General features: G+C 72.3%; 47 protein-coding genes and 2 pseudogenes (1 of these 49 running past the window's edge). 30 read left to right on the top strand and 19 right to left on the bottom strand.

Annotation, left to right across the window (positions count from 1 at the left end; translation table 11 throughout):
• The coding region (locus tag ABT232_RS24700) for an aminotransferase class III-fold pyridoxal phosphate-dependent enzyme (protein ID WP_351843455.1) at window positions 1-618 on the top strand (618 nt) is incomplete at its 5' end.
• A gap of 220 nt (window positions 619-838) precedes the next feature.
• Here the strand turns inward: ABT232_RS24700 and ABT232_RS24705 are convergent.
• A complete protein-coding gene (locus tag ABT232_RS24705) occupies window positions 839-2320 on the bottom strand; it encodes an MFS transporter (RefSeq protein ID WP_351843456.1) in 1482 nt (493 codons plus the stop codon).
• A 254-nt stretch (window positions 2321-2574) separates the two neighbouring features.
• Here ABT232_RS24705 and ABT232_RS24710 point away from each other — a divergent pair, with 254 nt between their 5' ends.
• The 3 genes from ABT232_RS24710 to ABT232_RS24720 all read left to right on the top strand — a co-directional run bounded on the left by ABT232_RS24710 (window position 2575) and on the right by ABT232_RS24720 (window position 7141).
• The gene (locus ABT232_RS24710) at window positions 2575-3198 is read left to right on the top strand and encodes a TetR/AcrR family transcriptional regulator (RefSeq protein ID WP_351843458.1); all 624 of its coding nucleotides are present in this window, start codon (window positions 2575-2577) and stop codon (window positions 3196-3198) included.
• Window positions 3199-3470: 272 nt separating this feature from the next.
• Window positions 3471-5768 carry a family 78 glycoside hydrolase catalytic domain gene (locus ABT232_RS24715; protein ID WP_351843459.1) on the top strand — a complete coding sequence of 766 codons (2298 nt, stop codon included), beginning with the start codon at window positions 3471-3473 and terminating at the stop codon, window positions 5766-5768.
• Between the two features lie 119 nt (window positions 5769-5887).
• A complete protein-coding gene (locus ABT232_RS24720; RefSeq protein ID WP_351843461.1) occupies window positions 5888-7141 on the top strand; it encodes a family 1 glycosylhydrolase in 1254 nt (417 codons plus the stop codon).
• Between the two features lie 87 nt (window positions 7142-7228).
• Here the strand turns inward: ABT232_RS24720 and ABT232_RS24725 are convergent, their stop codons facing one another.
• Window positions 7229-7996: a GNAT family N-acetyltransferase gene (locus ABT232_RS24725; protein ID WP_450871748.1), complete on the bottom strand. Its 768-nt coding sequence runs from the start codon at window positions 7994-7996 to the stop codon at window positions 7229-7231.
• A gap of 136 nt (window positions 7997-8132) precedes the next feature.
• Entirely contained in the window at window positions 8133-8810 is a 678-nt protein-coding gene (locus ABT232_RS24730; protein WP_351843465.1) for a macro domain-containing protein, read from the bottom strand.
• 134 nt (window positions 8811-8944) lie between these two features.
• On the opposite strand from ABT232_RS24730, the gene ABT232_RS24735 reads away from it, so the two are divergent.
• On the top strand, window positions 8945-10564 hold the full coding sequence (locus tag ABT232_RS24735; protein WP_351843467.1) for an ADP-ribosyltransferase domain-containing protein: 1620 nt from the start codon (window positions 8945-8947) through the stop codon (window positions 10562-10564).
• Window positions 10565-10748: 184 nt separating this feature from the next.
• On the top strand, window positions 10749-11399 hold the full coding sequence (locus ABT232_RS24740; protein ID WP_351843469.1) for a DUF4360 domain-containing protein: 651 nt from the start codon (window positions 10749-10751) through the stop codon (window positions 11397-11399).
• A 99-nt stretch (window positions 11400-11498) separates the two neighbouring features.
• Here the strand turns inward: ABT232_RS24740 and ABT232_RS24745 are convergent, their stop codons facing one another.
• Entirely contained in the window at window positions 11499-11639 is a 141-nt protein-coding gene (locus ABT232_RS24745) for a hypothetical protein (protein ID WP_351843471.1), read from the bottom strand.
• Window positions 11640-11869: 230 nt separating this feature from the next.
• Here ABT232_RS24745 and ABT232_RS24750 point away from each other — a divergent pair, with 230 nt between their 5' ends.
• From ABT232_RS24750 to ABT232_RS24795, 10 genes are all read left to right on the top strand, one after another.
• Window positions 11870-12679, top strand: coding sequence for an alpha/beta fold hydrolase (locus ABT232_RS24750; protein ID WP_351843473.1), 810 nt, complete (start codon window positions 11870-11872; stop codon window positions 12677-12679).
• The gene (locus tag ABT232_RS24755; RefSeq protein WP_351843656.1) at window positions 12679-13953 is read left to right on the top strand and encodes a PP2C family protein-serine/threonine phosphatase; all 1275 of its coding nucleotides are present in this window, start codon (window positions 12679-12681) and stop codon (window positions 13951-13953) included. Before ABT232_RS24750 ends, ABT232_RS24755 begins: the two co-directional genes overlap by 1 nt.
• Window positions 13950-14309, top strand: a complete 360-nt coding sequence (locus tag ABT232_RS24760) for an STAS domain-containing protein (protein ID WP_351843475.1) — start codon at window positions 13950-13952, stop codon at window positions 14307-14309. Before ABT232_RS24755 ends, ABT232_RS24760 begins: the two co-directional genes overlap by 4 nt.
• Window positions 14310-14397: 88 nt before the next feature.
• On the top strand, window positions 14398-15552 hold the full coding sequence (locus ABT232_RS24765) for an aromatic acid exporter family protein (RefSeq protein ID WP_351843477.1): 1155 nt from the start codon (window positions 14398-14400) through the stop codon (window positions 15550-15552).
• Window positions 15553-15701: 149 nt separating this feature from the next.
• On the top strand, window positions 15702-15929 hold the full coding sequence (locus ABT232_RS24770; protein ID WP_351843479.1) for a DUF5133 domain-containing protein: 228 nt from the start codon (window positions 15702-15704) through the stop codon (window positions 15927-15929).
• Between the two features lie 220 nt (window positions 15930-16149).
• Window positions 16150-16953 carry an alpha/beta fold hydrolase gene (locus tag ABT232_RS24775; RefSeq protein WP_351843481.1) on the top strand — a complete coding sequence of 268 codons (804 nt, stop codon included), beginning with the start codon at window positions 16150-16152 and terminating at the stop codon, window positions 16951-16953.
• Complete coding sequence (locus ABT232_RS24780; RefSeq protein ID WP_351843482.1) at window positions 16953-18239, top strand: PP2C family protein-serine/threonine phosphatase; 1287 nt, start codon at window positions 16953-16955, stop codon at window positions 18237-18239. Before ABT232_RS24775 ends, ABT232_RS24780 begins: the two co-directional genes overlap by 1 nt.
• Window positions 18236-18574 (top strand): STAS domain-containing protein, encoded by a 339-nt coding sequence (locus tag ABT232_RS24785; RefSeq protein WP_351843483.1) that lies wholly within the window; start codon window positions 18236-18238, stop codon window positions 18572-18574. Before ABT232_RS24780 ends, ABT232_RS24785 begins: the two co-directional genes overlap by 4 nt.
• Window positions 18575-18736: 162 nt before the next feature.
• Window positions 18737-19942, top strand: a complete 1206-nt coding sequence (locus ABT232_RS24790) for an outer membrane protein assembly factor BamB family protein (protein ID WP_351843485.1) — start codon at window positions 18737-18739, stop codon at window positions 19940-19942.
• A gap of 169 nt (window positions 19943-20111) precedes the next feature.
• Window positions 20112-21752, top strand: coding sequence for a phosphodiester glycosidase family protein (locus tag ABT232_RS24795; RefSeq protein WP_351843487.1), 1641 nt, complete (start codon window positions 20112-20114; stop codon window positions 21750-21752).
• 15 nt (window positions 21753-21767) lie between these two features.
• On the opposite strand, the gene ABT232_RS24800 is transcribed toward ABT232_RS24795, so the two are convergent.
• Entirely contained in the window at window positions 21768-22430 is a 663-nt protein-coding gene (locus ABT232_RS24800; RefSeq protein ID WP_351843489.1) for a TetR/AcrR family transcriptional regulator, read from the bottom strand.
• A 72-nt stretch (window positions 22431-22502) separates the two neighbouring features.
• The gene (locus ABT232_RS24805) at window positions 22503-23243 is read right to left on the bottom strand and encodes an SDR family oxidoreductase (protein ID WP_351843492.1); all 741 of its coding nucleotides are present in this window, start codon (window positions 23241-23243) and stop codon (window positions 22503-22505) included.
• A 188-nt stretch (window positions 23244-23431) separates the two neighbouring features.
• On the opposite strand from ABT232_RS24805, the gene ABT232_RS24810 reads away from it, so the two are divergent.
• The 3 genes from ABT232_RS24810 (at window position 23432) to ABT232_RS24820 (ending at window position 27509) form a co-directional block, all read left to right on the top strand.
• A complete protein-coding gene (locus ABT232_RS24810; protein WP_351843494.1) occupies window positions 23432-24277 on the top strand; it encodes an RNA polymerase sigma factor SigF in 846 nt (281 codons plus the stop codon).
• A 120-nt stretch (window positions 24278-24397) separates the two neighbouring features.
• Window positions 24398-26254 (top strand): protein kinase domain-containing protein, encoded by a 1857-nt coding sequence (locus ABT232_RS24815; protein WP_351843496.1) that lies wholly within the window; start codon window positions 24398-24400, stop codon window positions 26252-26254.
• Window positions 26255-26318: 64 nt separating this feature from the next.
• A complete protein-coding gene (locus ABT232_RS24820; RefSeq protein ID WP_351843498.1) occupies window positions 26319-27509 on the top strand; it encodes a DNA topoisomerase subunit B in 1191 nt (396 codons plus the stop codon).
• Between the two features lie 109 nt (window positions 27510-27618).
• Here ABT232_RS24820 and ABT232_RS24825 read toward each other — a convergent pair whose 3' ends face one another.
• Window positions 27619-28308 (bottom strand): esterase/lipase family protein, encoded by a 690-nt coding sequence (locus ABT232_RS24825; protein WP_351843500.1) that lies wholly within the window; start codon window positions 28306-28308, stop codon window positions 27619-27621.
• 423 nt (window positions 28309-28731) lie between these two features.
• On the opposite strand from ABT232_RS24825, the gene ABT232_RS24830 reads away from it, so the two are divergent.
• Both ABT232_RS24830 and ABT232_RS24835 read left to right on the top strand, forming a co-directional pair.
• The gene (locus ABT232_RS24830; RefSeq protein ID WP_351843502.1) at window positions 28732-31023 is read left to right on the top strand and encodes a FlgD immunoglobulin-like domain containing protein; all 2292 of its coding nucleotides are present in this window, start codon (window positions 28732-28734) and stop codon (window positions 31021-31023) included.
• A 239-nt stretch (window positions 31024-31262) separates the two neighbouring features.
• Window positions 31263-32915 (top strand): sigma-70 family RNA polymerase sigma factor, encoded by a 1653-nt coding sequence (locus ABT232_RS24835; protein WP_351843504.1) that lies wholly within the window; start codon window positions 31263-31265, stop codon window positions 32913-32915.
• Window positions 32916-33005: 90 nt separating this feature from the next.
• On the opposite strand, the gene ABT232_RS24840 is transcribed toward ABT232_RS24835, so the two are convergent.
• Window positions 33006-34193 (bottom strand): S1 family peptidase, encoded by a 1188-nt coding sequence (locus ABT232_RS24840; protein ID WP_351843507.1) that lies wholly within the window; start codon window positions 34191-34193, stop codon window positions 33006-33008.
• Window positions 34194-34372: 179 nt separating this feature from the next.
• Complete coding sequence (locus ABT232_RS24845) at window positions 34373-35080, bottom strand: TetR/AcrR family transcriptional regulator (protein ID WP_351843509.1); 708 nt, start codon at window positions 35078-35080, stop codon at window positions 34373-34375.
• Between the two features lie 121 nt (window positions 35081-35201).
• Between ABT232_RS24845 and ABT232_RS24850 the strand changes: the two genes are divergently transcribed.
• Window positions 35202-36425, top strand: coding sequence for a saccharopine dehydrogenase family protein (locus ABT232_RS24850; RefSeq protein WP_351843511.1), 1224 nt, complete (start codon window positions 35202-35204; stop codon window positions 36423-36425).
• Between the two features lie 3 nt (window positions 36426-36428).
• Here the strand turns inward: ABT232_RS24850 and ABT232_RS24855 are convergent.
• A pseudogene (locus tag ABT232_RS24855) lies at window positions 36429-38213 on the bottom strand (flavin-containing monooxygenase); the annotation flags it as partial.
• A 130-nt stretch (window positions 38214-38343) separates the two neighbouring features.
• On the opposite strand from ABT232_RS24855, the gene ABT232_RS24860 reads away from it, so the two are divergent.
• Window positions 38344-39375, top strand: coding sequence for an SMP-30/gluconolactonase/LRE family protein (locus tag ABT232_RS24860; RefSeq protein WP_351843514.1), 1032 nt, complete (start codon window positions 38344-38346; stop codon window positions 39373-39375).
• Window positions 39376-39387: 12 nt separating this feature from the next.
• On the opposite strand, the gene ABT232_RS24865 is transcribed toward ABT232_RS24860, so the two are convergent.
• Both ABT232_RS24865 and ABT232_RS24870 read right to left on the bottom strand, forming a co-directional pair.
• The gene (locus tag ABT232_RS24865) at window positions 39388-39978 is read right to left on the bottom strand and encodes a TetR/AcrR family transcriptional regulator (RefSeq protein ID WP_351843517.1); all 591 of its coding nucleotides are present in this window, start codon (window positions 39976-39978) and stop codon (window positions 39388-39390) included.
• A 63-nt stretch (window positions 39979-40041) separates the two neighbouring features.
• Window positions 40042-41580 (bottom strand): serine/threonine-protein kinase, encoded by a 1539-nt coding sequence (locus tag ABT232_RS24870; RefSeq protein ID WP_351843519.1) that lies wholly within the window; start codon window positions 41578-41580, stop codon window positions 40042-40044.
• Between the two features lie 80 nt (window positions 41581-41660).
• Here ABT232_RS24870 and ABT232_RS24875 point away from each other — a divergent pair.
• Together ABT232_RS24875 and efeU are read left to right on the top strand one after the other, a co-directional pair.
• Window positions 41661-41951, top strand: a pseudogene (locus ABT232_RS24875) (deferrochelatase/peroxidase EfeB); the annotation flags it as partial.
• Window positions 41952-41992: 41 nt separating this feature from the next.
• A complete protein-coding gene (gene efeU, locus ABT232_RS24880) occupies window positions 41993-42835 on the top strand; it encodes an iron uptake transporter permease EfeU (protein WP_351843522.1) in 843 nt (280 codons plus the stop codon).
• A gap of 99 nt (window positions 42836-42934) precedes the next feature.
• Here the strand turns inward: efeU and ABT232_RS24885 are convergent, their stop codons facing one another.
• The gene (locus ABT232_RS24885) at window positions 42935-43882 is read right to left on the bottom strand and encodes a M56 family metallopeptidase (protein ID WP_351843524.1); all 948 of its coding nucleotides are present in this window, start codon (window positions 43880-43882) and stop codon (window positions 42935-42937) included.
• Window positions 43879-44265 (bottom strand): BlaI/MecI/CopY family transcriptional regulator, encoded by a 387-nt coding sequence (locus tag ABT232_RS24890; RefSeq protein ID WP_351843526.1) that lies wholly within the window; start codon window positions 44263-44265, stop codon window positions 43879-43881. The genes ABT232_RS24885 and ABT232_RS24890 overlap by 4 nt, the downstream gene beginning before the upstream one ends.
• 211 nt (window positions 44266-44476) lie before the next feature.
• Between ABT232_RS24890 and ABT232_RS24895 the strand changes: the two genes are divergently transcribed.
• On the top strand, window positions 44477-46468 hold the full coding sequence (locus ABT232_RS24895; RefSeq protein ID WP_351843529.1) for a SpoIIE family protein phosphatase: 1992 nt from the start codon (window positions 44477-44479) through the stop codon (window positions 46466-46468).
• Window positions 46469-46670: 202 nt separating this feature from the next.
• Window positions 46671-47414, top strand: coding sequence for an esterase/lipase family protein (locus ABT232_RS24900; protein WP_351843532.1), 744 nt, complete (start codon window positions 46671-46673; stop codon window positions 47412-47414).
• Here the strand turns inward: ABT232_RS24900 and ABT232_RS24905 are convergent.
• Together ABT232_RS24905 and ligA are read right to left on the bottom strand one after the other, a co-directional pair.
• A complete protein-coding gene (locus ABT232_RS24905; protein ID WP_351843534.1) occupies window positions 47387-48079 on the bottom strand; it encodes a maltokinase N-terminal cap-like domain-containing protein in 693 nt (230 codons plus the stop codon). The genes ABT232_RS24900 and ABT232_RS24905 overlap by 28 nt on opposite strands.
• A gap of 93 nt (window positions 48080-48172) precedes the next feature.
• Window positions 48173-50314, bottom strand: coding sequence for an NAD-dependent DNA ligase LigA (gene ligA / locus ABT232_RS24910; protein WP_450871743.1), 2142 nt, complete (start codon window positions 50312-50314; stop codon window positions 48173-48175).
• An 802-nt stretch (window positions 50315-51116) separates the two neighbouring features.
• Here ligA and ABT232_RS24915 point away from each other — a divergent pair.
• Together ABT232_RS24915 and ABT232_RS24920 are read left to right on the top strand one after the other, a co-directional pair.
• Window positions 51117-53594 carry a glycoside hydrolase family 3 protein gene (locus ABT232_RS24915; protein ID WP_351843538.1) on the top strand — a complete coding sequence of 826 codons (2478 nt, stop codon included), beginning with the start codon at window positions 51117-51119 and terminating at the stop codon, window positions 53592-53594.
• Window positions 53595-53725: 131 nt separating this feature from the next.
• Window positions 53726-55018, top strand: coding sequence for an ABC transporter substrate-binding protein (locus ABT232_RS24920; protein WP_351843540.1), 1293 nt, complete (start codon window positions 53726-53728; stop codon window positions 55016-55018).
• Window positions 55019-55107: 89 nt separating this feature from the next.
• Here the strand turns inward: ABT232_RS24920 and ABT232_RS24925 are convergent, their stop codons facing one another.
• Both ABT232_RS24925 and ABT232_RS24930 read right to left on the bottom strand, forming a co-directional pair.
• Entirely contained in the window at window positions 55108-55665 is a 558-nt protein-coding gene (locus ABT232_RS24925) for a TetR/AcrR family transcriptional regulator (RefSeq protein WP_351843542.1), read from the bottom strand.
• A 14-nt stretch (window positions 55666-55679) separates the two neighbouring features.
• Complete coding sequence (locus tag ABT232_RS24930; RefSeq protein ID WP_351843544.1) at window positions 55680-56264, bottom strand: sugar O-acetyltransferase; 585 nt, start codon at window positions 56262-56264, stop codon at window positions 55680-55682.
• A gap of 234 nt (window positions 56265-56498) precedes the next feature.
• On the opposite strand from ABT232_RS24930, the gene ABT232_RS24935 reads away from it, so the two are divergent.
• Window positions 56499-56777, top strand: coding sequence for a DUF6355 family natural product biosynthesis protein (locus ABT232_RS24935; protein WP_351843546.1), 279 nt, complete (start codon window positions 56499-56501; stop codon window positions 56775-56777).
• Between the two features lie 55 nt (window positions 56778-56832).
• Here the strand turns inward: ABT232_RS24935 and ABT232_RS24940 are convergent, their stop codons facing one another.
• Window positions 56833-57671, bottom strand: partial view of an MASE1 domain-containing protein gene (locus tag ABT232_RS24940; RefSeq protein WP_351843548.1) — the 3' portion only. 253 nt of this gene lie beyond the right edge of the window; 839 of the gene's 1092 nt are visible here — the last part of the coding sequence; its start codon lies off the right edge, out of view; it ends in the stop codon at window positions 56833-56835.

Consider the following 57671-nt stretch of genomic DNA (forward strand, 5'->3'; position numbering starts at 1 on the left):
GTCGCCCGCCCGCAGTGGCTGCGCGCGCTGGCCGAGCTGTGCGAGCGGCAGGACATGCTGCTGATCGTCGACGACATCCAGATGGGCTGCGGCCGTACCGGCGCGTTCTTCTCCTTCGAGGAGGCCGGCATCACGCCGGACATCGTCACCGTCTCCAAGTCGATCAGCGGTTACGGCCTGCCGATGTCGCTGTGCCTGTTCAAGCCGGAGCTGGACGTGTGGGAGCCGGGCGAGCACAACGGCACCTTCCGCGGCAACAACCCGGCGTTCGTCACCGCCACCGCCGCCCTGGAGATGTACTGGTCCGACGACGAGCTGACGCGGCAGACGCTGCGGCGCGGCGAGCAGGTCGAGCAGGCGCTGCTGTCGCTGTGCGACGAGCATTCCGGCTCCGGCGCCCGGTACCGCGGCCGGGGTCTGGTGTGGGGCCTGGAGTTCGCCGATCCCTCGCTCGCCGCCGCCGTGTGCGCCCGTGCCTTCGAGCTGGGGCTGCTGCTGGAGACGTCCGGCCCGGAGGGCGAGGTCGTCAAGCTGCTGCCCCCGCTGACCGTCACCGCGGACGAGCTCGACGAGGGACTGCGCACGCTGAGCCGGGTCGTGCAGGACGTGACGCGCTGAGAGCCACCGAGCCGAGAGCGAGCTGGGAGTCACCGAGCCGAGAACCACCGAGCCGAGAGCGAGCCGGGAGCCACCGAGCTGAGAGCCACCGAGCCGAGAGCGAGCTGGGAGTCACCGAGCCGAGAGTCACCGAGCCCGGAATCGCCGCGCCGAGAGGCGGCGTGTCGCCGCATGCGTCCGGGGCCGCCCGTCCGTCGGGCGGCCCCGGTGCGCGGGGGGGTCAGGCGGGTGAGGCCTCGGGCTCCGGGTCCTGCTCGGCCGGGTCCTGAAGCGGCGGGATGAACAGGGAGAGCAGCAGGGCCAGCAGGGTGACGACGGCACCGAGCCAGAAGATCCAGGAGTATCCGGTGTCGAGGTAGAAGGCGGTGCCGTCGACGATCGTGCTGTCCGCGGAGAGGACGGCGTAGGCGCCGGCTGTGAAGATCGCGCCGAAGAGGCTGATGAGCATGTTGAGCATGCCGCTGCCCAGCCCCTGCTCGTCCCGCGAGACCACGCCGACCACGAGCGTCGGCGCTCCGGCGACGACGACACCGGCGCCCACGTTGGCGACGCACGAGGTGAGAATGAGCTCGAGTTCGTTGCTGTGGAAGAAGCCGACGAGGGTGTAGCCGACGGCCATCACCGCCAGGCCGGCGCACCAGATCCGGCGGGCGTCGAAGCGCCGCAGGTGCCGGCTGACGAGGAGGCCGGTGCCGAACATGACGAGGTTCCAGCTGACGCTGACGACGGCGTTGTGGTGGGCCGTCCAGCCCAGGCCGGCCGAGACGCCGGGGATGGCGGGGTAGAGGGCGAGCAGGATGGCGAGACCGGGCAGGGTGAAGGCGACGGTCTGGGCGAGGCCGCCCGCCGTCAGCGCGAGGGCCACCGGGCGGCGGCGCAGGACCCGCAGGTTCAGGATCGGGTGGGCGCTGGAGCGCTCCACGAACACGAAGGCGATCAGTGCGACGGCACCCGCGACGAGCCAGCCGAGGGTCCGGGCGTCGGACCAGCCCCAGCTCTGCCCCTGGCCGACTGCGTAGACCACGGCCGTCAGACCGCCGCCGAGGACGAGGCCGCCCAGCCAGTCGAAGCCGGAGTCGAATGCGTGCCGCGGGGTCTCCGGGACCAGCAGCGCGACCAGGGCGAAGGCGACGGCGGTGGCGATGGCTAGGAACCACAGGGCACCGCGGTAGCCCCAGTTGTCCACGAGCCAGCCGGCCAGGAACGGGGTGACGAGCGCCACCAGGCCGACGCTGCTGCCCATGATGCCGCTGGCCTGCTTGACCAGCCGGGCCGGGAAGACGTCCCGCACCGCGGCGAACGAGAGCGCGCCGAAGGGCCCGTAGAAGCCGGCGATCGCCCGGCCCGCCAGGACGAGCCAGAAGTTGCCGGCCAGTGCGGCCAGCGCCTCGCCGAGCGCGCCGAGGGCCATCATGGTGAGCATGACGCGCTTCTTGCCGTACAAGTCACCCAGCTTGATGGCGAAGGGCGTGAGCAGGGTGGAGACCAGGGTCAGCGTCAGCCCGAACCACACCACCTGGGTGGTGTGGAAGGCCTGGGCGACGCCCGCCGTGGCGGTGGCGCCGAGGATGCCGCCCGCGGCCAGCAACTGGGTCGGCCAGGCGAGTGCGATCAACAGCAGGACCAGGCGGGGCGTCCACCGTCCGTCCGCGTGGGCGCGGGTGACGAGGTCGACTGAGGGGCTTGATGACGTCGGCGTCATGCCAGCCCTCCTTTCACGGAGGTGCCGAGAGAAGTGCGAACGCGGGGGGTGGCGGTGGCACGCGGAGGAGAAGGGGCCCGACACGTCGTTCGGGTGGACGTGGCGGCCGTGGGAATCCGTCATCGCGTGACGTCGATGATGACCCCAACACCTAGTAGTCGCTAGGTGTTGGCCGAGTGACCCACGTCACATATCGTTCGCACGGGAGGTCGCCGGTCGGAATCGCTCCGCGACCCACCGGTAATGTTGCCGCCATGGCGACACCCAGGGGGCCGCGCGGCCACTACACGGCCGGCCGGGCGCGACGCACGCAGATCCTCGAAGTGGCCCTGCTGCGCTTCGGCCAGGACGGCTACCGCAAGACCTCCCTCGCCCGCATCGCGCGCGACGCCGAGATCACCGACGCCGGACTCCTGCACTACTTCCGCGACAAGCAGCAGCTGCTCATCGCCGTCGTGGAGTACTGGCACGAGCGCATGGACGTGCGGTGGGAGCGGGTCTCGGACTCGGTGCGGGACGCCTTCCGCTGCCATCTGGAGGACACGGCCGAGACGCTCACCATGCCCGGCATGATCGAGCTGGCGGTCGTCCTCACCGCCGAGGCCACCGCGCCCGACCATCCCGCCCACGGCCACTTCTCCACCTGGCAGGAGAAGGGCGTCAGGGAGCTCGCGGACCGGCTGCGGGCCGGTGGTCGCAACGGTGAACTGCGGCCCGACCTGGATCACGAGGCCATCGCCCGCGAGTGCGCGGCCATGGACGCCGGTCTCCGGCAGCAGTGGCTGGCCGGCGGACGGAACTTCGATCTCATAGCCGTGATGCGCGGCCACCTCGACCGCCTGATGCGGGCCATCTCCGCCGACGGCAAGGGGCTGTAGCGGCTCCTCGGGGTCTCCCCGTTCCTCGGAGGCCCCTCGGGGTCTCCTCGTTCCTCGGGCGCAAGGTGCTGCTCTCGGGTTCACGCCAGCCGCTGACTTGTCATGCGCACGTCAATGCGCCCGTGCGGACCGGTGGGGAGATGGGGGGGTGCGCCAGGGTGTCGCCGACGTATCACCCGTGTGTCGCAGATCACGCACACGAACACCTAGTATTCACTAGGTGTTGGCCGCATGATCGAGCCTGCTCACCTCCGGCGCTGAGAAAGGCCGCCATGCACCACCACTGGACCGCACGCGTCATCACGCCCCGTCCCTCTGCCGCCGCGCCCACCGACGAGGCCCGCCCGGCCGCACTGCTGCGCGGTGAGTTCACCGCGCGGGCAGCCGTGCGGTCGGCCCGTCTGCTGGTCACGGCACTCGGCGTCTACGAGCTGGAACTCAACGGCACCCCGGTGGGCGACCACGTCCTGGCCCCCGGCTGGACCAGCTACCGCCACCGGCACCGCTACCAGTCCTTCGACGTCACCGGCCTGGTGCGCGAAGGCCGCAACGCCTGGGGCGCCCACCTCGCCGACGGCTGGTACCGGGGCCAGCTCGGATTCAACGGAGGCACCCGGGACATCTACGGCGAGCACACCGGACTCCTCGCCGAACTGCGCATTGAGTACGCCGACGGCTCCGCCGACACCGTCACCACCGACGACGGCTGGCGCTGGAGCCCCGGGCCGGTCCTGGCCGCCGGCCTGTACGAGGGCGAGACGCACGACGCCCGTCAGGAGCAGGCGGGCTTCAGCGAGGCCGGCTTCGACGACTCGGCGTGGCTGCCGGTCGACATCCTCGACTTCGACACCGCCGTCCTCTTCCCGGCCGACAGCCCGCCGGTTCGCCGTACCGACCGCATCGCCCCGGTCGCGGTGACCACCTCACCCACCGGCCGCACGATCCTCGACTTCGGGCAGAACCTCGTCGGGCGGCTGCGCATCCGCGTCCGCGGCGAGGCGGGCCGCACCATCACCCTCCGCCACGCCGAGGTCCTCCAGGACGGCGACCTCTGCACGCGTCCGCTGCGCCACGCCACCGCCACCGACCGCTACGTCCTGCGCGGCGACCCGGCGGGGGAGGAGTGGGAACCCCGCTTCACCTTCCACGGCTTCCGCTACGCCGAGGTCGACGGCTGGCCCGGTGAGCTCGACACCGCCGACGTCCTCGCCGTCGTCCTCCACAGCGACCTGCGCCGCACCGGCCGGTTCTCCTGCTCGGACGACTCCCTCAACCGTCTGCACGAGAACATCGTGTGGGGCATGCGCGGGAACTTCGTCGACGTACCCACCGACTGCCCGCAGCGCGACGAGCGCCTCGGCTGGACCGGCGACGTCCAGGTCTTCGCCCCGACCGCCGCCTTCCTCTACGACGTCCGCGACTTCCTGCGCTCCTGGCTGCGCGACCTCGCCGCCGACCAGTCGGCCGACGAACGGCGCGTGCCGCCGGTGTTCAGCCCCGACATCCCGGTGATCACCCCCGTGCCCATCCCGCCCGGCAACCCGCCGATGGCCGGCTGGTGCGACGCGGCCGTCATCGTCCCCTGGGTGCTGTACGAGCGCTACGGCGACACCGAGGTCCTGCGCGACCAGTACCCCTCCATGCGGGCCTGGGTCGACGCCGTCGAGAGGATCGCCGGGCCCGCCCGGATCTGGGGCGAGGGATTCCAGTTCGGTGACTGGCTGGACCCGACCGCTCCGGCCGACGACCCCGGCCGCGCGATGACGTCGTCCGAGCTGGTCGCCACCGCGTACTTCGCGCACTCCACGCGGCTGCTGGCCCGGACCGCCGAGGTGCTGGGCGACCAGGACGGCGCCGCCCACCACCACGCCCTTGCCGACGCGGTCCGCGACGCCTTCCGCGCCCGCTTCCACACCGGCGGCGGACACCTGACGGAAGAGACCCAGACCGCCTACGCCCTCGCCCTTCGCTTCCGGCTGCTGGAGGACGACGCCGAACGCGCCGCGGCCGGCCGCCGACTGGCGGACCTGGTGGCCGAGGGCGGGCACCGCATCGGCACCGGCTTCCTCGGTACTCCGCTGGTGTGCGACGCGCTGACCGACACCGGTCACGCGGACACCGCCTACCGGCTGCTGACCCAGCGGTCCTGCCCCTCGTGGCTCTACCAGGTCGACATGGGCGCCACCACCGTCTGGGAACGCTGGGACAGCATGCTCCCGGACGGCAGCGTCAACCCCGGCGAGATGACCTCCTTCAACCACTACGCGCTCGGCGCGGTCGCCGACTGGATGCACCGCACCGTCGCCGGCCTGGCACCCGCCGAGCCCGGCTACCGGCGGCTGCTGATCCGCCCCCGGCCGGGAGGCGGGCTCAAGTGGGCCCGGGCCGAGCACGACACCCCCTTCGGCCGCACCGAGACGGGATGGCGTCGTGAGGGCGGCACGCTCCATGTCGACGTCCGCGTGCCGCCCCAGGTCACCGCGCTGGTCGATCTGCCGGGTGTCACACCCACCGAGGTCGGCCCCGGCCGACACGCCTTCCGGATCCCGTTTCCCGCCCGCGAGCTGTGACCGGCGAGCTGTGATCAGCGAACTGTGAGCACCGGGCTGTGACCAGCCGACCGTGAGCAGCGAACCGTGATGAGCGATCGGTGACCGCGCCGACAGCGCCGACCGTACAAGGAGCACCCATGACACACATCGACCTGCCCGACACCTTCCTGTGGGGCGTCGCCACCGCCGGGCACCAGAACGAGGGCCACAACAGCGCCAGCGACACCTGGTTCCTCGAGCACACCACGCCCTCGCTGTTCCGCGAACCGAGCGGAGCGGCCTGCAAGGGCTACGACCAGTGGGAGACGGACCTCGACCTGGTCGCCGGACTCGGACTCAACGCCTTCCGGTTCTCCGTCGAATGGGCCCGCGTCGAGCCCGAGCGCGGTGTCGTCTCCGCCGAGGCCCTCGACCACTACGAGCGCAAGGTCGACGGCTGCCTGGAGCGCGGTCTCGCGCCCTTGGTGACGTTCAGTCACTTCACCGCGCCGCACTGGTTCGCGGCAGCCGGTTCCTGGACCGCCGCCGACGCCCCGGCCCGCTTCGCCGAGCAGTGCGACCGCGTCATGGCCCGCTTCGGCGACCGCATCGCCTACGGCGTCACCCTGAACGAACCCAACCTCGAACAGCTGCTCCAGGCGGGCGCGAAGCTCCCGGCCGAGGCGGAGGCGCTGAAGGCGCGGATGCTGGCCTCCGCCGCGCGGGCCGCCGGAAGCGACACCTACGCCAGCGCGAACGTCATCCCCGCCCACCTCCAGGACGACTTCCAGGAGGCGTTCACCCGCGCTCACCGCGCCGCCCGCGAGGCGATCAAGGCCCGCCGCGCCGATCTGCCGGTCGGTGTCTCCATCGCCATCGCCGACGAAGTGGCGGTGCCGGGCGGTGAGGCACGCCGGGACGCCAAGCGGGCCGCCGTCTACGACCACTGGCTGCGCGAGGCGCGCGACGACGACTTCATCGGCGTGCAGAACTACGAGCGCATCGTCCACGGCCCCGACGGCGAGGTGACCGTCGACGGTGAGCTGAACGGCATGGGCACCGCCATAGCGCCCGGCTCCCTCGCCGGCGCGGTCCGCTACGCCCACGAGGTGTCGCGGGTGCCGGTCCTGGTGACCGAGCACGGCATCCAGACCCCGGACGACGCCCAGCGCGCCGCCTTCATCCCCGCCGCCGTCCAGGAACTCGCGGCCGAGATCGGCTCCGGCACCCCCGTCCTCGGCTACTGCCACTGGACCCTCATGGACAACTTCGAGTGGATCTTCGGATACGGCGCTCAGCTCGGGCTCCATGAGGTCGACCGCGAGACCTTCGAGCGCCGCCCGAAGCCGAGCGCGAAGGCGTACGCGGACGTGGTGCGGTCCTACCGGGGGGCTCTCGCCGAGCACCGGTGACGATCGCGCTCCCTCCGACACGGTCCCTTCGACACGGTCCGGTCCGCTCCGGCCCGCGCGTGCCTGGCCCGCGCGGGCCGTGGCCGGCTACGCCAGGCCGTAGAAGTGGATGGGTGAGTTCGGCACGAAGCCGATCCGTGGGTAGACGGGGGCTCCCGCGGCGGTCGCGTGCAGCGTGGCCCGGGTCAGTCCGGTGGCGCGGGCGCCCTCGTACAGCGCCTTGCGGGTCACCGCCTCGCCGTAACCCCGGCGCTCCCATCCGGGATGGGTGGCGACGAGCACCACGAAGAGCCGGCCGTCGGCCTCCACAGTCGCGGCGCAGGTCACCGGAGTGTCGCCCCGCATCCCCAGATAGGCGTGGACCCCCTCCTTCCAGAGCGTCGATCCGGCGAGCCCGTCCCGACCGTGTTCCAGAGGGAAGCCGTACGCACGGGAGTTGAGGTCCGCGTAGGCGCGCAGCTGTTCGTCGGTGCGCACGCGGACGAACGTGAGGTCGGGATGGGCCGGCTCGGGGAGGGGGAGCAGGTCGCCGGCCATGCCGGTGCCGCCGAAGGCGTGGGCGAGACCCGCCCGTTCGGCCGCGGCCCGGAGAGCGGGGCGCGCCTCGGGAGCGACCAGGTCCTCGAAGAGCCAGAGGAAGCCGGGGTACTTCTTCGCGCGCATGACGTCGGCGGCTTCGGCGAGCCGCCGCTCCACCAGCGCCGCGTCCGCCCCCACGTCGGTCAAGGTGACGCAGTTCCAGAAGGCGAACCGGCAGTCGGCCCAGCGGACGGCGATGCCCGGAAGGTCCCGGACGTCGGCGTCCGCGTCCCGGTCGAGCGCCATCCGGCGCCAGACCGTGGCGAGTTGCTCCATGGATTCGACCGAGTCCGCGTAACGCGTCACCGTGACTCCTCTGTTCGTCGGGTGTTCTCGCGATGCCGTCGCGGTGACAACGAGCGAGGGGAGCGGCATGTGCCGTGACGGACCGTCGAAAGCCGGACAGGTGCCGTCAGCGACGGGTGGCCGCGCGCTTGGGGGGCGCGATGCGGACCCGCTGCTCCTCGGGCGCGTTCTCTATGTCGTCGAGCTGCGCGACGATCGTGCGGCGCAGGTCGTCGTAGTCCTCGAAGTCGTGGTCCTGGAACAGGGTGTAGCCCGTCCACATCAGGTTGGCGCACACGCGTGCCGGGACCCGGCCGGTCCGGGCGCCCATGCCGACCAGCGCCACCGACCCGATGCTGCCGGGCGCCTGCCGGTTCTGCTGGTGGATCGCCTGGAACGCGGCGGCGCAGGCCAGCGCCACGTTCAGCGTCTCGCTCACGTTCTGCGAGGACTGTTCCATCGTGGGCGTCGAGATCAGGAACCTCGGGACGGTCGCCCCGGAGGGCACACACACCGCGCTTCCCACCGGCAGCCGGCCCTGGAAGCGGTCACGGATCGCCCGCTGGACGCGCAGCTGGATCCCCGCGCCCAGATGGCGCTTGACGGCCGCGTCCACCCCGCCGTTCATCAGGCCCCGCGAGTTGGTCGGGCTGACCCAGGCGTCCACGTCCTCGTCGAGGATCGAACCCTTGCGGATCTCGATCTCGGGAGTGTCGGCGAAGGCCGCGCGCCAGGCCTCCACCACCTTCGTGTTGACGTCGGTCAACACGACCTTCAGCGGTGCCTGCTCGCGGTTCACGGTCATGGAGAACTCCCCTGTGAGAAACGGTCTTTCCACCGGTCACGACGCTACAACGCCCCACTGACAACGCGGTCGGCCGCGCGGTCCGGCCGCCACGGCGCCGCTGATTGTCGTACCCCGTTGCTAGCCTCCCGGCCATGATCGATGCCAACGCCCCCGCCCAGCCCGACCCGAACGACCCGCTGGCCCTCGCCGAACTGTTCAACGGCGGTGGTGAGCCGTGGCTTCCGCTGCTGAAGCCGGTCATCGAGGCCCAGCCGAACGCGGCCTCGTTCATCGGGCCGAGCCGCGGTCCGGACGTCGTCCCCGTCCGCGAACTCACCTTCCAGGCCCTCAAGCCCAACCCGCCGCACAAGTGGAAGGTGGTCGTCTTCGGGCAGAACCCCTACCCGCGGCCGGAGAGCGCCACCGGCATCGCCATGTTCGACAACACCTTCCACGACTGGAAGGACAGCCAGTTCGGCAGGGTGGTCAGCATCCGCTGCATCATCAAGGCGGCGGCAATGTGGAAGTACGGCATCCCCAAGAAGACGCCCATCGCCGATATACGCGCGCTGCTGAAGAAGCAGGACACCGTCCAGCCGCCGGAGTGGTTCCAGGCGATGCTCACCCAGGGCGTCCTGCTGCTGAACGCGGCTCTCACCGCCAGCAGCGACGGGCCGAGAGGGGCCGACCCGCACACCGCGTTCTGGCGTCCGGTCGCCGAGCGGATCGTCGAGGAGATCCTCAAGGCCAAGCAGAACGCCGACGAGGAGGACCGCGGTGTCGTCTTCGCCTGGTGGGGTGCGCACGCGCGCAGTCTGAAGCAGGTCGTCCTGCGGCTCCAGCAGAAGTATCCCGAGGTCGAGGTCCGCCACATCGACCACCCCAATCCCGCGGCGCAGGGTGACATCTTCTGCGACGGGGACCACTTCGCCATGGTGAACGACGCCCTCGCGTCGGTGGGCGCGGAGGCGATCGACTGGCTGCCGAGCAAGGGGTGGGACCAGCAGGCTGCGGGGGCGGAGGGCGCGGACGGCGGCGTCGCCGAGCGGATGGGCGCGTTCATCACGTCCACGATGGAACTGCACCAGCTGTATCTGGAGCGGCTCTCCAGCGTCAAGGACGAGGGCCTGGCCCTGCCCGCGATCACCGGAGTCTTCGACACCCCGCTCATGGACTTCCGGGACGCCGTGGGTCCGGTCGCCGCGCTGCTGTCCGGTCTGGACCGGCATGTGCGGCGCTCGCACGAGTTCGGCAAGCGCCGGGTGGACGGCACACCCGGCGGCACCCTGTCCGCCGACGCCATCGCCGCCCTCTACCTCTACACCTGCGAGTCCGCGTTCTACCGGGAGATCAACTCCATCCTGCGCTCCCCGGACCGGTCCAAGGTCGTCCCCTACCTGCCGTATCTGCGGCTGCTGTTCTCGGCGGTCTCCGGGCTGCCGGTCCGCAAGGAACCGCTGTGGCGCGGTGTCTCGCTGGACCTGCGGGCGCAGTATCCGCTCGGGCGGACCGTGACCTGGTGGGGCGTGTCCTCGTGCACCTCCGAGCTGGGCGTGGCGCGGTCCTTCCTCGGCAGCCGCGGCAAGCGGACGCTCTTCGAGGTGCGGCCCGCCCGGGCCGTCGGCATCCGCGACTTCTCCGCGTTCACCGGCGAGGAGGAGTACATCCTGCTGCCGGGCACGCAGCTCGAGGTGGTGGACGTGAAGACCGAGCGCGGCGGTCTGTGCACCGTGCGGCTGACCGAGTCGGAGGAGCGGCCTCTGGTGTCCTGACGGGTGTGAACGGGCCGGGGTGAATGGCCGGAGTACCACCTGGGCGCGCCTCAGGCGGCTTCCTACGATGCGATCGCCCCGGCTCTTCACAGCAGGTTCATTGATTCTTCACGGAATCGCTGAACCTGCGTGGCGGAGGGCCGGCGCATCCACCCCCCACCGATCCGAACGAAGGGGAGAGACCATGACAGGTGGGCTGCTCCTGAGCGGCGCTGTCGCCGCTCTCGTCACCGCCACGCTGCCCGCGCACACCCCGTCCACCGGGTTCGTCGACCCGCCCCCGGACAAGATCGTCATCAAGGTCGCCACGGTCAACGGCTCGGGCTGTCCCGCGGGTACCGCCGCCGTCGCCGTCTCCGAGGACAACACCGCCTTCACGGTGACCTACAGCGACTACCTCGCCCAGGCCGGAGGCGGTTCCGACCCCACGGCGTTCCGCAAGAACTGCCAGCTCAACCTGATCGTCCACGTCCCGCAGGGCTTCACCTACGCCATCGCCAGCGCCGACTACCGGGGCTTCGCCTCGCTCCAGCCGGGCGCCAGCGCGGTCCAGCGGGCCTCGTACTACTTCCAGGGCTCGCCGCAGACGGCCTCCAAGACCCACCCCTTCACCGGTGCCTACAACGACAACTGGCAGGCCACCGACGTCACCGACTGGGCGCAGCTGGTCTGGGCGCCGTGCGGTGTGCAGCGCAACTTCAACATCAACACGGAGATCCGCGTCAACGCGGGCACGACCTCGCCGGGTGCGGTCAGTTTCATGACGATGGACTCGACCGACGGCGACATCAGCACGATCTACCACATGGCGTGGAAGGAGTGCCCCGAGAAGTGAGAGAAGGGCCGCCCGTCGGACGGGCGGCCCTCCCCACGAACGCGCCCGCGCCCGTGAACGCGGAGGTGAGGGTGCCGAGTTGCGGGGGTGCGGGGAGTGTCAGCCCTGCTCCACCCCCAGGGTGAGCGTGCCCGCGTAGCCGGCCGGGGTCGTGCTGCCCAGCCGCCCGCGGCCGGCGGTGGCGGCGGTGGTGGCCAGGACGGTACGGCGTCCGATGCGGACGTCTGAGGTGTCTGTCATGAGCATGGCGTTCTGTGGACGCTTCCTGTCGGTACTGTCAGTCAGGTAGAGCCACACGGCGTCAAGCAGGAAGCCGGACAGCCCACGGCTCATCCCGCGGCGGGCCGCCGCTCACCGGACCCGGCGCTCGTCACCCAGGACACGCACCCCGTCACCCACAGGCGCCGCACGACCGCCCCCCGCCCTCGCAGCCCGAGAGCGCTCCGCCCCGGCTCTGCGAGGATGGGCGTATGGACGTGCGCAGCAGGAACCATGTGACGGTGACCGGGCGACCCGGCGGGCCGGTGGTCATGCTGGCGCACGGCTTCGGATGTGATCAGAACATGTGGCGGCTGGTGGCGCCGGTGCTGGAGCGCGACTTCACCGTCGTCCTCTTCGATCATGTCGGCGCGGGAAACTCGGACCTGTCGGCATGGAACGCGGAGCGGTACTCGACGATGGACGGGTACGCCGACGACGTGCTGGAACTGTGCGACGAGCTCGCGCTCGGCCCGGTGACGTTCGTCGGGCATTCGGTGAGCGCCATGATGGGCGTGCTGGCCGTGGCGCGGAAGCCGGAGGCGTTCGCCGGACTGGTCCTGCTCGCTCCCTCCCCGTCCTTCATCGACGACCCGGAGACCGGTTACCGAGGCGGATTCAGCGCAGCGGACATCGATGAACTGCTGGAATCGCTGGACGCGAACTACCTCGGCTGGTCCGGCGCCATGGCACCGGTGATCATGGGCAATCCGGACCGGCCCGAACTGGCCGAGGAGCTGACAAACAGCTTCTGCCGCACCGACCCGGACATCGCGAGAATCTTCGCCCGGGTGACGTTCCTCTCCGACAACCGGGCCGACCTGGCCAAGGTGAGCGTGCCCACGCTGGTGGCGCAGTGCTCCCGCGACGCGATCGCACCGCAGGAGGTGGGCGCGTACGTCCAGGCGCAGATCCCGGGAAGTCGGCTGGTCACGCTGAACGCCACCGGCCACTGCCCGCAGCTCGCCGCCCCCGAGGAGACCGCCGCGGCGATCGCCGCGTTCGCCGGAGCCGTCGGATGATGTGCCGGGCCGACGACGGAGGCGGCGGCCCGGACCCCGAGAAGAACCAGGGGCCACCGGACGAGCAGGCGCAGTTCTCCGCCCTGCTGGAGGACAGCGTCGAGGACCTCTACGAGAACGCCCCCTGCGGCTATCTGTCCACCCAGCTGGACGGCCGCATCGCGAAGATCAACACCACTCTGCTGGACTGGCTCGGCTACCGGCGCGACGAGCTGGTGGGCCGCAAGCACTTCTCCGACCTGCTGACCGTCGGCGGCAGGCTCTACCACGAGACGCACTTCGCCCCGCTGCTCAGGATGCAGGGCGAGGTGCGCGGCATCGCTCTGGAGTTCAAGGCCGCGGACGGCTCACGCCTGCCGGTCCTGGTCACCTCCACGGTGAAGACGGGCAGTGGAGGACAGCCGATCCTGATCCGCACCACCGTCTTCGACGCCCGCGACCGCCGCGCCTACGAGACGGAGCTGCTGCGCGCCCGCAAGGAGGCCGACCTGGAGCGCGACCGCCTCCAGCGCCTGGCCACCACCCTCCAGACGACACTGCTGCCGCCGACGCTGGCGAACGTACCCGGCCTCGACGTGTCCGCGTACTACCACATCGCCTCCGTCGACGAGGTCGGCGGCGACTTCTACGACCTCTTCCCGCTGGCCGCCGGCACCTGGGGACTGTTCCTGGGCGATGTGTGCGGCAAGGGCGCCGCCGCCGCGGCCATCACCTCCCTGGCCCGCTACACCCTGCGCGCCGCCGCCGTCTACGACCCCGACCCGGTCGCCGTCCTGGCCAACCTCAACACGGTCCTGAACCACGAGTACAACGGCAACGACCCTCGCTTCTGCACCGTCATCTTCGGCCTGCTCACCCCCGACGACGAGCGGGGCGGGTTCCGCATCACCCTGGCCAGCGGAGGCCATCCGCCCGCCCTGCTGATGCGCGCCGACGGCACCGCCGACTACCTGCCCACCCCGGAAGGCCAGCTCATCGGCGTCCTCCCCGACGCCCACATCGCCACCAACAGCATCCACCTGGGCCCGGGAGACACCCTGCTGCTGCACACCGACGGCCTCACCGAGGCCCACATCAACGCCACCGCCAGCGGTGGCGAGCGCTACGGCGACGACGCCCTTCTCGACTTCGGCCGCTCGCTGGCCCCGACCACCGCCTCGGACACCATCGGCGCGATCCGCGAGCTGCTCGACACCTTCGGCACGGGCGTGGACGACGACACCGCCGTCCTCGCCATCCACGTGCCCCGACTCGACGACGAAGAGCAGAAGTGACCAGCAACCTGACCGTCCACGTCCGCGCCGGCACCGCCGGAGCGGTCATTGAGATCGCCGGGGAACTGGACCACCGCACCGTGCACGAGATCCGCGCGGCCCTGCTCCGGGTCGATCTGGAACCGGGCCAGCAACTCGTCCTCGACCTCGAACAGCTCACCTTCTGCGACTCCAGCGGCATCACCGTCCTGATCGCCGCCCGCAACCACGCCCTGGCGGCCGGGGCGACCATCGTGCTGGCCGCGGTGCCGCACCGGGTCAGCCGCGTCTTCCGCATCGTCGGCCTCGACCAGGTCTTCCCGACCCAGCCCACCGCCCGGGCCGCCGAAGCCGCCTGGCGGCCCACCCTCAGCTGACCCACGACCCCCGCCGCCCGCGACACGCAGGGGATGCAGGGGATGCATGAGATGCATCGGATCTCCGTGACGTGGCACCTGCCGTGTCATGGAGTGGACCAGCAGGACGACAGGAGCGCTGCGACGCCACGGTGGCGCCGCCGTGCGGGCCGTGCGCCGGGCCTGGGCGGGCCCGGGCCGCGAGCGGGACCTGGCCGTGCAGGCCGCGAAGGCGGCGCTGGCGGCCTGGATCGCCTGGGCGGTGGCGGGCTGGTGGCTGGAGGCACCCGCGGCGTTCGTCGCGCCCTGGGTGGCGATCCTGCTGGTGGAGTCGACGGTGTACCGCTCGATCGCACACGGCCTGCAACAGCTGGCGGCGATCGCGGTGGGCACGGCGGTGGCCACCGTCGCGGCCCTGCTTATGCACGGCACCATGATCACCATGCTGCTGGTCCTCCCGGCGGTCCTGCTGCTCGCGCAGTGGCGGCGCCTGGGCAGCCAGGGCGTCTACGCCGCCACCGGGGCGCTGTTCGTCCTCACCGGCCAGCAGGTCACCGTCGCCGCCTCCGGCGCGCGCATCGCGGAGGCCGTCTTCGGCGCGGTGGTCGGCGTCGCCGTCAACGCGCTGATCCGGCCGCCGGTGTACCTGCGCGACACCCGCGCGGCACTGCGGGACGCCGCCTCCGAGGCGCAGGAGATCCTGGACGACGTGGCCGACGGCCTCGCGGACGGCGAGTGGGAGACCCAGGAGGCCGGTGACTGGCACGAGCGCGCACTGCGCCTGGGCCGCCTGGTCGACCAGGCCCGCCACGCGGTCGGCTGGAGCCGGGAGAGCATGCGCGTCAATCCGCGCGGCCGCCGGGGACGCGTCCTCTCCCCGCCCGGCAAGGACTACGACGACGCGCTCGCCGTGCTGGAGTACGTTGCCGTGCACACCACCGGAGTGACCCGCACCGTGCTGGAGACCGCGGACCAGCACGGCGAGCCGACGCGGCCCGGCAAGCGGATCACCGGCCCCTACGCGGACTTCCTGCGGCACACCGCGCGCGCCGTCGGCCTCTACGGCCGCACCAGGTTCGCCGAGAACGCCGGCGACGACTCCGACGGAGAGGTGCTGCGCGAGGCGGTCACGGAGCTGCGCCGCGCCCTCGACGAAGTCCAGCGGCGGCTCCCGGACGCCGTACGGGACGACCCCGGCGCTCTGGCGACGCACGGCACCCTGCTCGCCCAGGCACGCCGCCTCGCCGACCAGCTCGTGCCGTAGCCGGCGGATGGACCGCCGATGACCGGCCGCCGCGACACTGTGGCGAAACCGATCACTTCCCCGGCGATCTCGCGGAATTGCGGCGAAGGATCGGGGCACAAGGGTCGATGTACGACCCACGCGAGTAGCAGACCCAGGGGAGGCTCCCGATGCTGATGGCACACCCGGCCGTGCTGAAGAACCTGATCGAGCAGTACGACACGCTGCGCATCCTGCACGCCGAGAAAGGCAGCGAAGAAGTGCGCCAGCGGATGAACGACGTCGCCTACACGCTGTGCGTGTCGACCGGCACCCGTGATGTCGACGCCGCCCTCATCGCCGCCCGCCACCGGCTGCCCGGAGCCCGCACCGAGGACGACTCCCTCCTCACCACCTGAGCGCGCCTCCCCGCCCGCGACTCGCCGGGCAGGCCTTTCCCGCGACGGACAGGTGGCGGACACCTCCGGGGTGCGGCGGCCGTACGTTCGACCTGATCGCGAACGTACGGCCGCCGCACCGCGCCGTCGGCCGTGTGACGTCTGTGAAGGCCGCGCGCGGAGTGTGCGGTGATCCGGGGCCGTGACCGAGAGGCCGGCGCGCACTGAGAGACTGGCGGGTATGGACATCGCTCGCAGGAACAACGTCACCGTGACCGGTGATCCGCAGGGGCGGCCGGTCGTGCTGGCCCACGGCTTCGGCTGTGATCAGAACATGTGGCGGCTGACGGTGCCTGCGCTGATCGATGACCACCGGGTGGTGCTCTTCGACTACGTGGGTTCGGGCCGCGCGGACCCGGCCGCCTTCTCGGCCGACCGCTACGGCTCCATGGACGGCTACGCCCAGGACGTGGTGGAGGTCTGCGAAGCGCTCGACCTGCGCGACGCGGTGTTCGTGGGCCACTCCGTCAGCGCGATGATCGGAGTGCTGGCCGCCGATCGGGCGCCCGAGCGGATCGGCGCGCTGGTGATGGTCGCTCCCTCTCCGCGCTACATCGACGACGACGGCTACACCGGCGGATTCAGCGCCGCGGACATCGACGAACTCCTGGCGTCCCTGGACTCGAACTACCTCGGCTGGTCGGCGGCGATGGCGCCGCTGATCATGGGCAACGCGGATCGGCCCGAACTCGGTGACGAACTGAGGAACAGCTTCTGCGCCACCGACCCCGACATGGCGCGCGTGTTCGCCCGGACCACGTTCCTGTCGGACACCAGGGACGACCTGAAGCGGGTGAAGGTGCCGACGCTGGTGCTGGAGTGCACCCAGGACGTCATCGCCCCCCGCGAGGTCGGTGCCTTCGTCCACCGGGCGATCCCCGGCTCGACGCTGGTGACGCTCGACGCCACCGGCCACTGCCCGCACCTGTCCGCGCCCGCCGCCACCAACCAGGCGATCCGGAGCTTCCTGGCGGGCTTGCGGTGATGTGCCGCACCGGGCAGCAGCCCGACCCCTACGAGGCCGACGACGAGAAGGTGTCCCAGGCGGCGTTCGCCGCGCTGCTGGAGGACAGCGCCGAGGAGCTGTACGAGAGCGCGCCCTGCGGCTATCTGTCCACGCTGATGGACGGCACCATCGCGAAGATCAACACCACTCTGCTGGGCTGGCTCGGCCTGGAGCGGGAGGCGGCGGTGGGCCGCATGCGGTTCAGTGACCTGCTGACCGTGGGCGGCAAGCTGTACCACGAGACGCACTTCGCGCCGCTGCTGCGGATGCAGGGCGAGATCAGCGGGATCGCCCTGGAGCTCAAGCAGACCGGTGGCGAGCGGATACCCGTACTGGTCTCCTCCGTGGTGAAGTACGGCAGCACCGGTGAGCCGCTGCTGATCCGCACCACCGCCTTCGACGCCCGCGACCGCCGGGCCTACGAGCAGGAACTCCTGCGCCGCCAGAAGGCCGCCGAAGAGGCCCGCGCACAGGCCGAGGCCGACCGCGCCCGGCTCCAGGACGCCCTCGCCGTGCTCCAGCGGTCCCTGCTGCCCGACACCCTGCCGGCGGTCCCCGGCATGGCCACCGCCGCCCACTACCACACCGCCTCTCCCGACCGGCTCGGCGGAGACTTCTACGACGTCTTCCGTATCGACGACAAGCGCTACGGGTTCTTCCTCGGCGACGTCTGCGGCAAGGGTCCCGAGGCCGCCGCCGTCACCTCGCTGACCCGCTACACCCTGCGTGCCGCCGCCCTCCACGACCCCGACCCCGTCTCCGCGCTGGCCACGCTCAACCAGGTGCTCCACGAGCGCTACGCCCTCGGCGGCGACCCGCGCTACTGCACCGTCATATTCGGCGTCGTCGAACCCGATGCCACGACCGGACAGGCCGCCGTCCACCTCGCCTCCGGCGGCCACCCGCCGGTCCTCGTGCTGCGCGCCGACGGCACCGCCGACTTCCTGCCCACCCCCGGTGGTCTCCTCGTCGGCGTGCTGCCCTCCGCGCCCTTCGCCACCGCCACCACCGTCCTCGCCGCCGGCGACACTCTCCTGCTCTACACCGACGGCCTCACCGAGGCCCGCACCGACGACGACCGCGGCAGCCTGTACGGGGACGCGGCCCTGCGCGACTTCGCCGCCCGCCACGCCGGCAAGACCCCGGACGCCGTCATCCAGGCCCTGACCGGGCTGCTGCACGACCTGGGTGACGGCCTCGACGACGACACCGCCCTTCTCGCCCTCGGCGTTCCCGCCCCCGCCCCCCGGACGAACAGACGATGAGCCCGCTGAAGATCACCGCCCGAGACGCCGCCACCGGTCCCGTACTGGAGATAACCGGCGAACTCGACTACGCCAACGCCGCCGAACTGCGTGACCTGCTCCCCACCGTCGCCCCCCGGCCGGGCGGACGCCTCGTGCTGGACCTGGGCGGTATGACGTTCTGCGACTCCAGCGGCATCACCGCCCTGATCGCCGCCCGCAACCACGCCGTGGCCGCCCAGGCGGACTTCGCGCTCGCCGCCGTACCCGACAACACCCTGCGCATCCTGCGCATCGTCGGCCTCGACCAGATCTTCGCCCTCTACCCGGACAGCGACACCGCCACCCGACCGTGAACCATGGCCGCTGAAACTCCCTTCGAGTGAAGGGAGTTGACTCGTGATTCCCGGGTATACGGAGCGGCGGCCGGAACACCGGCCGGCTTCTTCGAGGGGGATTCCATGGGCAGCGGAGCGGGGCGTGTCCGGACCAGATCGGCCTGTGCGACGGCGATGGCGATGACGCTGGCGGTCCTCACCGTCGGTGTCGGTCCGTCGGACGCGGCGCCGTCGGGACCCACGTCGGTGACGGCGGCCACGGAACCGGCGGACGCCACGCTGGGATACCGCGCCAACGCCCGCAACGACAGCTTCGTCACCGGGGCGACGGCGTCCGCGCCGTTCACCAGGCTCTGGTCGATCGACCTCGGCTCGGCGGTCTCCGCGCCGGTGGCGATCGGCGGCAAGGTCTACGTGGTGGTCAACGCGGCCGGCGAGGACGAGTCCGGCGGCCCGCGCATGGAACTCGTCGGCCTGGACGCGGCCACCGGCAAGCGGCTGTGGCCCCAGCGACTGATCACCGACAACGACCCCAAGGCCACCCTGGCCTACGGCGGCGGGCTGCTCTACACCCAGACCGGCCGGGGCGTGGTGACCGCCTGGGACCCCGCGACAGGTGCGCAGCGGTGGTCCCGCAGCCTCGGCTCCGGCTCGTGCGAGTACCCGCCGGCCTGGTACGACGGCGTCCTGTACACCCAGGACGGCCGCGGCACGGCCCTGGCGCTGCGCGCGAGCGACGGAGCCGAACTGTGGCGGGCCCCGCTCGTCGACTGGGGATGGTCGCCGGTGCTCGTCGACGACCTTGGCGTGTGGTTCGGCTTCGACAACGCCTCCTACCAGCTTCTGGACCGGAGCACCGGCCGGGAGCTCCACCGCTACGACGTTCCCGACCTCACCGCGCTCGGCGGCAACCCGATCGCGCGCGGCGCCGGGGCGCTGTGGCTGCGCAGCTCGTCCGCCGACGACGAGCGGACCGTGGCGTACGACGAGAGGACCGGCGCCGCCCTGCGCTCCTTCCCCGCCGACGCGACCCCCGCCTTCGGCCCGGGCCGGGTCTACGTGGCGTACCGGGGCGTCGTGAAGGCGATCAGCACGACGACGTACAAGACGGTCTGGAGCTACCGCAGCCCGCGCCAGGCGGCCACCGTCCGTCTCGTCGCCGGCGGCCAGGTCTACGTCCAGGACGGCAACGGCCGCCTGGTGGTCCTGAACGCGTCCACGGGCGCCGTCATCTGGTCCTACCAGCTGTGGGCCGAGCCGTACCCGATGGAGAACGTGATCGCGGAGGAGGACTGGCGGGGCTGGGTCAGCCCGGGCATCGGAACCGCGAAGGGCCGTGTGTTCGCGCCCGGGCAGAACGGCGTCCTGACCGCGTTCGGGGGCTGACCGGCCCCCGCCACCAGGGAGGTCCCCTCCGCGAGCCGGGGGAGGGGGCCTGTGGAAGGATGACGCCCCGGCCGATCATGACCGAGTCCGAGCGCCTGGAGGACCACCGCGTGCCCGGGACGGGGATCCGCTCACGAAGCCGACTCTCCGTTCCTGAAAGGGCAGGCTGATGAAGACGCGCACGGCGCCCCGCTGGGTGTTCGGCGGGGCGGCGGCCGCCTGCGTGGTCGCCGTCACCGTCGCCGCCACGGCGCAGAGCCGGCCCGCCGAGCCGCGGACCGACGCGGCGGCCGCCAGGGAACTGCCGCTCGGCCCCGCCACGCTGGAGGAGCACCGCACCTCCCGTCGGATCGCGCCCGGCGTGACCCACATCGCGATCGAGCGCGGCACGGAGTCGGCGGACGACTTCTGGACCGTCACGATCGGCGTCGCCACGAACGAGTCGGAGGCCGCCGAGCTGGAGGGCGACATCCGTGCCGCCGGCTACGAACCCCGGCGCGACCGCACCGCCGGACCGGATCCCCGCAGACCGGGCGACCGGCCGCTCGGCTGGATGGTGCGGATCGGCCGGTACGCCGACCAGGCCGCCGCGGACCGGGCCAGGACCGAGATCGCGGCTCGCGGGCTGTCCGGGACCGTCCAGCACACCGGTGAGGACGGGCACGCGACGACCGGCCCCTGGTCGCTGGACGTGCTCGTCGTCGACCCCGCGCGATTCCACGGCAGCGTCCGGTCCGAACTGGCGACCGGCATCGTGCCGGGCCGCGAGACCACCAGCTCGGTGGCACACCGCACCGGCGCTCTCGCGGCCGTCAACGGCGGCTACTTCGTCATCGGCGGCGCCACCACCACTCCCGGCGACCGGGTCGCGGGCACCGACGGCGACCTCGGCGGCATCTCGGTCGTCGGCGGAGGCCTCGTCTCGGAGGCCGTGAACGGTCGGCCCGCCCTGGTCGTGCCGACCGACTCCGGCCGCGGCACCTCCGTACGCCGCCTCAGGACGAGCATCACGGTCCGCACGGCCGACGGCGCCTCCCGCGAGGTGACCGGCCTCAACCGGCAGTCCGGCCTGATCGTGAACTGCGGCGGCGTCGGCAACGCCACCCCCTTCGCGCATCCGGCGCACGACTACACCTGCGGCAACGCCGACGAACTCGTCGCCGTCACCCCGGCATTCGGCGCCACCGCCCCGCAGGGCGCCGGATACCAGGCCACCCTCGACGCCGACGGCCGGGTGACCGCGCTCCGGGACAGCCGAGGCGGTTCCGTCCCGGTGGACGGCACCGTGCTGCAAGGCACCGGCACGGGAGCCGACTGGTTGCGCGCCCACGCCGGGACCGGCGCCCGGCTGACGGTGCGCGGCACGGTGCGGGACGCCGAGAAGGACGTCGAACTGCCGCTCACCGCGAAGACCTCCGTCGTCAACGGAGGCCCGCTGCTGCTCCGCGACGGCCAGGTGGTCCTCGACCCGGTACGGGACGGATGGAGCCCCGAGGACATCGGGGGCGCCGATCGCGCCGCCGTCCACAACGGCTGGTATCTGCGCCGCAATCCGCGCACCGCGGCCGGTGTCACCCGGGACGGGCGCATCGTGCTGCTCACCGTCGACGGCCGCCGGCCCGGTCACAGCGTCGGCCTGTCGATCACCGAGACCGCCGCGGTGATGCGCGGCCTCGGCGCGGTGGACGCCCTCGGCCTGGACGGCGGCGGTTCCACCGCGATGGTCGTCCAGGACGAGCTCCAGGGCCGGCCGAGCGACCGCACGGGCGAACGCGCCGCGGGTGATGTGCTCGTCGTGCTGCCCGAGTGACTGCCCGCTGTCGGCTCAGGACGCGGTGCCGGCGTCCTCGCCCGCCGGCCGCCCGCGCCCCGTAGCACCGACTCCGTCCATCAGGTTGTTCACGAGTGCGACGAGGAAGTCGTCGGTGATGGGCTCGTCCGGGATGAGCAGCCGGTGGTAGACGGCGCCCCAGAGCTGGTCGACGAGGACCTGGACGTCGACGCCGGTACGGATCTGGCCGACGGCCTGAGCCCGCCGGAGCCGGTCGCCCGCCAGCCGGCGGCGCTGCGACGAGTACAGCTTCCGGTAGGCGGCGGCCAGGTCCTGGTCCGTCTGTGACGCGCCGATCAGCTCGGCCAGGACTCGTCCGCCCGGAGTCCGGGTCATCACGTGCGCGAAGGCGCGAAGCTGAGCGAGCAGGTCGGCGCGGATGTCCCCGGTGTCGGGGAAGGCCAGCGTGCTCTCGACGGCGTGGAAGTGGCCGTCCAGGGCGAGCGCTCCTCGGGAGGGCCACCACTTGTAGAGGGTGGTCTTGCTGACGCCCGACTCCTTGGCGACGCGTTCGAAGCCGACGCCGGCGACGCCTTCGGTGAGCAGCAGTTCCCCGACGGTGCGCAGGACGTCGGCGCGGACCTCGTCCGCCGGCCTGCGCCCTCGTCCGCGCCCGCCGCCGTCCTTGGCCGCGGTGCCGTCCGCTCTGTTCGCCACGTGTGCTCCTGCTGGGTCTCGCGGTTCCAGGGGGTTTTTCGGGTTTCGGTCGTACGAGGGGACCGGCCGGTGTCAGGCCAGGCCGCCGTTGGCGTACAGGATCTGCCCGTTGACCCAGCGTCCGGGACCGGCGAGGAAGGAGACGACCTCGGCGATGTCCTCGGGGCGGCCGAGCCGTTCGAGCGGGGTGGCCTTGGCGAAGTTCGCCACGGTGGCGTCGTCCTTGCCGTCCAGGAAGAGAGGAGTGGCGGTGGGGCCGGGCGCGACGGCGTTGACCGTGATGTCCCGGCCGCGCAGTTCGCGGGCCAGGGTGAGGGTCAGGCCCTCGACCGCGGCCTTGCTGGCGACGTAGGCGCCGTAGCCCGGCAGCTGGGTGCGGACCACGGAGGTGGAGAAGTTGACGATCGCGCCACCCGGACGGACACGCCGCGCCGCCTGCTGGGAGACCACGAAGGTGCCGCGGATGTTCGTGCGGTGCATCCGGTCGAGATCGGCGAGGTCGAAGGTCGCGACCGGCGCCAGGATCATGATTCCGGCTGTGTTCACGACCACGTCGACACCGCCGAAGGCCGCCTCGGCCGCGTCGAACGCCGCGCTCGTCGCGTTCTCGTCCGCGACGTCGCCGCCCACGGCGAGGGCCCTGCCGCCCGCCGCGGTGACGGCGGCCACGGTCTCCTCGGCCCGCTCCTTGTTGCCCGCGTACTGCACGGCGACCGCGAGCCCGTCCGTGGCGAGCCGCTCGGCCACGACACGGCCGATGCCGCCCGAGCCGCCGGTGACGAGTGCCACGCGGGCGGTGGTGGAGGTGCTCATGGGACGCTCCCTTCGACGCTTATATGAACGCTGAGTTCATATAAGCGTGAAATGAACGCGCCGTCCATAAAATTGCGGCGGATTCGTGAAACCGGCGGGCATGGGTGCAGGATGACCGGGTACGTGCTGCCTCGTCGGCCGGTGAAGGCGGACGTTGGCGGTTGGCTCGACTTCGGGAGGGGAACAGCATGGCACTCACGCACACGGTGGCAGCGGACACGCAGACGGCCGAACTGCCGGAGGTGGCCGATCCCTCTCGGGTGGCGCCGAAGGACGCCCGGGAGCTGTCCCGGGTGTTCTTCGATCAGCTGGCGGTGCTGGAGGAGGGCACGCCGGAGTACCAGTACGCCCGCAACACGCTGATCGAGATGAACATGTCCCTGGTCCGCTTCGCGGCCGGCCGGTTCCGCAGCCGCGGGCCGGAGGAGATGGAGGACATCGTCCAGGTCGGCATGATCGGCCTGATCAAGGCGATCGACCGGTTCGACCTCTCCCGGGAGGCGGAGTTCACCTCCTTCGCCATCCCCTACATCGTCGGTGAGATCAAGCGGTTCTTCCGCGACACCACCTGGGCCGTGCACGTGCCGCGCCGGCTCCAGGAGGCCCGCGTCCAGTTGGCGCGTGCCACCGAGGAACTCAGCAGCCGCCTGGGCCGTACCCCCACGGTCAAGGAACTCTCGGAACTGATGAGCCTGCCCGAGGACGAGGTGCGCGAGGCCCGCCTGGCCGCCAACGGCTACAACTCCTCCTCCCTGGACGCGGCGATCAGCACCAGCGAGGACGGCGAGACCGCGCTCCAGGACTTCATCGGCACCGAGGACCAGGCGCTGGAGCTGGTGGAGGACTTCCACGCCCTGGCGCCCCTGATCGCCGAACTCGGCGAGCGCGACCGCCAGATCATCCACATGCGCTTCGTCGAGGAGCTCACCCAGGCCCAGATCGGCGAACGCCTGGGCGTCTCCCAGATGCACGTCTCGCGGCTCCTGTCCCGCACCCTCGCCCGGCTGCGCGCGGGCATGCTCACGAACCTCTGACGAGAGTCCGCCCTCCCGTCCCTCCAGCCCTCCCGGTCACGGCCCGCCGCGCGCACGCGGCGGGCCGTACCGCCAGGGCCGGGAAGCCCGGTGTCACCGCGTTCTCGTATGCTCCGGGCCATGAACGAGGGGGAACCCGGCAGACGGGTGATCGACGGCCGTTTCGAGCTGGAGGCACGGCTCGGCGGTGGCGGCATGGGCACGGTGTGGCGGGCGCGCGACGTCGTGCTGGACCGCGCCGTCGCGCTGAAGGAGGTGCGCCCGCCGGACCCGGGGCTCGCCGAGTACGACCCGGAGGCCGCGGCGCTGCTGCGCGCCCGGGTGCTGCGCGAGGCCCGGGCACTGGCCCGCGTCGAGCACCCGAACGTCGTCACGATCCACCATGTGGTGGACGGCGCCGAGCACCCCTACCCGTGGCTCGTGATGGAGCTGGTCACCGGAGGTTCGCTCGCCGACCGCCTCGCCCGCGGTCCGATGGAGCCGCGCGAGGCCGCCCGGATGGGCCGTGGGGTGCTCGGCGCGCTGCGCGCGGCGCACGCGGCCGGAATCCAGCACCGGGACGTCAAGCCCGCGAACGTGCTGCTGCGCACCGACGGGCGCCCGGTGCTCACCGACTTCGGCATCGCCGCGATCCGCGAGTCGACCGCGCTGACGGCCACCGGCTCCATCATCGGCACCCCCGACTACATGGCCCCCGAACGCATCTCCGGCGGCGACGGCGGTCCGGAATCCGACCTCTGGTCGCTCGCGATGATGCTGTACGTGGCCGTCGAAGGTCACCATCCGCTGCGCAAGGGGAGCACGCTGGCCACACTGGCGGCCGTCCTGAACGAGGAGCTGCCGCCGCCCCGGCGGGCGGGTGTGCTCGGGCCCCTGCTCGACGCGGCGTTGACGAAGGACCCGGCCCGGCGACCGGACGCGGCCGCCGTCGACGCGATGCTCGCGGCGGCGGAGGAGGCGCCGGTGCCGGGTCCGGCGGCCGGCCACACCGGCACGACCTCGTTCCACCTGGCGCCGCCGGCGTCCTCGACACCGCGTCCCGCGGGGCCCGTTCCGCCCGGCACCGCGCCGCCCGCCGGTTCCTTCGGACACACCGCCCCGCCCCCGCCTGCCGCACAGTCCTCTCCCTACGCGCCGCACACGCCGTACCCGCCCTTCTCGAACGCGCGTTCCGTGCACGCCACCTCGCCGGTCGGGCAGCCGCCCGGCCACGCCCTGCCCGGTGCGGTCACGGTGGCCGGGCGCGGCGACCACGAAGCGCGGACACGGCGGCGGATCCGCCGGGTGGCCGTCGGTTCCTCGGTCGCCTCCACGGTGCTCGTCGGAGTGCTGGTGTGGACTCTCCTGCCCGACGGCGGCGACGACAGCTCGAAGGGTGGAGGCGCGACGTCGCCGGGCCCGGTCGCCGGTGGCTCCCGTACCCCCGCTCCGACGAACGCCGCCGATCTCCCCGCGGGCGGCGACGACTCCGACGGCACGGCCGGCTCCGGTGACGACGCGGGGGACGCGACGCGGGTCGACCTGCTGACCCCGGACGGCATCCGCACCGCCGTGGCGGCGCTCGAGGCCGAGACGGGCACGGACCGGATGTGCGGCCTCACCGTCTATCCGGAGTACGTCTCGGCCGAGGTCATGGTCGACGGCAGCAAGACCCGCTACGACTCGTGGACCTACCGGCCGGGTCAGGGCGCGCAGAAGGGCATCATCAGTGGTTCGGTGAGCGCTGTGGAGAGCCCGTTCAGCGCGGGCGACTTCGACTGGGACGCCGTCCCCGCCCTGTTCGAGCGGGCCGAGAAGGAACTGAACGTGAAGGACGCCACCCTCCGGTACCTGTTGGTGGAGGGCGCCGACCCGACCTTCGGCGACCCGATGAGCATGTCGGCCTATCTGTCCAACAAGTACTCCCAGTCCGGCCATCTGACGGCGGACCACACGGGCAAGGTGACCGCGGTGGTACCCAACGAGCAGGAGGACTGACACCGCCGGGGCCCGGCCGGCCTGGGCCCCACCGGATCCTGCCGGACACCATCGAGGAGGCCTTGTGAGCGAGGAAGCCGACGGGTACGACACCACGCGCATTCACGTGCTGGAGGGGTGTGAGGCCTTCCGGAAGCGGCCCGGGATGTACGTCGGGTCGATCGGTGAACGCGGCCTGCACCAGCTTGTGTTCGAGGTCGCCGACCGCCCCGTGAACGAGGTCCTGGCCCGGCGTGCCGGCCGCGTGGCCGTCACCTTGACCGCTGACGGCCGGGTCCGTGTCTCCGACGACGGACCGGGCGTCCCCGTCGAGGCCGCCGGACACGCCGGCGACGACGGCCCCGGTCTCGAATCCCTGCTGACCCGCCCGCACAGCGGGCCGGGGCCCAGGGGCTGCCGTGTCGCACCCCTGGGCCTCTTCGGCATCGGTCCGTGCGTGACCAACGCCTTGTCGAGCCGTCTGACGGCCGAGGTCCGGCGCGACGGAGTGCACTGGGTCCAGGAGTACGCATGCGGCGTTCCGATCACCCCGCCCACCGCCGTGGGGCCGGCGACCGGGAGCGGGACCACCCTCACCTTCCGGCCCGACGCCGACATCTTCGAGACCACCGAGTTCTCGTACACCGCACTGGCGGAGCGCTTCAGGGAACTGGCCTTCCTGAACCGGGCCCTGGACCTCACACTGACCGACGAGCGGGCCCCGGGCGGGCGCGCACCAGCGGGACCGCGGTCGGAACGCTTCCACTTCCCGGGCGGCGCTCGGGATTTCGTCGCCTTCCTCGACGCGGCGTCCGGGACGCCTCTGCACCGTGATGTCATCGGCTTCGAGCGGACGGCCCCTCGGATCGGGGGGACGGCGGAAGTGGCCCTGCGGTGGTGCGCCTCCCGCGCGGAACAGGTCCGGACCTTCGTCAACAGCCTGGCCACCGACGGCGGGGGCACTCACCTGGCGGGCTTCCGTGACGGGCTCGCGGCCACGGTCGACGCGTACGCGCGAAGGCGAGGGCTGTTGTCTCCGGCGGAGCCCGGCCTCGGCGCCGAGCGGATGAGCGAGGGCCTGACGGCGGTGGTCTCGGTGAAGATGGACCGTCCCGAGTTCGAAGGTGCCACGCGCGCCACTCTGAGCAGCGCCGCCGCGGGCGTCTGCGTCGGCGAGGCCGTCCGCGAAGGCCTGGGCCGGTGGCTGGAAGAGCACCCGGAGCAGGCTGTAGCCGTCATCGGCCGGTTCCTCGGCCGGCCGCCCTCCGTCGTGTGAAGGGTCGCCTGGAGAATCACCGACGGGGCGGTGCGGCCGTGGTGCCGGCAGAGGGCCGCGGTGAGCGGCCCTTGACGGCCGCGGCCCCTGCCGGCCGGCGGGGGAGTGATCAGAGGTTGATCATGTCCCGGGTCTGGGCGTAGACCGTCGCGTCGGACAGCAGCCCCATGTGGCCGAGGCAGGCGGTCCGGGTGTTGGCGGCCCCGGACAGCGGCACGGAGCTGTCGGGGTTGATCACCGTGTCGCAGGGCGACCACCAGGTCGCGTAACGGGGCGAGCCGGGTGTCTCGTCGCCGGAGTTGAGGGCGGTGAGGAAGGCGGAGCCGATGCGCATCTCGCCGCAGGACGTGTCGAAGCAGCTGTTGGCGGTGTCCGTTCCGTGGTTCGGGCCGCCCAGAGACACCCAGGCGTCGACCTTGGAGCCGCCGCCGAGGTTCTTGAGGTAATAGCGCGAGGAGAGGCCTCCCATGGAGTGGCTGACGATGTCGACCTCGGAGGCGCCGGTGGCGGCGAGGAGACGGTCGACCTCGGCGGCGAGCTGCTGGGCGGTCGTGGTGTTCGACTGGCGCGAGTCGTAGGACCACTGCCGCAAGCGGGAGGAGGGCCAGCCGTCCGCGGCGAAGCGGTTGGCCATGGTGTTCCAGTTGGTGGCGTCACCGCTGTAGCCGTGCACGAAGAGGATGGGATGGCTGGCGGAGGTGAAAGCGGAGCTGCTCGACGCCTGGGCGGGACCCGACGCCTGCACGGCGAGCAGGACACCGGCGGCGGCGACGGCCGCGGCGGGGAGGGGGCTCTTCACGAGGGTGGCCTCACAGAGTGCGGTGAGCGATCGCGCCCGACGGCGCGTTCGGGTGGGGAGGGGGACGGTGCTCGTTCCCGGATCGCGGGAGGGGTGCCCGCGGCTCGGCGGGCATGACGCGATATCCAACATGTCCGGCATTTCCGGCGTCGCGGGGGTTCGGTTCGCCGCGGCCGTGTGGGGAGGACGCCGGAGTCGTCGAGGGGTGGCGTGAGCCTACTGGCTGGTAGTGATCGCCCGTCAAGAGGTGTGCGAGGAGTTGTTCGCCCCCGTGGCGACCGACGTCGTGACACTCCTGCGACGTGAGTGGAACACGCCGCGCACACAACTCCCGCGCAACTGCGTACTGTTAACCGAGTTCACACGACAACTCGCACGTTGACGGTTAACAGGCAACGTTGACGGTTGACAAAGGGGGATCAGGTGTCCCAACAGCTCCGCTCGAACCACCGCACCACCGCCACAGCCACCGCCACAGCCACCGCCGCGGCCTTAGTCGTCGTCCTCGCCGCAGGCCTCACGACCGCCCTGCCGGCCACCGCCCACGCGGCCGGTGACGCCGCCGGAGCGGCCGAAGTCGTCGTCCCCGCGCCCGACGCCTACACCGACGGCGCCGAGACGGTGCTCGCGACCGGCGGCCAGGGCATCCTGCACCGCGAGGGCGCCGAATACCTCTGGACGACCACGTACAACCGCACCACCAGGACCGTCCCCGCCCTCGACGGCGTGCCGGAGGACGCCATCGTGCGCGGCCACGACGAGTACAACCGCGTCGTCTACACCAAGCCCCGCGAGGACGGCGGTACGGACGTCGTGCGGGTCGGTATCGAGGACTCCCGCTTCACCAGCACCATCACCGTGCCCGCCGGGTACCTCAACCCGCGCGTCGCGAACGGGTGGGTGCTGGCCACCGTCGACCAGGGCGACGGCACGTACCAGCTGCGCGTGGCGCGCGGCGGGGACCCGGAGAGCGACCCGGTCGTGCAGCTGCCCGAAGGAGCCGCCACCGGCGCCGAACCCGTTCTGCTCGGCGCGCACTACAACCAGCTCCTCATCGGCTACCGCACCGCCGACGGCACGCCGGGCTACGGCATCCTCACCGCCTACAACGGCAGGGTCGTCCCGCTGCCCGTGACCGGCGAGGCGAGCAGCTTCCGCATCACGCAGACCACCGTCAGCTGGTTCTCCCGCAGTGGTGAACCGGGCGTCCGCGTCATGCCGTTGGGCAGCACGGCCGCCCCGCGCGTCGTGCCGCTGCCCACACGCTCCTCGGACAGCGAGGTCACCACCTTCGTGGTCGGTGACAACGTGCTCTGGTACGAGGGCGACGGCGGCCCGCTGCACCTCACCCCCTTCGCCGGAGCGGACACCGAGCGGACGCTGCTCAGTGATGTCGAGCAGACGTTCCTGCGCACCGAGGGCACCGGCGGCCTGGTGGTGCTCGGCGAGGACGCCGACGGCAAGCGCGCCGTGCACCTCTTCAGCGTGGACGGCCTCGGCCTCGTCTCGGGCCTGCCGCTGCGCCAGGTGCCGAGGGTCAAGACCGCGGACGGCTCGATCCAGGCGCTGACCCTCGACCGGGGCAGGCTGAGATACGTCAACGTGCTCGCCGGTACGCGGACCCTGCACGGCAAGGACATCGGCACCGGGCTCGACCCGGCCGACGGCGCGAGGCTCGCCGACTTCCCGGGCCTCACCGCGGGCCGCTTCGCCGACGGCACCGACGAGGGGCTGGCCAGACTGGTCGCCGACCCGGACACGGGCGCCGACGTGCTGGTGACCGGCGACGACCCGGAACACCCCGTGGACAGCTTCCCGCTGCCGGGCACCGACGGCCGCGTCCTCGACGCCGCACCGGAGTTCGTGCTGTACCAGGCGGGCGGACGGCAGTACGTCGTCGACACCGCTCGCGACGAGATCGTCCGCGAACAGCCCGCGCAGGCCGCCGTACTGGACCAGAAGAAGCTGTTCAAGCCGGCGCTGAAGGAGCCGGGCACGGTGAAGGTGATCAACGTGCGCTCCGGCAACCTCACCGCGACCGTCGACCTCGGCTCCGCCTGCGTCCCCGACGAACTCCAGCACAGCGGCACCCTGCTGTACTGGAGCTGCGCCGCCACGGACGCGGCGGGCGTCCGCGACCTGGCGTCCGGGCACACCTACCCCGCCCCGGCCTCCGGCGTCCTGCTCGGCGACCGCTTCCTGGCCCACGAGGACGAGTCCGGCGCACTGCGTCTGACGGCGCTGCGGACGGACGGCGCCACGGCCGACCTGGGCACCGTCTCGGGCCTCGAGCAGTCCGCCGACGGCGACGGACGCGGCACCACCTGGACCCTCGACGCGGGCGCGGGGAAGCTCGTCTGGGTCGGCGCGGACGACACCGTCCATGTCACCGCGCCCCAGCACGCGGTGTCGCCGCTGCGGGTCGCCCGCACCGCGGCACCCGGCACGTCCACCGGTCAGTGGGCGGCCACGTGGTGGCTCTCCAAGCCCGCGGCCTCCTGGCAGGTGACCCTCACCCGCCGCGCGACCGGTGAGGTCGTCCGGACCTGGACGGGCGAGGGCGCCCGCAGTGCCGTACGGGTCGCCTGGGACGGCACTTCCGAGTCGGGCGCCCCGGTGGCGACCGGCAACTACACCTGGAAGCTGACCGCCGTCCCGGCGGACGGCACGGGCGCCGACGCCACCGCCTCGGGCGTCGTGAAGGTCACCTACTGACCGTCGATCAGGACGGCCGGCCCCTTCTCCGGGTTCGACCCGGCGGAGGGGCCGCACCCGTGCCGTCCCGACCGCGAGAGCGGACGCCGACGCCGACTGTGATCTCTCCCCTTGCGCCGACGGGCCGGCCCCGTGAGTCTCTCGTGGGACACACGTCCGAATAATTGTTATCCCAGGCGCACCGAGCGGTCTCCCATGTGACGGACATTCGTTCGGCGTCGAGGACAGGGAAGTATGTGATGGGTGCAGAGCGCGCGAGGGAGTCGGCGGCACTGGTGACCGCTGCCCGCAGTGGTGATCCGAAGGCTCAGGACGCCCTGGTCGGTGCGTATCTCCCGTTGGTCTACAACATCGTGGGGCGGGCGCTGAACGGCTCCGTCGACGTGGACGACGTGGTGCAGGAGACCATGCTGCGCGCCCTCGACGGGCTCGGCGGTCTGCGCGCTCCCGAGAACTTTCGCTCCTGGCTGGTGGCCATCGCGATGAACCAGGTCCGGGCGCACTGGCAGGACCGGCAGTCGGTGCCGGGCGCCGTCGAGGAGGCCGAGGAACTCGCGGACCCCGGCGCCGACTTCGTGGACCTGACCATGGTGCAGCTCCAGCTGTCCGGCCAGCGCCAGGAGACCGCCCGCGCGACCCGCTGGCTGGAACCCGACGACCGGGGGCTGCTGTCCCTCTGGTGGCTGGAGTGCGCGGGCGAGCTGACGCGGTCCGAGGTCGCCGCCGCCCTGGAGCTCTCTCCTCAGCACACGGCGGTCCGGGTGCAGCGGATGAAGGCACAGCTGGAGGCGGCCCGCGTGGTGGTGCGGGCGCTCGACGCGCGCCCGCGATGCGCGGACCTCGGCGGACTGCTGGTCTCCTGGGACGGCCGGCCGTCGGCGCTGTGGCGCAAGCGAATAGCCCGGCACGCCCGTGGCTGTGCCCGCTGCTCCGGCCTGTGGAGCGGGCTGATGCCGGCGGAAGGGCTGCTGGCCGGGCTGGCGCTGGTCGCCGCGGCGCCCGCGCTGCTGGAGAGGGTGCTCTCCGGCACCACCGCGACGGCCGCCGTCGGTTCGGCGTCCCCGCTGGGCCTGTTCCGAGGCCAGGGCGGCTCGGGCCGGGGCGCCGGACACCGTGCCGCCTCCGGCCGGGCGGCCTCCCGCTCCGAGGCGCGCCGCCGCCGGCGCAATCGGCGCCGGGCCGTCGGAGGCGCCGTCGTCGCGGCCTGTGTGGCGGGTGGTGGTCTGTGGTACTTCGACACCGACCCGGAGACCGGCACCGGCCCCGAGGAGGTGACCGCCGCGCGTACCGCCGGCGCACCCGTCGTGGACCTCTCGGCGCCCAGCCCGGCCGAGACCTCCGCGTCCGCGTCGGCATCCGCCTCCGCGTCGCCGTCCGCGTCACCGTCGAAGAAGCCGCGCCCTTCCAAGAGCCCGCGCCCCGCCGAGAAGACCACACCCGCGCCCCAGCCGTCCGTCACCCGGCCTGTCCGGACCGCGTCCAGCGCACCGCGGTCGCAGCAGACGCCGACGGGTGCCGTCGCGCAGGTGGTGGCGCTGGTGAACGAGGAGCGTGCGGCCGGCGGCTGCGGCCCGCTCACGGAGGACGCCCAGCTGAACCAGGCGGCGCAGCGCCACTCGGAGGACATGGCCGCCCGCGACTTCTTCGACCACACCAACCCGGACGGCGCCGACCCCGGACAGCGCACCACCGCCGCGGGCTACCGATGGTCGACGTACGGGGAGAACATCGCTCGGGGCCAGCAGACCCCGGAGGCGGTGATGGAGTCCTGGATGAACAGTCCCGGTCACCGCGCCAACATCCTCAACTGCTCGTTCAAGGACATCGGCGTGGGCATCCACGAGGGGTCGGGCGGGCCCTGGTGGACGCAGAACTTCGGGGCGAAGCAGTAGGCGCGGCATGCCGCCCGAGCCGCGTGCCGGGGACGGGAAGCGGACCCCGCCGCTGTTCCAGCGGGGCCCGCTCGGGGTCGAGCCGTGCGGTCAGGCCGTGTGCAGGGTCAGCCCGTAGCGGCCGAGGATCTCGTTGACCGGCTGGAACCAGGTCTCGCCGCCGCCGGAGCAGTTGCCCCAGCCGCCGGAGGTGACGCCCTGTGCCTGGTCACCGCTGATGAACGAGCCGCCCGAGTCGCCGGGTTCGGCGCAGACGCTGGTCTTCGTCATCTGGTGCACCGCGCCCTGGCTGTAGTTGACCGTCTCGTTCTTGGCCAGGACGGCACCGCAGTGCCAGTGGGTCGTCGATCCGGAGCGGCAGATCGAGGAACCGATCGGCGCCTCGGCCGAGCCGCGGACCAGCCGGTCCGGGATGGTGCCCCAGCCGAGCACCACCGGCACCGTCCACCAGCCGCTGCCCACGTTGACCCAGGCGTAGTCGTTGTCCGGGAACGAGGAGCCCTGGAAGTTGCCGATGTAGGAGCCGTCCCAGCCCCGGACGCCGGCCCCGGCGCCGCCGCAGTGTCCGGCGGTGATGAAGCCGCCGTGCACCGAGAAGCCGATGGAGCAGCGGACGTTGCCGGTGTAGTACGGGTCGCCGCCCACGGTTCCCGCCGCATAGGTCCGCGCGGCGGCCCGCACGGTGCGGACGGTGACCGGGCCGGTCTCCCGGGCCTCGGCGACGAAGCGCTGGACATCGTTGTCAGTCCGCTGGTCGCGGACGACGTTCACGACCACGGTGTTGGCGGCCGGGTCGACCGACCAACTGCTCACTCCCGAGGGCGCGTCCAGGCGGTCGAGGTGCGACTTCACGGCGTCGAGCCGGCGCGCGCTGTGCTGCACGGTGCGGACGGCCGCGCCGGACGAGCGCAGGGCGCGGACCGTCGAGGTGCCGGCGTCCGGGGTGACGGCGACGGTCAGCTTTCCGCTCCGCGCGTCGAACCAGGCTCCGCCGTAGGCCGCTCCGGCGGTCTTGCGGGCCTTGGGCGCGAGGTCGGTGGCGTGGCGTTCGGCGGCGAGCCGGGTCTCGGCCTCGGCGCGGGTCAGGCCGAAGTCCCGCTGCATCGCCCGCAGAAGACCGGCGGAGGCCGGTGCGGAGTCGGCGGCGCGGGCGCCGGCGCCGGCAGGGGTGGAGGCGGCGGTGTCGCTCGCCGAGGCGGGCAGTGTGCCGGCCGCGGTCCAGCTGCCGATCAGGAGGAGTACGGCCACGCCGGCATGCTTGAGTCTGGTGCGTCTCATGGAAGATGCCCTTCGTCGTTCCCGCGAGGTGGGGGTGGAACAACCGCAAGCTGAGAGCGCTCTCATGGATGTGGGCAGAGCTTAGCGAGCTACGGCTATCAGGTCCATGCCAACTCCCGAATTGCCCTGCGGCACCTACGTGTTGGCGCCGCGCGAGCCCACCGGAAACCCCCGACGCCTCACGCCCCTACCTGCTCGATCTGTGCCGCCGTGTGCTCCAGCAGCATCTCCAGGACGGCCGGATAGGCGCTGTGCGGCATGCGCCGGGCGAGCAGCCGCGCCGTGGCGGCGATGTGCGGATGCGACTCGGCCGGCAGCCTGGCGTACGTGGACTGCCACATCTCCTCGTCCTCCGTGCGCGCCGGCTCCGTCAGCGCGAGCGAGCCCGCGTCGAGTGCCGCGAAGGCGAGACTCTGGTCGATGAACGCGTGATAGACGCGGACCGCCACCGGATCGGGCAGGCCGGTGCCGCGCAGGATGCCGAGGATCGTCTCGTCGACCGCGATCTCGCGCGGCCGGCCGGTCACCCGGCTCGCGGTGAGCACGGCCGCCTGCGGATGGGCGAGATAGGAGGCGTGGATGGCCAGCCCCAGCGCCCGCAGATCGGCCCGCCAGTCACCGCTCGCCTCCCACCTGTCGAGCGCCCGCCCCATCAGCTCGTCCCCGATGGCCCGGGTCAGGTCGTCCATCCCGGCGAAGTACCGGTAGAGGGCGCTCGGGTCGGCGCCCAGGGCCGCACCCAGGCGGCGGGCCGTGAGTCCGGGGCCGCCGTGCTCGCGCAGCAGGCGCAGGGCCGTCCGCACGATGATCTCCTCGGACAGCACGGTGCCGGTGCGGGTGGGTCGCCGTCGCCGGCGTGCCGCCTCCGGCACCACTTCCTTCGCCATGCCCGCGCCTCCTCCGGCCACCCTTATGTCAACACGGTTGACCTTACACCGCGGCATCCCGTTGCATCGGTGCCCCCGGAGGCGAGCGCCTCCTGGAAGAAACGGACGAAAGGTGTGAGACATGCGCGTACTGCTCGTGGGCGCCGGCGGCGTCGGAACCGCCGTCACCCGGATCGCGGCCCGCCGGGACTTCCTCACCCACATGGTGGTCGCCGACCACGACCTCGCTCGCGCCGAGGCCGCCGTCGCCGCGCTGGACGCCGACGGCGACCGGTTCGGCGCGCTGCGGCTGGACGCCTCGGACCAGGACGCGGTGCGCCGCGCGCTCACCGAGCTGCGCTGCGACGTGCTGCTCAACGCCACCGACCCCCGGTTCGTGATGCCGCTGTTCCAGGCGGCCCTGGAAGCGGGCACGCACTACGTCGACATGGCGATGTCGCTGTCGGCACCGCACTCCGCCCGCCCCTACGAGGAGTGCGGCGTGAAACTCGGCGACGAGCAGTTCGCACTGGCCCGGCGCTGGGAACAGACCGGCAGACTGGCCCTGGTCGGCATGGGTGTCGAACCCGGACTGTCCGACGTCTTCGCCCGGTACGCGGCCGACGAGCTCTTCGACGAGATAGAGGAGATCGGCGTCCGCGACGGCGCGAACCTGACCGTCGAGGGCTACGACTTCGCCCCCTCCTTCAGCATCTGGACGACCATCGAGGAATGTCTCAACCCGCCCGTGGTCTACGAGCGGGACCGCGGCTGGTTCACCACCGCCCCGTTCAGCGAGCCCGAGGTCTTCGACTTCCCCGAGGGCATCGGCCCGGTGGAGTGCGTCAACGTCGAGCACGAGGAGGTGCTGCTGATCCCGCGCTGGGTGGACGCGCGCCGCGTCACCTTCAAGTACGGCCTCGGCGACGACTTCATCGCCAAGCTGAAGACGCTCCACGAACTGGGCCTGGACTCCACCCCCCAGGTCACGGTGCCCGCAGCGGACGGTCCCGTCCGCGTGTCCCCGCGCGACGTCGTCGCGGCCTGCCTGCCCGACCCGGCCACCCTCGGCGAGCGGATGACCGGCAAGACCTGCGCCGGTACCTGGGTCAAGGGCAGCAAGGCGGGCGCGCCGCGCGAGGTGTACCTCTACCACGTGGTCGACAACCAGTGGTCGATGAGCGAGTACGGCTCACAGGCCGTCGTCTGGCAGACGGCCGTGAACCCGGTCGTCGCCCTGGAACTGCTGGCCACCGGCGCCTGGACCGGCAGCGGTGTCCTCGGCCCGGAAGCCCTCCCGCCGCGCCCCTTCCTCGACCTGCTGACCGCGTACGGCTCCCCGTGGGGCCTGCGCGAGCAGGGCTGAGCCCTGGAGGACCTCGTCCATGGCCTCCTCCCGCCACCGCTCGAGGAGTTCGTGGAAGGCGACCGCGCCGTGCGGGTAGGCGGTCGGGCCGTTGGGCCGGCCGCGCCCCTCGCGGTTGTAGTAGCCGGGGGTGCACTCCGCGTGGAACCACTCGTGGTCGGGGGCGCCCTCGGCCATGGTGGCGATCCAGGCGTCCTCGGCCTCGCGGGACGGTTCGATCAGCGCGCCCTTGGCCTCGGCCGCTTCGACGAGGGCGGCGACGTGGACGGCCTGCTCGTCCAGGACGTGGGTGTAGTTGACGCTGCCGGCGTTGTGCAGGGAGCCCATCTGGAGCAGGTTCGGGAAGCCGTTGCTGGTGAAGCCGTGCAGGGTGCGCGGGCCCTGCCGGGCCCAGGTGTCCAGCAGCCGGGCACCGCCTCGGCCGTGCACGGGCAGCTTGCCGGAGTGGACGCCGGAGACACCGACGGAGAAGCCGGTGGCGAAGATCAGGCAGTCGAGTTCGTACGTGGTGCCGCCGACCACGACACCGTGCTCGGTGACGCGCTCGATGCCGTGGGTGTCCGCGGTGTCGACCAGGGTGACGTTGCTCCGGTTGAACGCCGGGTAGTACAGGTCGGAGAAGGTGGGACGCTTGCAGGCGTACCGGTACCAGGGCTTGAGCCTCTCCGCCGTGTCCGGGTCGGTGACGATCCGCTCGACGCGAGCGCGCAGCTCGTTCATCTTGGCGGCGTCGGCGGCCTCGTAGGCGGCTTCGAAGGCCTTCCGGTCGCCGGGCCGGCGGAAACTCGGCAGCAGCTTCTCCAGCAGGGCGGCCGACGACGTCCAGCGGTCCGCCACGAGATCGCGGTCGGCCGGCTCGCCCGAGACGATGCGCAGGAAGTTGTCGCGCCGCTCGCGGGCCCAGCCGTCGCGGCCGGCGCCGACGTCCTCGGCGGCGGTGCGGCGGTTGGCGCGGACGTCGACCGAGGACGGGGTGCGCTGGAAGACGTAGACGTGTCCGGCGTCCTCGGCCAGCATCGGAACGACCTGCACACCGGTGGCGCCGGTGCCGACGACACCGACCCGCTTGTCCGCGAGGCCGGTGAGCCCGCCGTCCGGGGTGCCGCCGGTGTAGGCGTAGTCCCACCGGGAGGTGTGGAAGGTGTGGCCCTCGAAGTCCTCGATGCCGGGGATCCCGGGGAGCTTCGGCTCGGAGAGGGTGCCGGTGGCGGTGACGACGTAGGTGGCCCGGAACGCGTCCCCCCGGTCGGTGGCGACGGTCCAGGACCCGGAGTCCTCGTCCCAGGTCAGTGAGGTGACCGCGGTGGAGAACAGGGCGTCGGGGTAGAGCTCGAACCGCTGCGCGATCCGCACGGCGTGGCGGCGGATCTCCTCGCCGGGGGCGTACTTCCAGCGCGGGACGTAGCCGGTCTCGTCGAGCATCGGCAGGTACACGTGCGACTCGATGTCGCAGTGGACGCCCGGATAGCGGTTCCAGTACCAGGTGCCCCCGAAGTCGCCGCCCTTCTCGACGATCCGGACCCGCCGCACGCCCCGCTGCCGCAGCCGGGCCCCGGCGAGGATGCCGCCGAATCCGCCCCCGACGACGGCGACGTCCACGGTGTCGGACAGCGGCTCGCGCGCGGTCGCCTCCGCGGCGTACGGGTCGGCGGCGTAGTACCCGAACTCGGCCTCCGTCGCGAGGTACTGACGGGTGCCGTCGGGGCGTAAGCGCCGCTCTCGTTCGAGGCGGTAGCGCTGCCGCAGCGCGGCGAGCTCGTCGGGCGCGGGGACTTGAGGGGACGTCATGCGAGGCCTCCGTCTTGTCGGTCGGCAACCGGGCGGCCTGCCCCATGAGGAAGGCGGCCGTCCACTACCGTAGCAACTACCGGACAACACTGTCCGGTTGAAGTGTCCGGACAGGAAGGCGACCTCTCCCATGCGACGACTCCCGATCCGCCCCCTTGCCTTGTCCGCCGTGCTCGCCGCGATCGGCACACTCGCCCTCGCCGGCTGCGGCACGGACACGGGCGACCGCCGGGACCCCGCGGCCCCGCCCGCAGGCACCGTCAGGCACATCCCCGCGCACAAGGTCATGCAGCTGACCGAAGTGCACGAAGAGACGGGCATGACACTGCTGGAAGGACCCACCTTCGACGAGGACGGCAGGCTGCTCGTCGTCGACGTCACCGCACCCGAGGGCGAACCCAAGGTCATACGCGTCGACCTGGCGAAGAGGACCGCGCGCGCGATCCACACCGACGGCCGGGGCGCCTACACCTCCGCCCAGTTCAGCCCCTACGACGGACGGCTCTACCTGACCGACTTCGCCCACGGCGAGATCGTCAGCCTGGCCCCGGACGGCGGCGACCCGCGGACGTTCTTCACCGGCGAGGTCGAGGGAGCCCCGATGAACCCAGACGACCTCGCCTTCGACGAGGACGGCCACCTCTACATCAGCGACTCACGCGGACTGACCGAAGGCGAGGAGCACGGCCGCGTGGTGCGCGTCGACCGCACCGGCGAGAAGGCCACCGTCCTCGCCCGGGAACTCGCGGCACCGAACGGGATCTCGTTCGACGCCGACCACCGCGGACTGTGGATCAGCGAACTCACCCAGAACCGCATCTCCTACCTGCGGATCGACGACCGGGGAGCAGTGACCTCCCGGCACACCGCCATCCGCGTCGACGCAGGCATCGCGCAGACCGACTCCATCGCCGTCGACGCCGACGGCAACCTCTACCAGGCCCTGCACGGCCGCCCCGCGATGGGCGTCTACGACCGGAACGGCGAACGCCTCGCGACCGTCGAACTCCGCGGCCGCGCCGAAGGGCTCGAATCGGCCACCAACGTGGCCATCACACCCGGCGGAACCAAGGCCTACATGACCGTCAGCGGACCCGCCGGAGGCTACCTGTACACCTTCGACGCGCTCGCGGAAGGCACCCGCCAGTCCAACGGCGGCTGACCCAGCCGCTGCTCACCCCTCGAACGGCCGCACCGGTCCCACCTCGACGCCGAGCAACCGCCAGGCCGCCAGCGCCCGGCGCTCCCGTACCTCACGGGTGGGACCGACGACGGCGCCGCAGACCATCGCCACCGCGAGCATGAGATCGTCCGCCGCGCCCAGCCGGTGACCATCCGGCATACAGCCCCGCAGAGCGCGCTCGACCCGCACGGACAGGGCCTGCGCGTACGCGCGGACCTCGGAGCGGCCGCCCGCCCGGTCCGGATGCAGCAGACCGATGAAGGCCGCCGACTCGGTCAGATGCCAGGACAGCACCCCGAGGACGCCGGCGAAGTCCGCGCCCTCGGCCGCGGCCGCCTCCTCGACCTGCCGCACGTTCTCCTCCAGCACCGCGGCCGCCACGGCGGCCCGGTCGGGAAAGTGCCGGTACAGAACTCCCTGCCCCACACCGGCCCGACGGGCGATCGCGGACAGCGGAGCGTCCAAGCCGTGCTCGGCGCACACCTCGCGGGCGGCGGTGACCAGAGCGGCCCGGTTGCGGGCGGCGGCCTTCGGCCCGTGGTTCGCGGGCCGCCGCTCGTCCGGCGCGGGTTGCAGCGTCATCCCGGCAGGGTACCCGGCCCGCTCCCGGGGTCTGCGGCGGCCGGTCGCAGACCCCGTGCCGCGCTACGTTCCCCGCGTGCAGCGGCCCGTCGGGCGCGACGCCGGGGGAGCGCACTGGAGGGCGAAGTCGTCCGGACTGGTGCTGAGATAGCGCCCCATGCAGCCGTTCGCCGTGGTGCGGCCGCGTTCGGCACAGAACGACAGCGCCGCTCGGCCGTCGGCGAAGGGGCCCGGCGCGTAGACGACCCAGAAGCCGGGGCGCAGCGAGGCGTAGTCGTCGCTGCGCAGGACCTGGGCCTCGGGCACGGTCTCACGGATCCGGGCGAGTCGGCTGTCGCGGGCCGCGGTGCCGGAGGCGAACGGCTCCGAGTGGAGCTGGGCGATCCAGCGGCCGTCGGTGGCCGGGGGCGGCGTGGACGTGGAGCGCTCCGGGCCCGGAGTGGACGACGAGGTGCGGCCGGGCGACGAGGACCGGCCGGGCGACGGGGTGGGGTCGGCGCTCCGCTGCGCCGTCGTGTTCCCCTGCCGTGGGCCGGGCGCGGGGGAGGTGCTCGTGCGGGACGCGGCCGTTCCGTCGGCCGGTCCGCCGTCGTCCGGTGAGCTCAGCGTGAGGACGAGGCCGGCCGCCACCACGACGGCCACCACCGCGGCGAGCGCGGCGGCGAGCGCCGTTCCGCGCCGGCGGTGCGGGCGCGCGGGGACGGGGAGGTCCTGCCGGGTGGTCGGTGCCGCCAGCGGCGGAGGCGGCAGGGGCGGGGTCGGCGCCGCCGTCACCGTCGCCTGGTCCCAGCGCGGTGGGGCGCCGCTCTCGGCCCGCGCGAGCAGCGCGTCGAGCCGTGCGGCGTCGGGACGGGCGGCGGGGTCGCGCACCAGGAGGGCTTGCAGGACCGGGGCGAGCGGGCCCGAGCGCACCGGCGGCGGCACCGCGTCGTCGAGAACGGCGGCGAGCGTCGCGAGCGTGGTCGCCCGGCGCAGCGGACTCACGCCCTCGACACAGACGTACAGCACCAGCCCCAGGGACCACAGATCGGAGGCCGGGTCGTCGTCGAGGCCGCGGATGCGCTCGGGGGCCATGTACTCGGGTGAGCCGACGAGTTCGCCGGTGGCGGTGAGAGCGGAGGAGCCCTGCAGGGCGGCGATGCCGAAGTCGGTGAGCACGGCGGTGCCGTCGGGGCTCAGCAGCACGTTCGCCGGTTTGACGTCCCGGTGCTGGATGCCGGCCGCGTGGGCGACGCGCAGGGCGGCGAGGATCTGACGGCCGACGCGCGCCGCCTCCGCGGGCCGCAGCGGGCCGTCGGACAGCCGTTCCTGGAGCGACCTGCCGGGCACCAGCTCCATCACGATCCACGGATGCGGGTCCGCCTCGACGATCTGATGGACGGTCACCACATGCGGGCTGTTGAGCCGCGCCAGCGCCCGCGCCTCGCGCAGCACCCGTTCACGGACGGCGGGCGAGGCCTCCGCGTCCGGGCGTACCGCCTTGAGGGCGACCTCCCGGTGCAGCACGGTGTCGCGGGCCCGCCACACCGTGCCCATACCTCCGCTGCCGAGCCGCTCGATCAGCTCGAAGCGCCCGTCGACCACGTCCCCCGGTGCGTTCATGGGCGTCAGGTTAGGGCAGGTCGGGGTGGCTGAGCGGCGGATCCCGAGGGAAGCGCCGCGGCGGGCTTACTCGAGACTTACCCGACGCGCACGTGCGCCTGGCCCACCCGGACACCAACGGCGGAGCCACCATCCTGCGCCGCGGCTACTCGTTCACCGACGGCACCGACGGCCTCGGGCGCCTGGAGGCGGGCCTGTTCTTCCTCGCCTACCAGCGGGACGTCCGCACCGGCTTCATCCCCGTGCAGACCTCACTCGCGCGCGGCGACGCGCTCAACGAATACATCCAGCATGTGGGTTCGGCGGTGTTCGCCATCCCGCCGGGCGTCCGCGACCAGGACGACTGGTGGGGCCGGGCGCTGTTCACCTGACACGCCTCGCGGCCCCACAGCTCCACCCGGAAAGGACCGGCGTGTTCGCCAACTACCTGATCGGCCTGCGCGAGGGACTCGAGGCGAGCCTCGTCGTCTGCATCCTCGTCGCCTACCTCGTCAAGACCGGCAACCGTCGGCAACTGACCCCCGTGTGGACCGGCGTCGGCATAGCCGTCCTGCTCTCCCTCGCCTTCGGGGCGCTCCTGCAGTTCGGTTCCTCCGCCCTCACCTTCCAGGCGCAGGAAGCGCTGGGCGGCAGCCTGTCCATCCTGTCCGTCGCCCTGGTCACCTGGATGGTCTTCTGGATGCGGCGCACCGCCCGCCACCTCAGGAGCGAACTCCACGGCAAGCTCGACGCCGCCCTCGCCCTCGGCACCGGCGCCCTGATCCTCACCTCGTTCCTGGCCGTCGGCCGCGAGGGACTGGAGACCTCCCTGTTCATCTGGACCGCCGTCCAGGCCACCGACGACGGTGTGCGCCCCCTCGTCGGAGCCCTCCTCGGACTGGCCACCGCCGTCGTCCTCGGCTGGCTGTTCTACAAGGGCGCCCTGCGCATCAACCTGGCCAAGTTCTTCCGCTGGACCGGCGCCATGCTCGTCGTCGTCGCCGCGGGCGTCCTCGCCTACGGCATCCACGACCTCCAGGAGGCCGACCTCCTGCCCGGACTGCACAGCCTCGCGTTCGACATCTCCACCGCCGTCCCGCCGGACTCCTGGTACGGCACGCTGCTCAAGGGCGTGTTCAACTTCCAGCCCGACCCCACCGTCCTCCAGACCGTCGTCTGGGCGGTGTACCTCGTCCCCGTGATGCTTCTCTTCCTCAGCCCCGAACGCGCCGAGCGGTCCCCCGAGCGCCAGGCCGGCCGACCGGCGCCCCAGTAGGACGTACGGGCACCCCGGTACAACGTACGGGCGCCCGGTAGGACGTCGGGCACCCCGGTAGGACGTACGGCGCGAAGACCCCGTCCGGTCCCGCGGACCTCAGCCGCGCCGCACCGCCGCCGCGGAGTGCTCGACGAACTCGTGGAGGCCGAGGGTCACCGCCGGCGCGGCCACCACGCAGAGCACCACCGCCAGGGCGAGAGCCGCCGCCCCGGCCTTCCGGACAGGGCCCCGGGGCCCTGCCGGAGCCGGCGCCAGCAGGGCCTTCACCCGCTGCGGCACGGGCCCCGACGTCACCGACAGCAGCGGGTACCCGCGGGCACCACCGTGCCCCCGGTCCGACTGGGCCAGCGCCGCCCGCGCCACGGCGGCCGCCGCCAGCCGGCGATCACCCACCGCCGCGGCCGCCGACTCGTCCGCCCAGCGCTCCAGGTGGAAACCCAACGACTCCCGCAGGCTCCGCAGCGCCGGATGCGCCACCGAGGCGAGGTCCACCACCGCCGACAGCACGTGATGGCGGCCCGCCAGATGGGCTCGCTCATGGGCCAGCAGCACCGCACGCTCCTCGGCGCCCAGCGCGCGCACCATGCCCGACGTCACGACGACCGTGCCCCGGCGACCGCGGAACCCGGGCAGCGCGAAGGCCTCCACACCGTCACCCGGCACCACGAGCAGGTCCCCGTGCCCCGCTCCCGCACCTGCGGACTCCCAGGCCCGCGCGAGCACCGAGCGATGCCGCAGCCACCTGCGGACGGCGACGCCGCACTGGAGCGCCAGGACGAGCCCTGCCGCGCACGCGACCGGAACCGCCGCCGGCCACGCGGCCACCACGCGCCGCAGCGGCACGTGCCACAAGGACGCGAGCAAGGGCACATGGAACAGGCCGAACAGCGCCGCGAAGGTGCCGCCGGCCAGGACGACCGCGGCGCCCGTCAGCGCCCAGCAGGCCGCCCGGGGCGGCAGCAGCCCGGCCAGACGGCGCGCGAGGGCCGCAGCGGCCCACGGGACCGCCAGGGCCAGGACGATCAGGACCAGCAGGTGGTTCATTCGTTCTTCTCGGCCTCGGCTTCCAGGAGAAGGCGCCGCAGCGTCTCCTCGTCGTCCTCCGACAGCGACGACACGAACCGCTTCAGCACCAGGTCACGACGCGGCTCTCGCTCCAGCTCCCGGCGCATACGACCCGCCACGAGCCCCGCCGCGTCCTGCACCGGAGCGTAGGCGAAGCCCCGGCCCGACGGGACCCGGGTGAGCGTTCCCTTCTCATGGAGCCTGGACAGGATCGTGGCCATCGTCGTCCTGGCCAGCTCCGCACCCAGCGCCGCGTTGACCTGCCGGGCGGTCATCGGCTTGCCGCTCTCCCACAGCACCGCGAGCACGTCGGCGACGAGTTCACCGTGCGGGCGTCTCGCGTCCTGGCGCCTCTTCGACATCTCTCTCCCGTCCCGGCCCGCAGTCCCGGGTAGCCGCGAAGGTGACCCACGTCTCCCTTAGGTATGCCTGATCTACCTGCCGGTGACGCCGGCCCGCCCGCTCCGTTCGCGCGCCGGGCCGAGGTGGGGGAGGCTCATGTGGGGTGGTCTCGCGCCCAGGGGCCCGCTGTGGCCGCACCACGCCCGCGGCGGTCGTACGGGAGGTGAGGTCGTGCCGGCACCGAAGAAGCGTCAGGACTCCCCGGACCTCGGCGGCCGGCCCGGACCGTGGGAGGAAGCGGTCCTGGAGGCGGTCTTCACCCAGTCCGACGTGGGCCTGCATGTGCTCGACACGGAGCTGCGCGTCATCCGGCTGAACACCGTCGCCTCCGGAGTCCGGGGCATCCCGGCGGATCGGATACTCGGGCTGCCGGCCGCGGAGGCGTACCGCTCCGTCGGGGTGACCCTCGACGAGAACGTGCTGCGCGAGGTCCTCACCACGGGCCGCCCGGTCACCGACTACCTCCTCGTCGGCCGTCCCCCCGCCGACTCCGGCAACGCGCACGTCTTCTCCGCCTCCGCCCACCGCCTCCAGGACAGCTCCGGCTCCGTGCTGGGCCTCGTCGTCACCACCACGGACGTCACCGAGCGGGAACGCGCCCAGGCCCGGCTCCGGCTCCTGCACGAAGCCCGGGAGCGGATCGGTCCCAGCCTCGACGTGGAGCGGACGGTCCGCGAACTCGTCGGCGTGACCGTGCCGCGCTTCGCGGACTCGGTCGTGGTCGCCCTCACCGACGCCGTCCTCAGAGGAAGGGACCCCGCCCTCCAGCCCGCGGACGTGCCGCCCCTGCTGCGCTGCGCCGCGACCGGCAGGACGGACGACGGACCCCCGGTCCCGAAGGCCGGCGGCATTCTGCTCCCGGGGGTCTTCGGGAGCGACGCGGTCCCGCAGTCCGCCGTGCTGTCCGCCTCCCCGACGGGCGGCCCGGCCGACCGCAGGGTGGTGGCTCCGCTGACAGTGCGCGGGCAACTCCTCGGGGCGGTCGCCTTCCAGCGGGCCGACACCGCCGACCCGTACGTCCCGGACGATCTCGAGCTCGCCGACGGCATCGTCGGCCGTACGGCGATCTGCCTGGACAACGCGCTGCGGTTCACCCGCGAGCACATCGTCATGACCGCCCTCCAGGACTGGCCGCCACGGACGGAGCAGGCCACCCAGCGCGCCGTCGACGTGGCGCGGCGACACCGGCCCGGCGGCAACGGCGCCGGCTCCTGGTTCGACCTCATCCCGCTGCCGGGAGCGCGCGTGGCTCTCGTCGTCGGCCAGGTCGAGCACCCGGGCCTCAGCGCGGTCGCCACCATGAGCCGCCTGCGCACCGCCGTCCACAGCCTGACCACACTCGACCTCGACCCGCACGAACTCCTCGCCCGGCTGCACGCCATCACGCTCAGGCTCGCCGCCGAACACGACACCTCCGGCACGGACGACCGGCCGACGGCCCACTGCACGATCGCCGTCCACGACCCCGTCACCGGCAGCCTCGACATCGCGTGCGCCGGCAACCGCCTCGCCGTCGTCGTCCGCCCGGACGGATCCGCGGACCCGCACCCCGTCGGTGACGGGTCCCTGCTCGGTGCCGAGGGTCCACCGTTCGCCTCGGCCTCCCACCTGCTGCCCGCGGGCAGCACCCTGTGTCTCGCCTCCTCGGCGGCGGCGACCGAGGACGGGCCCGCGACCGAAGCCCTGCTGGCCGCCCTCGCCCGCCCGGAGCGCGACCCCGAGACCATGGCGGACGACGTGGAGCGGCTCCTCGCCCCCGACCGCGTCCTGCTGGTCGCCCGCACCCGGCGGCTGCCACCGGACGAACTGGCCGAGTGGGACATCCCCTTCGACTTCGCGTCCGTCGCCACCGCACGCACCCGCGTCGAGGACCGCCTCCGGCAGTGGGAACAGCCCACCGATCCGTTCACCGCGACACTCGTCACCAGCGAACTCCTCACCAACGCCATCCGCTACGGTGCCGCGCCGCTCACTCTCCGGCTCATCCGCAACAACCCCGGCCTCACCGTCGAGGTCAGTGACGCCGGACAGGCCGCACCGCACCTCCGCCACGCCAAAGCCGTCGACGAAGGCGGCCGCGGACTGCTGATCTGCGCTTCCGTCGCCGAGGACTGGGGCGTGCGGTACACCACCCAAGGCAAGACGGTCTGGGCCGACATCTGAGACGGCGGCGGTCCGCCGGAAGCCCTCGCAGAGCTGTGCCGCCGTGCCGTGCTGTGCCATGTCGCTGTGCTGCGGTGCCGCTGCCCCCCGTGCCGCGATGATCCACGTCTTCGCCGCACCGGTGATTTCACCGGTGGCGCCCACGTCCCGCCCCGCGACTCTGTTCGGGTCAAGCACCCGCATCCCTGTCAGGAGGGGCATCATGCGTCGTCGTTCCCCGCGTCGCCTCATCGGCGCTCTCGCGGCCGCCACCGCCGCGTTCACCCTGTTCTCGTCCGCGTCGACGGCCGGCGCGGCCGACACCGCGTCCGCGTCGACCGCCTCCGTCGCGCAGGCGGCGGACGTCGAGCCGCTGTCCACCAGCACGCCGGTCGTCTTCGTGCACGGCTACACCGGCAACGCGTCCAACTGGACCACCGCCATGAGCGTCTTCCGGCTCAACGGCTGGTCCAGCTCCAACCTCTTCGCCTACGAATACGACTCGTACGGCAACAACGTCACCAACGCCCAGGGCCTCGCGGCCTTCGTCAACAACGTCAAGGCGCGCACCGGTGCGAGCAAGGTCGCCATCGTCAACCACTCGATGGGCGGCCTCGTCAGCCAGTACTACCTGAAGGTGCTGGGCGGAAACACCAGCGTCAGTCACCTCGCCTCGATCGCCGGGGCGAACCACGGCACCACCTACGCCGGTGCCTGCCTGATCTACACCACCTGTCAGCAGATGTATCCGGGCTCCTCGTTCATCTCCCAGATCACCTCGGGTGACGAGACGCCGGGCAGCACCAAGTACGCGACCTGGTACTCGGCGTGCGACGGAATCATCCTCCCGTACACCAGCACACGACTGGACGGCGCCACGAACAACGCCGTGGTCTGCCAGACGCACATCGGTTTCCTCACGGACACGGTCGTGCTCGGTCAGATAGCCCGCTTCATGGCCTCCTGACCTCGCGGCTCGCTGTGCAGGACGGCGAACAGGCCCCGCGCCCGTGTGCCGTCCGGCATGCTCCACGAGCCGGCGACATGGCCCGTCGCCCGCGGCGGCAGGGAGAGCGCGGTGTCGTCCGGTGCGGGGCGCAGGACGCGGTGCAGGCGGAGTGCCGGGCCGTGCGGCGCGGACAGTTCGGTACCGTCCTGGTCGTCAGTGGCGCCGAGGGTGAGGTTCGCGAGGCCGGAACCGTCACCGGTGCAGGAGCGGGTGACCTCCCGGTCGGGGGTGTCGCTGGTGTTCTGGTCCTGAGCCTGGGTCCGGCCCGCGATCAGCGCCAGCAACTGGGAGACCAGCACCGGGTCGTGACAGCCGTCGTAGGCCCAGCGCCGCCCCAGCACACCGTGCTCCATGGTGCCGATCAGGGCGTGCTCCGCACCGGCGAGCGGGGCGCCGCGATAGGTGAGCGGCACCAGGTAACCGGCCGGGTGAGTGCCGGAGACATCGGTCACGACCATGAACTCGATGCCGACCTCACCCCGCGGGTCGTCCAGCCGGAAACCGCCGGCCTTGGCCAACTCCGGTGTGCCCGCGCCGCCGGCGTACCACGGCCGGGAAGGCAACCAGGCGGTCAGCAGTTCCAGCTTGCCGGGCCTGAGGGCGGTGTGGTGGATGACGGCCATGCCGGGGATCCTCTTCCGTTGGGCGGACGCGACGTCCCTACTCTCCCATCCGCGCGGCGTCAAAGGATCCCCGTCCTCATCCGGCGGCGGCGCTCACTCGATGAAGTCGGCGACCAGTACGGCGAACTCGTCCGGAGTGGCCAGGCGGACACCCAGGGACTCGGCCTTGGCCCGCTTGGACCCGGCGCCCTCCCCGGCGACGACGAGACTGGTGTTCTTCGAGACGCTTCCCGAGGACTTTCCGCCGGCCCGCTCGATCAGTTCGTTCATCTGGTTGCGGGACAGACTCTCCAGCGGCCCGGTCATCGCCCCGGTGACGACCACCTTCATCCCGGCGAGCGGGCCCGCCTCCGCGGCCACCTGTCCACCGGTCGCGGCGGTGTCCGCGGGAGCCCCCGCGGCAGTCCCTGCGGCGGTCTCCGTGGCGGGGGAGGGCGGGGTGGCACCCGGTTCCGTCATGGTCAGACCGGCGGCCGCCAGGCGGTCTATCTGGTCCGCGAGCGCGGCGAGTTCGGCGACGATGACCGGCGCCTTCTCCGTACCGATCCCCTCCACCTGCCGCATCGCGTCCGCGTCCGCGGCACGGATCGCGTCCATGGTGGCGAAGTGCCGGGCGATACGGCGGGACATGGACCGGCCCGTGCCCCGCACCCCGAGCGCGCACAGCACCCGCGACAGCGGCCGCCGCTTGGCCGCGTCGAGGGCGGCCAGGAGGTTGTCGGTGCTGGTGGCCCCCATGCGGTCCAGGCCGAGCAGCTGATCGCGGGTCAGCCGGTCGAACAGGTCGGGCAGCTCGGTCACGAGACCCGCCTCGACGAGCTGGACGACACGGGTGTGGCCCAGGCCCTCGATGTCCAGCTGGTCGCGGCCCGCCGCGTAGACGAGGGAGGCGACCAGGTGGCAGTTGCGGCCGCGTTCGCACCGCCACCGCTGCTCACTCTTGTCGATGGCCGAGCCGCACTGCGGGCAGGCGCTCGGGAACGCTATCTCCGTCTCGTCGCCGGTGCGCAGGTGCGCGACCGGAGCCTCGATGCGCGGGATGATGTCACCCGCCTTGTACACCATCACCTGATCGCCGAGGAGCAGGCCGCGGCGGGTGATGTCGGCCGGGTTGTGGAGGGTGGCGTAGGTGACGGTGGAGCCGTCGATCACCACCGGTTCCAGGACCGCGCGCGGCGCGATGATGCCGGTGCGGCCGACGTTCCATTCCACGTCGACCAGTCTGGTCATCTTCTCGACGGCCGGGAGCTTGTACGCCACCGCCCAGCGCGGTGCCCGCGAACCATTGCCGGCCGCCTGCTGGTCGGCCGCGTCGTCGGCCTTGACGACGATCCCGTCGATGCCGAACGGCAGCTCCGAGCGGAGCGCGGCGATCTCCCGCACGCGGTTCAGGACCTGCTCGGCCGTGTCGACGACGACGCCGGGAACCCGGGTGGTCGCCGGGGTGTTGATGCCATAGGCGGCGGCCCGGTCCATGAGCGAGCCGTGCGCGGCCCGCACCAGTTCGGCAGCCTGCTGTTCCTCGGTGCCGGGCAGGGGCAGCAGTCCGTAGCCGAAGAACGTCATCGGCACCGAGTAGGCACGGTCCCTGGCGCGCAGCGTGCCCGCCGCGGCGTTGCGCGGGTTGGCGAAGGGCATGCCGCCGTGCTCGGTCCGCAACCGGTTGGCCTGCTCGAACTGGGCGTTCGTCATGAGGACTTCGCCGCGCACCTCGAGCGTGACCGGTTCGGTCAGCTGCTCCGGGAGGCCCTCGATGGTGCCGATGGCGTGGGAGACGTCCTCTCCGGCGCTGCCGTCGCCGCGGGTGATCAGCCGGGTGAGGCGGCCGCCCTCGTAGCGGGCGGCGATCGCCAGGCCGTCGAGCTTGGGCTGCACGTTCCAGCGGGCCACCTCGTGTCCGACACGCCGCGCGAGGGAGGCCGCCCAGGCGGTGAACTCCTCGTCGGAGAAGACGTTGTCCAGGCTCAGCATCGCCACCGTGTGCGGCACATCGCCCTCTACCGCTCCGCCCGCGACCTTGCCGGTCGGCGAGTCGGGCAGCACCTGCTCCGGATGCTCCGCCTCGTACGCGGCGATGGCTCGCGCCAGGCGGTCGTACGCGTCGTCGTCCAGCGGCGAGGTGCCGCCCTGGTAGTACGCGGCCGCCGCGGCGGCCGCCTGCTCGACGGCCTGGACGTAGGCGGCGGCATCCGGCAGCTGGGCAGCGGAAACGGTGGGAACGGCGGAAGTCGTCATACCCGCCATCTTGCCGCCCACCACTGACAATCCCCCGGGACGGCCTCGGCCCAGCCCAGCGCGGTCACACGCCCGTCCGGCGGCGGGCGGGGAACGGTCCCGGGCGGGCTCGGGGCGGCCGGAGCGGAGAACAGCGCGATCGGCCCCGGCGACAGCGCCTCACCCGCTGCGGCCGGCGGCGTCACGGCGCCCGCGTCGAGGTGATGCAGGCAGACGCGCAGGGCGCGTCGTAGCCGCTGGTCCCGGTCCACGACCGACGCCCGCGAGGCCGCGGGGCCCCGCCGACGCGGCAGCGGTGCGGTGAGCCGGGCCAGGACGGCCGCCGCCGCCTCGACGTCGACCGGGCCCGGAACGCGACTCCCCGCCTCCCGGGAGCCTAGGGCTTCGCCCGAACCAGCGGACGACACCGCCTCCTCGGTCCAGCCTCACAACCGGGATTTCCAGACAGGCGCATCACCGTCATAAATGCATTCCATCCACCAGCTCGATGGAAAAGGCGAACGCCCGCGAGTTCAATTGAAATTCAACGTGAATTTCAATCGAAACAGACTCGTTCTCGCAGGTCAGATGGCCTTTTCTGAGGTGGTTCATCGAAGGGTTGACCCGGTAGGGAACAAGCCATAACTTTCAGGCTCGGAGCTGCCGTCGGGACACGGCAGTGACCCCGTCGAACGAACGCAGGGCGCAATTTCCGTCCGCCCACCCCGTCAATCCGTGGCCGACCGTGAACACCACCCCAGGTCGGCCGCGCCCCTTCGCGGCGGCCCGTTGAGCGGTCGCCACACTCGTCCGGAGAGCCGTTGTGAACAGACGAACCTTCCTCTCTGCCGCCACCTTCACCGCGTTGGCCGCGAGCATGGCCCCGAGCGTGAGCCCGCGGGCGGCCGCCGCCTCCGGCACCGGCCCGCACGAACGCGCCGACGCCCTGCTCGCCCGTATGACGGCGGCGGAGAAGGAAGCCCTCATCCGGTGCGACTTCGCCGCCGTCGCGCACCTGGGCATACCGGCGCTGACGATGGTCGACGCCTCGGCGGGCCTGCGTGGCGAGAGCGGAGTGACCGCCTTCCCCGTGCCCGTCGCCCAGGCGGCGACCTTCGACGAGGACCTGGCCCGCAGGATCGGCGAGGCCATCGGCACCGAGGGCCGTGCCAAGGGCTACAACAACATGCTCGGCCCCACCGTCGACCTGACCCGGACCTGGCACTTCGGCCGTCAGTCGGAAGGCATGGGGGAGGACCCGCTGCTCGCCGGGCGGCTGGGAGCGGCCGTCACCACCGGCATGCAGAGCCGCGACGTGGCGGCCACCGTCAAGCACTTCGCCGCCTACACCCAGGAGACCAACCGCTTCTTCACCGACACCAAGGTCTCCGACCGCGCCCTGCGCGAGATCTACCAGGCCCCGTTCCGCCACGTGGTCGCCGCCGCCCCGACCACCTCGGTGATGATGGCCTATCCCAGGATCAACGGCACCTTCGCCACCCAGAACCCGTCCCTGTTCGACGACTTGAAGAAGGGCCTCGGCCTCCAGGGCTACACCGTCCCCGACTTCTGGGCCGGTGACGACCAGATCGCCGCCGCCCGGGCCGGCATGGACCTCGCCGGACTCGGCCCCGCCGGCGTGAAGATCCCGGCAGGTGCCCTCACCGGCGGAGCGATACCGGACGCACGGCTGCACGACGCCGCCCGCCGCATCCTCGTCACGATGTACGCCCACGGCCTCTTCGACCACCCCGTGCCCGCCCCGGCCGCCGACGTCAGCACCCAGGAACACCGAAACCTCGCCCACGAAGCCGCGGTCGCTGCCACGGTGCTGCTCGCCAACCGCTCCGCGGCACTCCCGCTGCCCGGCTCGCTGAAGACGCTGGCGGTCATCGGCCCCGCCGGCACCGACGCCTTCACCGGCGTGGCCGGCTCCACCTACGTCGACCCCGGGACCTGGACCACCCCGCTCCAGGCCATCCGCGACCGGGCCGGCACCTCCGTCAAGGTCACCCACGCACAGGGCAGCAAGGGAGACCTTCCGCTGACCCCGGTCACCTCGTCCGTGCTGCGCGACACCTCCGGCGCGGCCGGGCTGACCGCCGCCTACTACGCGGGCGCCGAGCCCACCGGCACCCCCCTCGCCACCAGGACCGACGCGACCGTCGACTTCACCACCGCGCCGGTGCAGAACCTGCCCGCCGTCTGGTCGGCGAAGTGGACCGGCACCCTGGTGCCGACCACCACCGGCCTGCACCGCTTCTCCCTGCTGCCCGCGGGCACCACCACGCTGAGGATCAACGGCACCACGGTCGTCTCCGGCACCCGGCACAGCCGCCGCTTCTTCCTCGGCCCCTTCGACTATCCGCTCCAGGGCGCCATCGAGCTGACCGCGGGTCGCGCCGTCTCCGTCGAGCTGACGTACACCAACGCCACCGCCGACACCGGAGCCTGCGGCCTGACCCTCGGCTGGCAGCCCGAATCCCTCATCCCCGCCGCCGTGACGGCCGCCAAGGCGGCGGACGCCGCCGTCGTGTTCGTCAACCGGGTCGCGGGCGAGGACATGGACCACGGACAGCTCGACCTGCCCGGCGACCAGAACCAGCTCATCACCGCCGTCGCCGCCGCGAACCCGCGCACCATCGTCGTCCTCAACACGGACGGACCCGTCGCCACACCATGGCTCGGCGACGTGGAAGCCGTGATCCAGGCCTGGTACGGCGGACGCGGGATGGGCACCGCGCTCGCCGCCGTCCTCTTCGGCGACAGCGACCCCACCGGCCGCCTCCCCGTCACCTTCCCCGCCGACGCCACCCAGGGACCCGGCACCAACGCCGCCGCCTACCCCGGCACGAACGGCACCGTCACCTACGACGAGGGCATCGCCGTCGGCTACCGCTACTACGACGCCAAGGGGCAGCAACCCCGTTTCCCCTTCGGCCACGGCCTGTCCTACACGACCTTCGCCCACGGCTCCCTCGAAGCCGCCTACGATCCGGCCACCCGGAGCGTCAACGTCGCCGTGACCGTCACCAACACCGGCTCCCGCAAGGGCACCGACGTCGTCCAGATCTACGCCACCCTGCCCCGGGCCGCCGCGGCCGAACCGCGCCGCCTCGTCGCCTTCCGCAAGGTGACGCTCGCCCCGGCGGGCACGGCCCGGCTGACGTTCACGGTCCCCGCGCAGGACCTGACCGTCTGGCAGTCCGGCGGCTGGACCCTGGTACCCGGGTCGTACACCTTCGCGGCGGCCCGCACCTCCCGTGACATCACCGCACAGCGGGCCGTCACCGTCGGCTGACGGCCACCAGCGCCCCACTCTCACGGCCGCCGACCGGCCCGGCCCCGCCGGCCCACCGCCGACCCGCCCCGACCGGCCGGCGGCCGTGAGACCCACGCCCCATCCGCCCCACCCCTGCCCGGAGACCGCTCGTGCCGCGCCCCACCCGCCTCCTCGGCCCCCTTCTCACCCCCTTCCTCGTCCTGACCCTCCTCCCGATCACCGGCTGCTCCTCCGAGGCGAACGGAGGGACCGGGGCGGACGGCGGCGCGGACGCGGAACTGTCCGTCATGGCGAACATCACCGACAAGTCGTCGATGGACAGCGTCGTCGCCGCCTTCCGGCGCGAGCACCCCGGCATCGAGGTCACCCTCACCTTCGCGGACACCAACACCCTCCAGAAGCGACTGCCCCGGCAACTGCGCTCCGGCAAGGGACCCGACGTGTTCACGGTGTGGCCCGGCAGCGGCAACCCCGCGTCCGTCACCGCGCTGGCGGCGGACGACCTCCTGGAGGAGCTCAGCCTGCGCCACTTCAACCTCGACCTGCCCGAGGGCGTCCGGCCGGTGACCGTGGCCGAGGACGGCGGCACCTACGCGGTGCCGGTCAACTTCAGTGCGATCGGCGCGATCTACTCCACCGCCGCCCTGGAGGCCGTCGACGCCACGCCACCCACCACCTGGACCGAACTGCTCACCCTGTGCGACACCGCTCGCGGCCACGGCAAGGTCCTCTTCGCCCTTGGCAACGAGACGCCATGGGTGCGGCAGCTGATCACCTACGCCCTCGTGGCGACGACCGTGTACGCCGGCCGGCCGGAGTTCGACGAGCAGATGGAGTTCGGCCGCACGACCTTCGCCGGGTCGGAGTGGCGGACGGCGCTGCTCAAGTACCTGGAGATGGAGGAAAGAGGCTGCTTCAACTCCGACCCGCTGCACACCGGTTACGAGGACACTCTCGACGAGGTGACCTCCGGCCGTGCGCTGGGCGTCGTCCAGGTCGCCAGCACGCTGTCCGCCCTGCGCGCCGCGGACCCCGACCTGGACCTGCGGATGGCGGCACTGCCGGCCACCGACGATCCCGGCGACACCCGCATGCCGGGCGCCGTGTCGGCCGCGTACGGCCTCAACCCCGGCAGCCCGCACCGCGAGGCCGCGCTCGCCTTCATCGACTTCCTCGGTTCCGAACAAGGACAGAACCTGTACAACCGGTCCGGGGCGACCCTCCCCGCCATCCCCAACTCGTCCTTCGCCGTGGACGCGGCCATCGAGGAGGTGGCCGAACGCCAGCAGTCGGGTACGACGGTCCCGTTCATGGACCAGCGATGGCCCAACACCGCGGTGCAGCAGGTGCACTTCGAGCAGATCCGGTCCCTCTTCGCCGGCACCACCGACGTCGACAGCGCGCTGGCCGCCCTCGACCGTGCCTACCGAGAGGGCGAGTGAGGCCCGAGGCGGTGTGCCGCCGCGGCCGGTGAGCGAGCCACGGCGGGAACCCGTGCGACACGGCGGTCAGGTCCGTGCCGCACGGGCGGCTAGTGGGTTCCCCGGTCAGCCGTGGTGATGCGGGTGACGGCTTCGAGGGTCAGGGCGCGGTCGTGGGGTTCCTGGGCCAGAGCGCGGTGCAGGGTCAATCCCTCGATGAGGGCGTCGAGCTGGCGGGCGGTGTCCGGGTCGAAGTGCTTCTCCAGGTGGGCGCGGCTGCGGGCCATCCACTCCTGGGTGAGTTCCCGGTAGGCGGGCTGCCGGGCCGCGAGCGTGTACAGCTCCTGGGTGAGGACGAGGTCGCGCTGGGCGCCCTCGGACAGCGTGTGGATGAGGTCGGCCACGGCCGCCCGGGCCTCGTCGCGGTCGGCCGGCGCGCTGAGACGGGCGTCGAACAGGGCGACGATGTGCTCCGTGAAGCCGCGGAACGCCTCGCGCAGCAGCTGGTCGATACCGCTGAAGTGGTAGGTCATCGAGCCCAGGGGTACGCCGGCGCGTGCCGCGATCTTCCGGTGCGAGACACCGGCGACACCTTCGTCGGCGATGAGGTCGAGGGTCGCGGCGAGGATGCGCTCGCGCCGCTGGGGGTCGGTGTGTCCGGTGGCCATGACCGAGGGGCCGTTCAGAGGGCGCGGACCGGGCGCGCGGGGTTGCCGACGGCGACGACGTTCGCGGGCACGTCCTTGGTGACGACGGCTCCGGCGCCGATGACGGAATTGTCCCCGATGGTCACACCGGGCAGCACGATGGCGCCGCCGCCGAGCCAGACGTTGTCACCGATGACGATCGGCTGCGCGGCCTCCAGCTTGTCGCGCCGTGGCTGCGGCTCCAGCGGGTGCGTCGGCGTGAGCAACTGGACGTTGGGGCCGATCTGGCAGTCCTCGCCGATGGTGATGGCGGCGACGTCCAGCGCCGTCAGGTTGTAGTTGACGAAGGTGCGCGCCCCGATGGTGATGTTGCTGCCGTAGTCGACGTACAGGGGCGGCCGTACGTGCGCCTCCTCGCCCAGTGAGCCGAGCAGCTCGGCGAGCAGCGGCCGGGCCGCGTCGGCGTCCTCGGCGTAGGCGGCCAGATAGCGGGCCGCGAGGCGCACCGCGTGCTGCTGGCGGCGGGCGATCTCCGGGTCGTCGGCGATGTAGAGGTCGCCCGCCAGCATGCGCTCCAGCTGGGTGCGCGGGTCCTCGGCGAAGTAGTCCGTCGTCGGCATGCGTACGATCGTACACTCCAGAGTGTACGGACGTACACTCCGCCTCCTTCCGCGCCCTGCGCCGGTCGCTTCCGCGTAGCTCGCCGCCGTGCTTCGCGCCTACCCGAAGTGATGGTTTGGTCCCGTTTTGACCGCTCTTACGAGTGAGATCGGCGGCTCTTCCCCGCGGTTTCCGCGACGCTTTCACCGCACCGCCGGAACGTCCGGCGTTCGATCTTCTCTAGGAGCAGCTAGATGACGCTTCGTCGTGCCCTGGTGGGCGCCCTCAGCAGCATCGTCCTGGGACTCGGCCTGCCGCTGGCCACCGCCCCGGTCGCTGCCGCGGACCCCTGCGGGTTCTACGAAACCGGGTCCGACTCCTACTACAACCACTGCACCGGCGACGGCTCCCGCGTCGTCATCGAGGTGGAGGTCTGGGGTCCGAACTACGAGCGGTGCGTCGGCCCCGGCCGTACCTGGCTCGGAGCGGCGGACGAGATCGACGGCGCGTTCTACACCGGACGGACCTGTTGACCGTCGTGTAGTCCCGTCGGGAACGCGAGAACGGGGCGACGGCCTCGCCGTCGCCTCACGGGCTCCCGGGGCCGGCGCGCGGGCCGCCGCCGGCCTCCGGAGGGCCGTCGCGGTCCCGGGGCAGGCCGTCCTCGTCCGCCGGTGCCCGGCCGGGCGGGGCGGCCTCGCCCGTCGGTGTCCGGCCGGGTGGGGCGGCCTCGCCCGCGGTGAGGTGTTCGAGGACCTCGACCAGTTCCTGGCAGGCGCGCTCCACCGAGCGCCGGGTGTTGAGCTGCTCGATGATCACGGCCGACAGCAGCAGGGCGGTCAGGGCCATGGATCCGTTGAAGACCTGGAGCTTGATCATCACCTCGACCCGGGTCAGCCGCGAGAACGGTCCGGTGCCCTCGGTGGCCGCGAGGGTGGCGAGGACGGAGGCGAACAGTGCGCACAGCACGCTGCCCGCCAGCTGGAAGCGCAGGGCCGCCCAGATCAGCAGCGGGTAGATGAGGTACAGCAGGCTCAGCCTGCTGTACGTGGCCAGCGGGACGATGGCGCAGGCGGCGGCGACCAGGACCAGGGCCTCCTTCCAGCGGGCCGGGTCGGGCGCGTGGTGCGCCTCGCTGAGCAGCAGCAGGGCCGGGGTGACGAGCAGTACGCCCATCGCGTCGCCCACCCACCACGCCAGCCAGACGGGCCAGAAGCCGTCCGCGGTGAGCTTGCCGGTGAGTATCAGAAGGCCGACACCCACCGTGGAGCTGATCAGCATCGCGGCCAGCGCCCCGAGGAAGACCAGGGCGACGCCGTCCCGTAACCGGCTCAGATTGGTCCGGAAGCCCACTCTGCGCAGCATGAGGTAGGCGCAGACGGGCGCGACGGTGTTCCCGGCGACGTTGCCGAGCGCGGAGGGCCGCA

It is taken from the genome of Streptomyces sp. NPDC001532 (assembly GCF_040298625.1).
Lineage (GTDB): Bacteria > Actinomycetota > Actinomycetes > Streptomycetales > Streptomycetaceae > Streptomyces.

What these genes read in the sequence shown, in the direction of transcription:
- ABT232_RS24865 (WP_351843517.1), bottom strand. Translation starts at nt 39,978, where the DNA reads ATGACGCTGCAACCCGCGCCGGACGAGCGGCGGCCCGCGAACCACGGG.
- ABT232_RS24840 (WP_351843507.1), bottom strand. Translation starts at nt 34,193, where the DNA reads ATGAGACGCACCAGACTCAAGCATGCCGGCGTGGCCGTACTCCTCCTG.
- ABT232_RS24845 (WP_351843509.1), bottom strand. Translation starts at nt 35,080, where the DNA reads ATGGCGAAGGAAGTGGTGCCGGAGGCGGCACGCCGGCGACGGCGACCC.
- ABT232_RS24770 (WP_351843479.1), top strand. Translation starts at nt 15,702, where the DNA reads ATGCTGATGGCACACCCGGCCGTGCTGAAGAACCTGATCGAGCAGTAC.
- ABT232_RS24870 (WP_351843519.1), bottom strand. Translation starts at nt 41,580, where the DNA reads ATGAACGCACCGGGGGACGTGGTCGACGGGCGCTTCGAGCTGATCGAG.
- ABT232_RS24885 (WP_351843524.1), bottom strand. Translation starts at nt 43,882, where the DNA reads ATGAACCACCTGCTGGTCCTGATCGTCCTGGCCCTGGCGGTCCCGTGG.
- ABT232_RS24860 (WP_351843514.1), top strand. Translation starts at nt 38,344, where the DNA reads ATGCGACGACTCCCGATCCGCCCCCTTGCCTTGTCCGCCGTGCTCGCC.
- ABT232_RS24905 (WP_351843534.1), bottom strand. Translation starts at nt 48,079, where the DNA reads ATGGCCGTCATCCACCACACCGCCCTCAGGCCCGGCAAGCTGGAACTG.
- ABT232_RS24930 (WP_351843544.1), bottom strand. Translation starts at nt 56,264, where the DNA reads ATGCCGACGACGGACTACTTCGCCGAGGACCCGCGCACCCAGCTGGAG.
- ligA (WP_450871743.1), bottom strand. Translation starts at nt 50,314, where the DNA reads ATGACGACTTCCGCCGTTCCCACCGTTTCCGCTGCCCAGCTGCCGGAT.
- ABT232_RS24850 (WP_351843511.1), top strand. Translation starts at nt 35,202, where the DNA reads ATGCGCGTACTGCTCGTGGGCGCCGGCGGCGTCGGAACCGCCGTCACC.
- ABT232_RS24810 (WP_351843494.1), top strand. Translation starts at nt 23,432, where the DNA reads ATGGCACTCACGCACACGGTGGCAGCGGACACGCAGACGGCCGAACTG.
- ABT232_RS24775 (WP_351843481.1), top strand. Translation starts at nt 16,150, where the DNA reads ATGGACATCGCTCGCAGGAACAACGTCACCGTGACCGGTGATCCGCAG.
- ABT232_RS24925 (WP_351843542.1), bottom strand. Translation starts at nt 55,665, where the DNA reads ATGGCCACCGGACACACCGACCCCCAGCGGCGCGAGCGCATCCTCGCC.
- ABT232_RS24705 (WP_351843456.1), bottom strand. Translation starts at nt 2,320, where the DNA reads ATGACGCCGACGTCATCAAGCCCCTCAGTCGACCTCGTCACCCGCGCC.
- ABT232_RS24735 (WP_351843467.1), top strand. Translation starts at nt 8,945, where the DNA reads ATGATCGATGCCAACGCCCCCGCCCAGCCCGACCCGAACGACCCGCTG.
- ABT232_RS24805 (WP_351843492.1), bottom strand. Translation starts at nt 23,243, where the DNA reads ATGAGCACCTCCACCACCGCCCGCGTGGCACTCGTCACCGGCGGCTCG.
- ABT232_RS24710 (WP_351843458.1), top strand. Translation starts at nt 2,575, where the DNA reads ATGGCGACACCCAGGGGGCCGCGCGGCCACTACACGGCCGGCCGGGCG.
- ABT232_RS24935 (WP_351843546.1), top strand. Translation starts at nt 56,499, where the DNA reads ATGACGCTTCGTCGTGCCCTGGTGGGCGCCCTCAGCAGCATCGTCCTG.
- ABT232_RS24745 (WP_351843471.1), bottom strand. Translation starts at nt 11,639, where the DNA reads ATGACAGACACCTCAGACGTCCGCATCGGACGCCGTACCGTCCTGGCC.
- ABT232_RS24835 (WP_351843504.1), top strand. Translation starts at nt 31,263, where the DNA reads ATGGGTGCAGAGCGCGCGAGGGAGTCGGCGGCACTGGTGACCGCTGCC.
- ABT232_RS24755 (WP_351843656.1), top strand. Translation starts at nt 12,679, where the DNA reads ATGTGCCGGGCCGACGACGGAGGCGGCGGCCCGGACCCCGAGAAGAAC.
- ABT232_RS24790 (WP_351843485.1), top strand. Translation starts at nt 18,737, where the DNA reads ATGACGCTGGCGGTCCTCACCGTCGGTGTCGGTCCGTCGGACGCGGCG.
- ABT232_RS24815 (WP_351843496.1), top strand. Translation starts at nt 24,398, where the DNA reads ATGAACGAGGGGGAACCCGGCAGACGGGTGATCGACGGCCGTTTCGAG.
- ABT232_RS24715 (WP_351843459.1), top strand. Translation starts at nt 3,471, where the DNA reads ATGCACCACCACTGGACCGCACGCGTCATCACGCCCCGTCCCTCTGCC.
- ABT232_RS24725 (WP_450871748.1), bottom strand. Translation starts at nt 7,996, where the DNA reads ATGGAGCAACTCGCCACGGTCTGGCGCCGGATGGCGCTCGACCGGGAC.
- ABT232_RS24795 (WP_351843487.1), top strand. Translation starts at nt 20,112, where the DNA reads ATGAAGACGCGCACGGCGCCCCGCTGGGTGTTCGGCGGGGCGGCGGCC.
- ABT232_RS24890 (WP_351843526.1), bottom strand. Translation starts at nt 44,265, where the DNA reads ATGTCGAAGAGGCGCCAGGACGCGAGACGCCCGCACGGTGAACTCGTC.
- ABT232_RS24750 (WP_351843473.1), top strand. Translation starts at nt 11,870, where the DNA reads ATGGACGTGCGCAGCAGGAACCATGTGACGGTGACCGGGCGACCCGGC.
- ABT232_RS24765 (WP_351843477.1), top strand. Translation starts at nt 14,398, where the DNA reads ATGGAGTGGACCAGCAGGACGACAGGAGCGCTGCGACGCCACGGTGGC.
- ABT232_RS24900 (WP_351843532.1), top strand. Translation starts at nt 46,671, where the DNA reads ATGCGTCGTCGTTCCCCGCGTCGCCTCATCGGCGCTCTCGCGGCCGCC.
- ABT232_RS24785 (WP_351843483.1), top strand. Translation starts at nt 18,236, where the DNA reads ATGAGCCCGCTGAAGATCACCGCCCGAGACGCCGCCACCGGTCCCGTA.
- ABT232_RS24780 (WP_351843482.1), top strand. Translation starts at nt 16,953, where the DNA reads ATGTGCCGCACCGGGCAGCAGCCCGACCCCTACGAGGCCGACGACGAG.
- ABT232_RS24740 (WP_351843469.1), top strand. Translation starts at nt 10,749, where the DNA reads ATGACAGGTGGGCTGCTCCTGAGCGGCGCTGTCGCCGCTCTCGTCACC.
- ABT232_RS24730 (WP_351843465.1), bottom strand. Translation starts at nt 8,810, where the DNA reads ATGACCGTGAACCGCGAGCAGGCACCGCTGAAGGTCGTGTTGACCGAC.
- ABT232_RS24720 (WP_351843461.1), top strand. Translation starts at nt 5,888, where the DNA reads ATGACACACATCGACCTGCCCGACACCTTCCTGTGGGGCGTCGCCACC.